The organism is Streptomyces sp. D2-8 (genome assembly GCF_023184515.1).
In the GTDB taxonomy this organism is placed as follows: Bacteria; Actinomycetota; Actinomycetes; order Streptomycetales; family Streptomycetaceae; genus Streptomyces.
On sequence record NZ_JAAHBP010000005.1, the window covers coordinates 227,711 to 282,618 of the forward strand.

56 protein-coding genes, 3 tRNA genes and 1 pseudogene (2 of these 60 running past the window's edge) are annotated in these 54,908 nt (G+C 72.3%); 27 read left to right on the forward strand and 33 right to left on the reverse strand.

Going from position 1 to position 54,908, the window contains the following annotated elements; all coding sequences use genetic code 11:
* On the forward strand, positions 1–260 hold the final stretch of the coding sequence (locus tag G3I77_RS12935) for a glycosyltransferase (protein WP_248503271.1). 511 nt of this gene lie to the left of the window's left edge; the window shows 260 of its 771 coding nt (coding positions 512–771); its start codon lies beyond the left edge, outside the window; it ends in the stop codon at positions 258–260.
* A 13-nt stretch (positions 261–273) separates the two neighbouring features.
* On the opposite strand, the gene G3I77_RS12940 is transcribed toward G3I77_RS12935, so the two are convergent.
* The 3 genes from G3I77_RS12940 to G3I77_RS12950 all read right to left on the reverse strand — a co-directional run bounded on the left by G3I77_RS12940 (position 274) and on the right by G3I77_RS12950 (position 1,760).
* Positions 274–1,035: a PIG-L deacetylase family protein gene (locus G3I77_RS12940; protein WP_248503274.1), complete on the reverse strand. Its 762-nt coding sequence runs from the start codon at positions 1,033–1,035 to the stop codon at positions 274–276.
* Positions 1,036–1,044: 9 nt separating this feature from the next.
* Positions 1,045–1,260: a ferredoxin gene (locus tag G3I77_RS12945; RefSeq protein ID WP_248503277.1), complete on the reverse strand. Its 216-nt coding sequence runs from the start codon at positions 1,258–1,260 to the stop codon at positions 1,045–1,047.
* 86 nt (positions 1,261–1,346) lie between these two features.
* Positions 1,347–1,760, reverse strand: a complete 414-nt coding sequence (locus G3I77_RS12950) for a hypothetical protein (RefSeq protein WP_248503279.1) — start codon at positions 1,758–1,760, stop codon at positions 1,347–1,349.
* Positions 1,761–2,227: 467 nt separating this feature from the next.
* Between G3I77_RS12950 and G3I77_RS12955 the strand changes: the two genes are divergently transcribed.
* Positions 2,228–6,346 carry a WD40 repeat domain-containing protein gene (locus G3I77_RS12955; protein WP_248503281.1) on the forward strand — a complete coding sequence of 1,373 codons (4,119 nt, stop codon included), beginning with the start codon at positions 2,228–2,230 and terminating at the stop codon, positions 6,344–6,346.
* Between the two features lie 167 nt (positions 6,347–6,513).
* Here G3I77_RS12955 and G3I77_RS12960 read toward each other — a convergent pair whose 3' ends face one another.
* From G3I77_RS12960 to G3I77_RS12975, 4 genes are all read right to left on the reverse strand, one after another.
* Positions 6,514–7,086, reverse strand: coding sequence for a GNAT family N-acetyltransferase (locus G3I77_RS12960; protein WP_248503283.1), 573 nt, complete (start codon positions 7,084–7,086; stop codon positions 6,514–6,516).
* A 115-nt stretch (positions 7,087–7,201) separates the two neighbouring features.
* Entirely contained in the window at positions 7,202–7,726 is a 525-nt protein-coding gene (locus G3I77_RS12965; protein ID WP_248503285.1) for a DinB family protein, read from the reverse strand.
* A 9-nt stretch (positions 7,727–7,735) separates the two neighbouring features.
* Positions 7,736–8,200 carry a hypothetical protein gene (locus G3I77_RS12970; protein WP_248503287.1) on the reverse strand — a complete coding sequence of 155 codons (465 nt, stop codon included), beginning with the start codon at positions 8,198–8,200 and terminating at the stop codon, positions 7,736–7,738.
* 37 nt (positions 8,201–8,237) lie between these two features.
* Positions 8,238–9,113 (reverse strand): bifunctional DNA primase/polymerase, encoded by an 876-nt coding sequence (locus tag G3I77_RS12975; protein WP_248503290.1) that lies wholly within the window; start codon positions 9,111–9,113, stop codon positions 8,238–8,240.
* Positions 9,114–9,483: 370 nt separating this feature from the next.
* Here G3I77_RS12975 and G3I77_RS12980 point away from each other — a divergent pair, with 370 nt between their 5' ends.
* From G3I77_RS12980 to G3I77_RS13005, 6 genes are all read left to right on the forward strand, one after another.
* Positions 9,484–9,810 carry a hypothetical protein gene (locus tag G3I77_RS12980; protein ID WP_248503292.1) on the forward strand — a complete coding sequence of 109 codons (327 nt, stop codon included), beginning with the start codon at positions 9,484–9,486 and terminating at the stop codon, positions 9,808–9,810.
* 160 nt (positions 9,811–9,970) lie between these two features.
* A complete protein-coding gene (locus G3I77_RS12985) occupies positions 9,971–10,885 on the forward strand; it encodes a bifunctional MaoC family dehydratase N-terminal/OB-fold nucleic acid binding domain-containing protein (protein ID WP_248503294.1) in 915 nt (304 codons plus the stop codon).
* Entirely contained in the window at positions 10,882–11,265 is a 384-nt protein-coding gene (locus tag G3I77_RS12990) for a MaoC family dehydratase (RefSeq protein WP_248503296.1), read from the forward strand. Before G3I77_RS12985 ends, G3I77_RS12990 begins: the two co-directional genes overlap by 4 nt.
* Positions 11,262–12,434, forward strand: a complete 1,173-nt coding sequence (locus G3I77_RS12995) for a lipid-transfer protein (RefSeq protein WP_248503299.1) — start codon at positions 11,262–11,264, stop codon at positions 12,432–12,434. Before G3I77_RS12990 ends, G3I77_RS12995 begins: the two co-directional genes overlap by 4 nt.
* A 133-nt stretch (positions 12,435–12,567) precedes the next feature.
* The gene (locus tag G3I77_RS13000) at positions 12,568–13,128 is read left to right on the forward strand and encodes a SigE family RNA polymerase sigma factor (protein ID WP_248503301.1); all 561 of its coding nucleotides are present in this window, start codon (positions 12,568–12,570) and stop codon (positions 13,126–13,128) included.
* A 149-nt stretch (positions 13,129–13,277) separates the two neighbouring features.
* Entirely contained in the window at positions 13,278–14,939 is a 1,662-nt protein-coding gene (locus G3I77_RS13005; protein WP_248503303.1) for a long-chain fatty acid--CoA ligase, read from the forward strand.
* A 68-nt stretch (positions 14,940–15,007) separates the two neighbouring features.
* Here G3I77_RS13005 and G3I77_RS13010 read toward each other — a convergent pair whose 3' ends face one another.
* Together G3I77_RS13010 and G3I77_RS13020 are read right to left on the reverse strand one after the other, a co-directional pair.
* A complete protein-coding gene (locus G3I77_RS13010; protein ID WP_248503305.1) occupies positions 15,008–15,217 on the reverse strand; it encodes a GntR family transcriptional regulator in 210 nt (69 codons plus the stop codon).
* Between the two features lie 312 nt (positions 15,218–15,529).
* Positions 15,530–16,729: an MFS transporter gene (locus tag G3I77_RS13020; protein WP_248503307.1), complete on the reverse strand. Its 1,200-nt coding sequence runs from the start codon at positions 16,727–16,729 to the stop codon at positions 15,530–15,532.
* A 129-nt stretch (positions 16,730–16,858) separates the two neighbouring features.
* On the opposite strand from G3I77_RS13020, the gene G3I77_RS13025 reads away from it, so the two are divergent.
* Positions 16,859–17,437 carry a TetR family transcriptional regulator gene (locus tag G3I77_RS13025; RefSeq protein WP_248503308.1) on the forward strand — a complete coding sequence of 193 codons (579 nt, stop codon included), beginning with the start codon at positions 16,859–16,861 and terminating at the stop codon, positions 17,435–17,437.
* Positions 17,438–17,507: 70 nt separating this feature from the next.
* On the opposite strand, the gene G3I77_RS13030 is transcribed toward G3I77_RS13025, so the two are convergent.
* Both G3I77_RS13030 and G3I77_RS13035 read right to left on the reverse strand, forming a co-directional pair.
* Entirely contained in the window at positions 17,508–22,304 is a 4,797-nt protein-coding gene (locus tag G3I77_RS13030; protein WP_248503309.1) for a PAS domain-containing protein, read from the reverse strand.
* A gap of 346 nt (positions 22,305–22,650) precedes the next feature.
* Positions 22,651–23,169 (reverse strand): SSI family serine proteinase inhibitor, encoded by a 519-nt coding sequence (locus tag G3I77_RS13035; protein ID WP_248503311.1) that lies wholly within the window; start codon positions 23,167–23,169, stop codon positions 22,651–22,653.
* 184 nt (positions 23,170–23,353) lie between these two features.
* On the opposite strand from G3I77_RS13035, the gene G3I77_RS13040 reads away from it, so the two are divergent.
* From G3I77_RS13040 to gap, 4 genes are all read left to right on the forward strand, one after another.
* Positions 23,354–23,444, forward strand: a tRNA-Ser gene (locus G3I77_RS13040).
* Between the two features lie 185 nt (positions 23,445–23,629).
* Positions 23,630–23,702 (forward strand) — tRNA-Arg (locus tag G3I77_RS13045).
* Positions 23,703–23,778: 76 nt separating this feature from the next.
* Positions 23,779–24,735, forward strand: coding sequence for a GlxA family transcriptional regulator (locus G3I77_RS13050; protein ID WP_248503314.1), 957 nt, complete (start codon positions 23,779–23,781; stop codon positions 24,733–24,735).
* Between the two features lie 126 nt (positions 24,736–24,861).
* On the forward strand, positions 24,862–25,860 hold the full coding sequence (gene gap / locus G3I77_RS13055) for a type I glyceraldehyde-3-phosphate dehydrogenase (protein WP_248503316.1): 999 nt from the start codon (positions 24,862–24,864) through the stop codon (positions 25,858–25,860).
* A 108-nt stretch (positions 25,861–25,968) separates the two neighbouring features.
* Here the strand turns inward: gap and G3I77_RS13060 are convergent, their stop codons facing one another.
* Complete coding sequence (locus tag G3I77_RS13060) at positions 25,969–26,445, reverse strand: MarR family winged helix-turn-helix transcriptional regulator (RefSeq protein WP_248503319.1); 477 nt, start codon at positions 26,443–26,445, stop codon at positions 25,969–25,971.
* Between the two features lie 97 nt (positions 26,446–26,542).
* Between G3I77_RS13060 and G3I77_RS13065 the strand changes: the two genes are divergently transcribed.
* From G3I77_RS13065 to G3I77_RS13100, 8 genes are all read left to right on the forward strand, one after another.
* A complete protein-coding gene (locus G3I77_RS13065) occupies positions 26,543–26,950 on the forward strand; it encodes an HGxxPAAW family protein (protein WP_248503320.1) in 408 nt (135 codons plus the stop codon).
* 93 nt (positions 26,951–27,043) lie between these two features.
* Positions 27,044–27,916 (forward strand): DUF2797 domain-containing protein, encoded by an 873-nt coding sequence (locus tag G3I77_RS13070; RefSeq protein WP_248503321.1) that lies wholly within the window; start codon positions 27,044–27,046, stop codon positions 27,914–27,916.
* A 106-nt stretch (positions 27,917–28,022) separates the two neighbouring features.
* Entirely contained in the window at positions 28,023–28,763 is a 741-nt protein-coding gene (locus tag G3I77_RS13075; protein WP_248503322.1) for a response regulator transcription factor, read from the forward strand.
* Positions 28,760–30,427, forward strand: coding sequence for a cell wall metabolism sensor histidine kinase WalK (locus G3I77_RS13080; protein WP_248503323.1), 1,668 nt, complete (start codon positions 28,760–28,762; stop codon positions 30,425–30,427). The genes G3I77_RS13075 and G3I77_RS13080 overlap by 4 nt, the downstream gene beginning before the upstream one ends.
* 14 nt (positions 30,428–30,441) lie before the next feature.
* Positions 30,442–31,821, forward strand: a complete 1,380-nt coding sequence (locus G3I77_RS13085; protein ID WP_248503325.1) for a bifunctional glycosyltransferase family 2/GtrA family protein — start codon at positions 30,442–30,444, stop codon at positions 31,819–31,821.
* On the forward strand, positions 31,818–33,956 hold the full coding sequence (locus tag G3I77_RS13090; protein WP_248503327.1) for a glycosyltransferase family 39 protein: 2,139 nt from the start codon (positions 31,818–31,820) through the stop codon (positions 33,954–33,956). Before G3I77_RS13085 ends, G3I77_RS13090 begins: the two co-directional genes overlap by 4 nt.
* Positions 33,957–34,062: 106 nt before the next feature.
* A complete protein-coding gene (locus G3I77_RS13095) occupies positions 34,063–35,559 on the forward strand; it encodes an MFS transporter (RefSeq protein ID WP_248503329.1) in 1,497 nt (498 codons plus the stop codon).
* A 116-nt stretch (positions 35,560–35,675) separates the two neighbouring features.
* Entirely contained in the window at positions 35,676–36,455 is a 780-nt protein-coding gene (locus tag G3I77_RS13100; RefSeq protein WP_248503331.1) for a TetR/AcrR family transcriptional regulator, read from the forward strand.
* Positions 36,456–36,510: 55 nt separating this feature from the next.
* Here the strand turns inward: G3I77_RS13100 and G3I77_RS13105 are convergent, their stop codons facing one another.
* On the reverse strand, positions 36,511–36,981 hold the full coding sequence (locus G3I77_RS13105; RefSeq protein WP_248503334.1) for a PPOX class F420-dependent oxidoreductase: 471 nt from the start codon (positions 36,979–36,981) through the stop codon (positions 36,511–36,513).
* Positions 36,982–36,991: 10 nt separating this feature from the next.
* On the reverse strand, positions 36,992–37,354 hold the full coding sequence (locus G3I77_RS13110; protein ID WP_248503335.1) for an STAS domain-containing protein: 363 nt from the start codon (positions 37,352–37,354) through the stop codon (positions 36,992–36,994).
* A 206-nt stretch (positions 37,355–37,560) separates the two neighbouring features.
* On the opposite strand from G3I77_RS13110, the gene G3I77_RS13115 reads away from it, so the two are divergent.
* Positions 37,561–38,283, forward strand: coding sequence for an ANTAR domain-containing protein (locus tag G3I77_RS13115; protein ID WP_248503337.1), 723 nt, complete (start codon positions 37,561–37,563; stop codon positions 38,281–38,283).
* A 57-nt stretch (positions 38,284–38,340) separates the two neighbouring features.
* Complete coding sequence (locus tag G3I77_RS13120) at positions 38,341–39,042, forward strand: GAF and ANTAR domain-containing protein (RefSeq protein ID WP_248503338.1); 702 nt, start codon at positions 38,341–38,343, stop codon at positions 39,040–39,042.
* Here G3I77_RS13120 and G3I77_RS13125 read toward each other — a convergent pair.
* The 3 genes from G3I77_RS13125 to G3I77_RS13135 form a co-directional block, all read right to left on the reverse strand.
* Positions 39,025–39,846, reverse strand: a complete 822-nt coding sequence (locus tag G3I77_RS13125) for a YceI family protein (RefSeq protein ID WP_248503339.1) — start codon at positions 39,844–39,846, stop codon at positions 39,025–39,027. The genes G3I77_RS13120 and G3I77_RS13125 overlap by 18 nt on opposite strands.
* Before the next feature lie 150 nt (positions 39,847–39,996).
* Positions 39,997–42,537, reverse strand: coding sequence for an MFS transporter (locus tag G3I77_RS13130; protein ID WP_248503340.1), 2,541 nt, complete (start codon positions 42,535–42,537; stop codon positions 39,997–39,999).
* Between the two features lie 13 nt (positions 42,538–42,550).
* Positions 42,551–43,039 carry a MarR family winged helix-turn-helix transcriptional regulator gene (locus tag G3I77_RS13135; RefSeq protein WP_248503341.1) on the reverse strand — a complete coding sequence of 163 codons (489 nt, stop codon included), beginning with the start codon at positions 43,037–43,039 and terminating at the stop codon, positions 42,551–42,553.
* A 216-nt stretch (positions 43,040–43,255) separates the two neighbouring features.
* Between G3I77_RS13135 and G3I77_RS13140 the strand changes: the two genes are divergently transcribed.
* Positions 43,256–43,453, forward strand: a complete 198-nt coding sequence (locus G3I77_RS13140; protein ID WP_248503343.1) for a hypothetical protein — start codon at positions 43,256–43,258, stop codon at positions 43,451–43,453.
* A 271-nt stretch (positions 43,454–43,724) separates the two neighbouring features.
* Here the strand turns inward: G3I77_RS13140 and G3I77_RS13145 are convergent, their stop codons facing one another.
* From G3I77_RS13145 to G3I77_RS13160, 4 genes are all read right to left on the reverse strand, one after another.
* A complete protein-coding gene (locus G3I77_RS13145; protein WP_248503345.1) occupies positions 43,725–44,627 on the reverse strand; it encodes an RNA polymerase sigma factor SigF in 903 nt (300 codons plus the stop codon).
* A gap of 268 nt (positions 44,628–44,895) precedes the next feature.
* A complete protein-coding gene (locus G3I77_RS13150) occupies positions 44,896–45,822 on the reverse strand; it encodes an RNA polymerase sigma factor SigF (RefSeq protein WP_248503348.1) in 927 nt (308 codons plus the stop codon).
* Positions 45,823–46,001: 179 nt separating this feature from the next.
* Entirely contained in the window at positions 46,002–46,295 is a 294-nt protein-coding gene (locus G3I77_RS13155; RefSeq protein WP_248503351.1) for a Dabb family protein, read from the reverse strand.
* Positions 46,295–46,471 (reverse strand): hypothetical protein, encoded by a 177-nt coding sequence (locus tag G3I77_RS13160; RefSeq protein WP_248503353.1) that lies wholly within the window; start codon positions 46,469–46,471, stop codon positions 46,295–46,297. The genes G3I77_RS13155 and G3I77_RS13160 overlap by 1 nt, the downstream gene beginning before the upstream one ends.
* A gap of 654 nt (positions 46,472–47,125) precedes the next feature.
* On the opposite strand from G3I77_RS13160, the gene G3I77_RS13165 reads away from it, so the two are divergent.
* On the forward strand, positions 47,126–47,353 hold the full coding sequence (locus tag G3I77_RS13165) for a hypothetical protein (protein ID WP_248503355.1): 228 nt from the start codon (positions 47,126–47,128) through the stop codon (positions 47,351–47,353).
* A 46-nt stretch (positions 47,354–47,399) separates the two neighbouring features.
* On the opposite strand, the gene G3I77_RS13170 is transcribed toward G3I77_RS13165, so the two are convergent.
* The 6 genes from G3I77_RS13170 to G3I77_RS13195 all read right to left on the reverse strand — a co-directional run bounded on the left by G3I77_RS13170 (position 47,400) and on the right by G3I77_RS13195 (position 50,225).
* Positions 47,400–47,750, reverse strand: coding sequence for a DNA-binding protein (locus G3I77_RS13170; RefSeq protein WP_248503356.1), 351 nt, complete (start codon positions 47,748–47,750; stop codon positions 47,400–47,402).
* 74 nt (positions 47,751–47,824) lie between these two features.
* Positions 47,825–48,073 carry a hypothetical protein gene (locus tag G3I77_RS13175; RefSeq protein ID WP_248503357.1) on the reverse strand — a complete coding sequence of 83 codons (249 nt, stop codon included), beginning with the start codon at positions 48,071–48,073 and terminating at the stop codon, positions 47,825–47,827.
* A 481-nt stretch (positions 48,074–48,554) separates the two neighbouring features.
* A tRNA-Ser gene (locus tag G3I77_RS13180) sits at positions 48,555–48,639 on the reverse strand.
* A 45-nt stretch (positions 48,640–48,684) separates the two neighbouring features.
* Complete coding sequence (gene tadA, locus G3I77_RS13185) at positions 48,685–49,116, reverse strand: tRNA adenosine(34) deaminase TadA (RefSeq protein ID WP_248503358.1); 432 nt, start codon at positions 49,114–49,116, stop codon at positions 48,685–48,687.
* A gap of 56 nt (positions 49,117–49,172) precedes the next feature.
* Positions 49,173–49,715 carry a hypothetical protein gene (locus G3I77_RS13190; protein ID WP_248503467.1) on the reverse strand — a complete coding sequence of 181 codons (543 nt, stop codon included), beginning with the start codon at positions 49,713–49,715 and terminating at the stop codon, positions 49,173–49,175.
* A 276-nt stretch (positions 49,716–49,991) separates the two neighbouring features.
* A complete protein-coding gene (locus G3I77_RS13195) occupies positions 49,992–50,225 on the reverse strand; it encodes a hypothetical protein (protein ID WP_248503360.1) in 234 nt (77 codons plus the stop codon).
* A gap of 130 nt (positions 50,226–50,355) precedes the next feature.
* Here G3I77_RS13195 and upp point away from each other — a divergent pair, with 130 nt between their 5' ends.
* Positions 50,356–50,991 carry a uracil phosphoribosyltransferase gene (gene upp / locus G3I77_RS13200; RefSeq protein ID WP_097217661.1) on the forward strand — a complete coding sequence of 212 codons (636 nt, stop codon included), beginning with the start codon at positions 50,356–50,358 and terminating at the stop codon, positions 50,989–50,991.
* Between the two features lie 38 nt (positions 50,992–51,029).
* Here upp and G3I77_RS13205 read toward each other — a convergent pair whose 3' ends face one another.
* Together G3I77_RS13205 and G3I77_RS13210 are read right to left on the reverse strand one after the other, a co-directional pair.
* Entirely contained in the window at positions 51,030–51,647 is a 618-nt protein-coding gene (locus tag G3I77_RS13205) for a LytR C-terminal domain-containing protein (RefSeq protein ID WP_248503469.1), read from the reverse strand.
* A 121-nt stretch (positions 51,648–51,768) separates the two neighbouring features.
* Positions 51,769–52,065 carry a type II toxin-antitoxin system VapB family antitoxin gene (locus G3I77_RS13210; protein WP_003999914.1) on the reverse strand — a complete coding sequence of 99 codons (297 nt, stop codon included), beginning with the start codon at positions 52,063–52,065 and terminating at the stop codon, positions 51,769–51,771.
* A 124-nt stretch (positions 52,066–52,189) separates the two neighbouring features.
* Here G3I77_RS13210 and G3I77_RS13215 point away from each other — a divergent pair.
* Positions 52,190–52,450 (forward strand): annotated as a pseudogene (locus tag G3I77_RS13215) (helicase HerA-like domain-containing protein); the annotation flags it as partial.
* Between the two features lie 226 nt (positions 52,451–52,676).
* Here the strand turns inward: G3I77_RS13215 and G3I77_RS13220 are convergent.
* The 4 genes from G3I77_RS13220 to G3I77_RS13235 all read right to left on the reverse strand — a co-directional run.
* The gene (locus G3I77_RS13220; protein WP_248503362.1) at positions 52,677–52,814 is read right to left on the reverse strand and encodes a hypothetical protein; all 138 of its coding nucleotides are present in this window, start codon (positions 52,812–52,814) and stop codon (positions 52,677–52,679) included.
* Between the two features lie 73 nt (positions 52,815–52,887).
* Positions 52,888–53,232: a hypothetical protein gene (locus G3I77_RS13225; RefSeq protein ID WP_248503365.1), complete on the reverse strand. Its 345-nt coding sequence runs from the start codon at positions 53,230–53,232 to the stop codon at positions 52,888–52,890.
* A gap of 776 nt (positions 53,233–54,008) precedes the next feature.
* Complete coding sequence (locus tag G3I77_RS13230; RefSeq protein ID WP_248503368.1) at positions 54,009–54,602, reverse strand: HhH-GPD-type base excision DNA repair protein; 594 nt, start codon at positions 54,600–54,602, stop codon at positions 54,009–54,011.
* Between the two features lie 36 nt (positions 54,603–54,638).
* Positions 54,639–54,908, reverse strand: partial view of a siderophore-interacting protein gene (locus tag G3I77_RS13235; RefSeq protein WP_248503370.1) — the end only. The gene runs 453 nt beyond the window's last position; only the last 270 of its 723 coding nucleotides appear in the window; its start codon lies beyond the right edge, outside the window — the gene reads right to left on this strand; the stop codon is at positions 54,639–54,641.

Genomic DNA, 54,908 nt, shown 5'->3' on the forward strand with positions numbered 1-54,908 from the left:
GCCGGGAGTTGCTGCTCGCCCTGGGCGGATGGATGGCGCTGCCCGCCTCGGAGGACACGGGGCTGCTGCTGGCGCTGAACGCGGTGAGCCGGGGCTGGTTCTCGGGGGAGGTGGGCCTGCTGTACCGGAAGTGGGACGGGCAGGTGACCGGGCAGGCGGCCCATACGGACCGGGCCGAGCGGGAGGTGCGGATGGCTGTGGTGGAGGCCAGGGCCAGGGCGTTGTCCCGACTCCGGTGGGGTGCCCCGGCCGCTCTGTGAGAGCAGTGCGGTTCTATGCGAGCAGTTCGGTCTCCTTCGGGGCCGTGGGCGCCAGGTCGTGGCGGGTGTACCACTCCGTGCCGAGCAGCCGGTCCCGTTCGGGCACCGGGAGGGCGGCGACGAGGCCCGGGGCGGCTCCCCGGGTCACCTCCGTGCGGTGGGCCAGGATCGCCGCGATCTTCCGGTCCAGCCAGGGGGAGACGTCGACGGTGGCGGTGACGCGTGTGTCGGGGACCGTGTGCACCGCCTTGCCCACGGGGGCCAGGTGCCCGCCCCATGCCCGGGCGGCCGAGTGCGGGTGTGTGGACAGGTACAGGGCGCTCGGCTGCCACGGTTCTCCGGCGTCCGGGTAGAGGCGTTCCAGGCCGGCGGCGTGGACCGCCAGCGTGGTCACGCGGTGGGTGCGCACATGGTCCTCGTGTCCCGTCAGCCCGCCGTAGGCGTCGTGGGTGACGACGATCTGCGGGCGGAAGTCCCGGAGGTGCGCGACCAGTTCCCGCACCGCCTCGTCCAGCGGAGCGTCGCACCAGCGCGGCCTGCCCGGGGCCGAGTGCGGGACGCGGGAGTCGGCGTAGCCCAGCATGCGGGGTGTGCCGGCGCCCAGGATGCGGAGCGCCTCGGCCAGCTCCGCGGCGCGGGGGGTGTCCGCCGACCAGGTCGCGGTGACGACCGCCGTGCGCGCGCCCGCGGACGCGTGGCGGGCCAGGACGCCGCCCGCCGACAGGTATTCGTCATCGGGATGGGCGAAGACCGCGAGCAGGCTCGGTACCGGCATCCGCCCTCGCTACGGCCCGTCCGGCGCCGACCGCGGCGCCTCGGTGAGGGTGATCGCCTGGCTCGGGCACTTCTCCACCGCCTCCAGGACCTCCGGCTCCTCGCCCGCCTGCTCGCGGCCGGGACGGACGACCCCGTAGCCGTCGACGAACTCGAAGACCGTCGGCGCCCGGTGGGCGCACTCGGCGGAGCCGTAGCAGAGATCGCGGTCTACGGAGACCTTCATGCCTTTTGTCCCCCTCCTGACGGCGTCGGGGTTCCGTGGCCGTCGGGAGTTGACTGCCCAGCGGGCCGTCGGCTGAACCGGCCCGGTTACCGCGCGCCCCCGGCGGTGGCCAGCCAGTGGGCGACCCGGCGCACGGCGGCCTCGTCGAGCCGTTCGACCAGCGCCTGGACGGTCGTGTCGTCCTCGGCGGAGAGGTCGTAGAGGCCCGCCTTGGTCAGGCCGGCCATGAGGACCTGGTGGCGGCGGCCGGTCATCCGTTCCGCCAGTTTGGCCGGTTCGCCGGGGGAGGGCTCAGGATCCGGCTGAGATGCAGCGGTCTGCTTCAGCGGGGCGTCGAACCGGTGCCACGCGCCGTCCTTCGGCCCCCACAGGGCGACGGTCACCTCGTCGCCCCGCGCGCGCATGGTCTGGGTCATCTCGCCGAGGGCGTACAGCACGGGCGAGCGGTGGGGCGACTGCGCGGCCGTCAGCCAGGAGCCCGCGGCCGGCCGGTAGAACATCGCGACCCAGCGCGGAGCTCCCTGCGGTCGTGGGCTCTCGGGACGTGACTCCACTGCGCTCACCCCTGTACATCGCTCCGGAAGCGGTACGGCAGGGCGACCATAGCTGACGGATCGTCAGTTATCCAGGGTCGGAGGGTGCGGTCCGCCAGGGCCCGGGGGCACGTCCGCCAGGGTGCGGGGCGGGGTCGGCCGGGGCTGCGGGGCGGGGGCGTCCGGGGAGGATCACCACGTCGTCCGGCACCGGTCCCTCCCCTCGTGGGGACCGGTACCGAACGGTGGAGCTGCCGTCGTCCGGGTCGGACGGAAGCTGACCGGATAGGTGCACTGCTGCGTCAGGATCCTGCCATTTCCGGCCATGGAGGAGGAGGTTCCGGTGCCTGGCGGACGGTATTGCCGCAGGTCAGCCATATAGAGTGAGTTTTCCGGTCCGGACGTCCAGGCGTGGGAAGTAAGGAGCTGAGACCTTGAGTTCCGACTCAGGGGCACGCACCGCCTTCGCGGAACGCCTCGCACTGCTGTACAAGGAAGCCGGCAACCCTCCTCTCAAGCGGGTGTCCGAAGCGGTCGTCCGGCTCCAGCGGGTCGACGAACGCGGGCGGCCCGTGCGGGTGTCCGCCCAGCGCATCAGCGACTGGCGGCGGGCCCGGAACGTACCCGCCCAGTTCCCCGCTCTCGCGGCCGTGCTGCACGTGCTGATTCCCGACGCGCGGCGCTCGCGGCCCACGCCGGTCTCCCCCGGTCTGTACGACCTCGGCCAGTGGCAGCGGCTGTGGGAACGCGCGGTGGCCGACCCGGTCGGCGAGCGCCTCGCGGCCTCCGCGGCCGAGGAGCGGCCGGCGGACGAGACCGCGTCCGCGCCCGGCGGGGTGTGCCCGTACCGGGGGCTGGCCTCCTACCGCAGGGAGGACGCCCGGTGGTTCTTCGGCCGGGAGCGGAGCACGGACGCGCTCGTCACCCAGCTCGGGGCCGTCGCGGGAAAAGGCGGCTTGGTCATGCTCGTGGGCGCGTCGGGGGCGGGGAAGTCCTCGCTGCTGAACGCCGGTCTGGTGCCCGCCCTGCGGGACGGCGCGCTGGGCGGGGACGACGGCGACGAGAGCGGCCGGGCGCGAGAGGTCGTGCAGCTCGTACCGGGCGGTGATCCGCTGGCGGAGCTGAGCCGGTGCATTCCCGAGCTGGCCCCCGTCGTCTCGGCCCGGCTCCCGCCCCGGGAAGCCACCCCCCGGCCGGAGAGGGACGGATCCGACGCCGCCCGCGCGAGGGCTCCTGGACCCTCCCCCGCAGGGGGGCCCGCACCGCGGGAGCCCGGCGGCCCGCCCGCCACGGAACCCGACGCTCCGCCCTTCACCGACGCCGTCCGCGCGGCCGTCGCCGCCTGGGCCCGGCGCGAAGCCCCCTCCGGGGCCCGTCCGGTCGTCATCGTGGACCAGTTCGAGGAGACCTTCACCCTCTGCCCCGACGAGGCGGACCGGCGCACCTTCATCGAGGTCCTGCACGCGGCCTGCTCGCCCGCCGGGTTCGGCGAACCGGCCCCGGCGGTCGTGGTGCTGGGCATACGCGCCGACTTCTACGACCGCTGCCTGAGGTACCCCGAGCTGGCCGACGCGCTCCAGCACCGGCACATGGTGCTCGGGCCGCTGACCACCCCGGAGCTGCGCGAGGCGGTGACCGGCCCGGCCAAGGCCGTCGGCCTGGAGCTGGAGCCGGGTCTGGCGGAGCTGATCGTCCGGGAGGTCAGCGCCGACGGCCCGCGCGGGGCACACGACGCCGGTGTGCTGCCGCTCCTCTCGCACGCCCTGCTCGCCACCTGGCAGCGCAGGAAGGGAGGCCGGCTCACGCTGGCCGGCTACCGCGCGGCCGGCGGCATCCAGGGCGCGGTCGCGGCGACCGCCGAGCGGGCCTGGACCGGCCTCGACCCGGCCGCGCGCACCGCGGCCCGGCTGCTCCTGCTCCGCCTGGTCCGGCTGGGCGAGGACACCCAGGCCACCCGCCGTCGCGGGACCCGGCGGCAGCTGGCGCAGGAGGCGACCGACCCCGGCAAGACCGAGGAGTCCCTCGAAGCGCTGGTGCGCGCCCGGCTGGTGACCCTCGACGCGGAGACCGTGGAGATCACCCACGAGGCGCTGCTGCACGCCTGGCCGCGGCTGCGCGAGTGGATCGACGAGGACCGGCAGGGCAATCTGCTGCGCCAGCGCCTGGAGGAGGACGGCCGGGCCTGGGAGGAGTCGAACCGCGACACGTCCCTGCTCTACCGGGGTTCCCGGCTGGAACAGGCGCACGGCTGGGCGAGATCGGCCGGGGACACGTTCCTGACCCGCAGCGCGGTGGAGTTCCTGGCCGCCTCGGTCCGGCTGCGCAGGCGGATCATCTGGATCAGCCGGGGCGCGGTGGCGACGCTGGTCGTGCTGGCGATACTGGCCGTCGGGGCGGCCGTCGTCGCCTGGAAGCAGCGGGACGAAGCGGTCTTCGAGCAGGTGCTCGCCCAGTCCGACCGCGTGCAGGACACCGATCCGTCGCTGTCCGCGCAGCTCGACCTGGTGGCGCACGGGCTGCGGCCGGACGACAAGGGCGCGAACAGCCGCCTGATCTCCATCGTGAACGCCCCGCTCGCCACTCCCCTCACCGGCCACACGGGCGCCGTCTACCTCACGACCTTCAGCCCGGACGGGCAGACCCTGGCCACCGCCAGCTACGACCGGACCGTCCGGCTGTGGGATGTCGCCGACCCCAAGCGCCCGAAGCCCCTGGGCAAGCCCCTCACCGGCCACACGAGCTGGGTGAGCAGCGCGGTGTTCAGCCCGGACGGCCGGACGCTCGCCAGCGCCTCCGACGACGGCACCGTCCGGCTGTGGGACGTGACCGACCCCGGGCACCCGAGGTCGCTCGGCGGGCCCCTGACCGGCCATGACGGCACGATCTACCTGATCGCCTTCCGCCCGGACGGGCGCACGCTGGCCTCCGCCTCCGACGACGGCACCGTCCGGCTGTGGAACATGGCCGACCCGCGCCGGCCGCGGGCCCTGGGCAAGCCCCTGACCGGGCACACGGCCGCCGTGCGGTCGGTGGCGTTCGGCCCGGACGGCCGGACCCTGGCCGCGGGGGGCGACGACGGCACGATCCGGCTGTGGGACGTGTCCGACCCCGGGCGCCCGGAGCCGGCCGGGTCGCCGCTGACCGGCCACACCGCCACCGTGCACTCGGTGGCCTTCAGCCCCGACGGGCGCACGCTCGCCGGCGGCAGCGCGGACGGCACCGTACGCCTGTGGAACATGGCCGGTCCGGGCCGCCCGGCCGCGATCGGCGCGCCGCTCACCGGCCACACCGGGCCGGTGTGGTCCGTGGCCTTCAGCCCCGACGGGAACATGCTCGCCGCCGCCAGCGCGGACAGCACCGCGAGTCTGTGGAGGGTCAGCGATCCGGAGTACCCGTCGCAGGTCGGCGGGCCCCTCGCGGGCAGCAGCGGCGAGATGTACGCGCTCGGCTTCAGTCCCGACGGGCGCACCCTCGCCACCGGGGCGGGCGACAACAAGGTCCGCCTGTGGTCGCTGCCGACGTCGGACATGGTCGGCCGGACCGGCGTGTTCCGGCCGGACGGGCGGCTGCTCGCGACGGCGGCGCGGGACGGGCGGATCCGGCTGTGGGACGTGCGGACGCCCGGCAGGCCGGTGCGGGTGGGCGAACCGTTCCGCCCGGGCAAGGGCGACGTGCGCTCCCTGGAGTTCTCCCCGGACGGCCGCACTCTCGCGGTCGTGACGGGCAACCGGGCGGTGGAGCTGTGGAACCTCGGCGACCCCGAACGCCCTGTCCGCCACGGCTCACCCGCCCCCCTGCACATCCGGTACGCCGACCCGCTGGCCTTAAGCCCGGACGGGCGGGTCCTGGCCACCGCCTACGACGACCGCACCATCCAGTTGTGGAACATCGCCGACCCGGCCCGCCCGCGCCCGCTCGGCACCCCCGTCACCGGTCACAAGGGCTACGTCAACCACCTCGTGTTCAGCCCGGACGGCCGGACGCTCGCCAGCGGCAGCGCGGACGGCACGATCCGGCTGTGGAACGTGACCGACCCCGGCCGGGCGACCCTGATCGGGGCGCCTCTGCGGGGCCACCTCGGAGCGGTCAACGCGCTCGCCTACAGCCGCGACGGCCGCACGCTGGCCAGCGCCGGCGACGACACCTCGGTCCGCCTCTGGGACATCACGGACCCCGCCGAGGCGTCCGGGCAGGCGCGGCTCACGGGCCATACGGAGGCGGTCGTGTCGCTGACGTTCAGCCAGGACGGCCGCACCCTGGCCAGCGGCGGCAACGACAGCACCGTCCGGCTGTGGAACGTCTCCGATCCCTCGGACGCCTCCGCGATCGGGCAGTCGATGAGCCCTCACTCCAAGACCGGCACCTTCCTGGCGTTCAGTCCGAACAGCCAGATGCTGGGGGTGTCCAGCGGCGCGGACACCATCCGGCTCTGGAACCTCGACGTCGACACGGCCGTCCGCCGCATCTGCGCGATGACCCGGGGCGTGCTGACGCAGGACACCTGGCGGGAGTACCTGCCCCGGCTCTCCTACGACCCGCCGTGCGACGGCTGACGAGGCCGGCTCGCGCAACGGGCCCGGTAGTCACGGCAGTTGAGTGATACGAGTCACAACCGGGGCTTTCCTGACGGTCAGTCGGCTCGCGGCGGGCAAGCGCTTGTTACCCTTGGCCATAGCTCGACCGCTGGTGCATCCCCCGTCGCCAGCGGTCGGGCCCTTTTTCAGCGCAGGTCGAGGCGCATCAGAATCCGGGGATGACCGGCCAGGACCGAGGCCGTGTCCGCCGCGTGGGCGAATCCGGCGCGTTCGAAGTTCTTCCGCAGACCCGCGTACGCCATCGTCAGGTCGACCGTGGCGTCACCGTTGTCCAGCGGGTACGCCTCGATCGCCGGTGCGCCCCGGTCCCGGGCGAACTCGACGGCACCGGCGATGAGGGCGTGCGAGATGCCCTGCTTGCGATGGCCGGGGCGGACCCGGACGCACCAGAGCGACCACACCGGCAGATCGTCGACGTGCGGGATCTTGCGGTTGCGGGCGAAGGAGGTGTCCGCGCGCGGGGCGACGGCGGCCCAGCCGACCGGCTCGTCACCGTCGTAGGCGAGCACGCCCGGGGGCGGCTCCGCGCGGCACAGCTCGGCGACGTACGCGCCGCGGGCCGGGCCGCGCAGGTCGTTGTTGAGCCTGGAGGGGATCCGGTAGCTCAGACACCAGCAGACGTTCGCCCCGGGCGACTTCGGCCCGAGCACGGCACGGACGTCCTCGAAGTCCGTGGCCGGCCGAACGTCGATGCTCATGCCCCCACGATGCCACGCCCAGGACACCCGCGCCCCTCGAGATCGTCCGGGAGCGCGGCGGGGAACTCGTCGGCGCCTTCGAGAGGTTGCTGCCGACGGTCCACGGCACCACGTCCTAGGCGGACGCCGCCCGCAGCAGCCGCAGTTGGCCGATCTCGCTCACGTTCTTCATCAGTTCCGCGTTCACCCAGGCCACCATGTGCTCGACGGTGTGCTCGGGATCGTTCGGCCAGGGGAACGGGGCCGTGTCGTCCAGGTCCTGGTCGGTGAGGTCGTCCAGGACCTTCAGCCACTGGGTGCGCAGGTCCCGCAGCCACTCGACCGTCGGGGCGCCCTCACCGGGCCAGACGATGTCCGCCCGGTCGCGGGGCGGGCGGCCCTGTGCGTGGTCGAGGGTGACGCTCCACCACCATCCGATGTGCCAGCTCACCCACCCCAGGGTGGGCACGGGGACCGGGTCGGGCTCGGTGTCCGCCCAGTCCGGGACCCAGGTGCCGTCGGGGCCCCGGCGCATCGTCCAGCAGAGCTCCGCCGGCTCCCAGAGGAAGTCCCCGGGCTCCAGCCGCTCCAGGTGGTACTCGAACAGTGACCAGGTGAACTCGAACTGCCAGCGGGGCAGTTCCGTACGGGAAGCGCTCATCGACCGACCCTACGGGGGCGCCGGGGCGTCCCGGGCCAGTCCCGGCCAGTCGAGGTTCCGCAGCGCGGGCTCGGCGTCGCAGTCCGACGGCAGGCGGGGCGTGGACTGGAACCAGACGACGGTCAGGCGCGAGCGGTAGGCGACCGGGTCGCGGGCCGGGTCCAGGGCGGCGGAGTGGAACGTGCCGAGGCAGGCCACGGCGGGCAGCACCTCGACCGGCCCGAGGCCGCCCGCGTACTGGTCGGGGTACTCGCGCCGCGGCGGGACGAGGTGCACCGGGGTGCCCGGGCGGGACCGCTCGGCGGCGTGCAGGAGGCCCTGGATCCGCAGGTCGTTCAGCGGCTTGCAGGGGTAGCCGTCCTGGAGGTCGCCGTACGTCGACGAGAACCGCAGCTCGGCGAGGTCCACCGAGCGGCCGCAGGCCAGGACGAGGCGGGCGAGCGCCAGGGCCGGCGTGTTTGCGTGGCGTTGCATCGAGGTCTTTCGGTGGTGGTCATGGGCGGGGCCTTGCTCACGGCCGGTGCCCCGTCAGCCGTGCCGCCGACGCGATCGTCGCCCTGGCCTCCCGCTCGGACAGGCCGCTCTGGAGGGCTGCCTCGACCAGGGGATCCACCAGCGCCGGGCCGATGCCGTCCTCGTAGGCCCGGCAGGCCGCCCAGAACAGTCGGGTGTTGCGCTGGCCCTCGTGCGCGGCCAGGACGAACTGGACCAGGCCCTGGCCGTGCCCGCCGGCCGCCGGGGGCACCGGGTGGTGGGGGTGGTGGGCGCGGGGCGGCGGGAGCAGCAGCCGCAGGAGGGAGCGCGGGCAGCGGGCGGGGGCCAGGTGCGCGGTGCCCGGGGCGGCGGCGTACACACCCTGGCCCGTGCGGGAGCCGGGGCCGACCAGGTAGCCGCCCGCGCCCCGGATGTCGATGCCGGGGGCGAGCCGGCCCGCCGAGTTGGGGACGACCACCTCGGGCGGGCCGCTCAGCCACAGATGACGCCCGCCGGACGGGGTCACGACGACCACGGTCGGCGGGATCGTGAACAGGTGCCGCAGCGCCAGCTCGCGCAGGGCGGCCGAGGAGTCCGTGCCGGTCTTCACGTCCAGGTCGAGGCCGATCAGATGGTGCGGGGGCAGCCCGCAGGCGATGCCGTAGCCGGTCGCCCAGGGCGCGGCGGCGAACAGTTCGCGGATGCGGTCCGGGTCGCTGGAGGCGTCGTAGACCCCGTGCCCGAGGCGTCCGCACGCGCCGTGGCAGGGGGAGGGGGCGGGGTCGTCGCGGTGCGGGGAGCGCAGCGCCGGGAGCTTGGAGCGGGACAGGGGGATGACGGCCAGTCCGCGTTCGGCGGCTGACAGGGCGTGTGCGAGGGCCAGCGTCGTGGCCTGCCGGTCGGTGGTGGCCATGACTCTAGTTTCGTACGTATGTTCGAAAAAGGAAAGAGGGAGCGGGTGCGACGCGCCGTGGCCGGGCGGCGGCGGAGGAACGTGCTGGAACGCTTCACCCCTTGCGGCACCTGGGTTCGAACGTCCCCCTCCGCTCCCATCTGGGGCTGAAGTGACAGATAGGGGTTTATCGACTTGTCCTCACGCTTGCGTGCGAATAGCGGCTTCCGGTGCGGTTCGCCGGGGATTCGGTGGGCAACTCTGGACTCGCGACGTCGAGCACCGCACCGGGGCGGCCGGCCAACTTCCCTGGTGACAGCAGTGGTTCACGCACGAAACGGCCATGAGCCGGTGCGTCCTCGGTTCGATCAGTCCTGGAGGGGCAAGAAACATGGCAAGCATCCGTACCGCCCGCGTCATCGCAGCCGTCTCCGCCCTGCCGCTCGCAGCCGCCCTGTTCACCGGTGTCGCGACGGCGGACAACGGCGCCTTCGCGGACAACGGATCCATCGCGTCCGCCACGGAGGCCGAACAGGGCATCCTCGGCAGCGGCGTCGGCGGCGACAACTTCGGCACCGCGGCCACCACCCAGCAACAGGCCGTCGGTGACGGCGCCTCGAACCAGAGCAACACCGCCCAGGTCAACGGCTCGGAGTTCACGGCCGTCAACCAGGGCAACGCCAACACCGCCGTCAGCTTCTCCCCGCTGTGGTGGTGAGCTGAGCGGGCCGGTGCGCCGGCATCGGCCCGGGTGCGGTGGGGGTGTGCTTCGTGGGGTGACAAGCGTCTGAGCGGCGGTACTCCGGTACCGCCGCGCAGGCGTTTTCGTGTCTGCGGGGTCTTGACGGGACACCGTATCTGACGGACAGTCAGAAACCGTGAGTGGTGAGCCGGAGGTCCACGAGGAGTTCGAGGCGCGCCTGAAGGCCTACGAGGGCCGGCCGGCCGCCGCCACCGGCGTCGGCCGCGACCCGGTCAACGAGCCGATGATCAGGCACTGGTGCGAGGCCGTGGGCGACACCAGCCCCGCGTACACGGGACCGGACGCCATCGCTCCGCCCACCATGCTCCAGGCATGGACCATGGCCGGGCTCACCCACCGCCCGGAGCGCACTGCCGCGTACGACGAACTCCTCACCCTGCTCGACGAGTCGGGTCACGACGCGGTCGTCGCCACCGACTGCGAACAGGAGTACCTGCGCCCGCTGCGCCCGGGCGACGAGATCACCTTCGACTCCGTGATCGAGTCGGTGTCCGGCCGCAAGACCACGAAACTCGGCTCGGGCTACTTCGTCACCACCCGCACGGACGTCCGGGCCGGCGGCGAACTCGCCGGCACCCACCGCTTCCGCATCCTCAAGTACGCCCCCGCACACCGGCCTTCGAAGCCGGCCGAACGCCGCCCCCGCCCGGTCGTCAACCGCGACAACGCCGGCTTCTGGGAGGGCGTGGCCCGCCACGAGCTCCTCATCCAGCGCTGCACCGGCTGCGGCGCGCTGCGTTTCCCCTGGCTGCCGGGCTGCAACGCATGCGGCTCCCCGGCCTGGGACACCGTCGAGGCGAGCGGCGAGGGCACCGTCTACTCCTACGTCGTCATGCACCACCCGCCCTTCCCGGCCTTCGAACCGCCGTACGCGGTCGGACTGATCGAACTCGCCGAGGGCGTGCGGATCGTCAGCAACGTGGTCGGAGTGCCGTACGACGAGGTGCGGATCGGCATGCCGGTGCGGCTGGAGTTCCGGCGCTACGACGACGAGCTGGTGCTTCCCGTCTTCCAGGGGGCGACGCCGTGAAGGCCGGCGACCGGCTCCCGCCGCTGGAGATCCCCATCACCCGCACCCTGATCGTCGCCGGGGCGATCGCCTCCCGCGACTACCAGGACGTCCACCACGACCCGGACCTCGCCCGGCAGAAGGGCTCCCCCGACATCTTCATGAACATCCTGACGACCAACGGCCTGGTCGGCCGCTACATCACGGACCACTTCGGCCCGCGCGCGGAGCTGCGCCGGGTCGCCATCCAGCTCGGCGCGCCCAACCACCCCGGCGACACGATGGTGCTGACGGGCACGGTCGAGGAGGTCGACGGGGACACGGCGACCGTCCGGGTCGTCGGCGCGAACGGCCTCGGCAAGCACGTCACCGGCACCGTGACGGTGAGGGTCCCGGCATGAGCCTGCGCGGGCGGGACGGTCTCGGCGGGCGCGCGGCCGTCGTCGGTGTGGGGGCCACCGAGTTCTCCAAGGACTCGGGCCGCAGCGAACTGCGCCTCGCCGTCGAGGCGGTGCGGGCGGCCCTCGCGGACGCGGGGCTGACACCGGCCGACGTCGACGGGATGGTCACCTTCACCATGGACACCAGCCCCGAGATCACCGTCGCCCAGGCGGCGGGCATCGGGGAGCTCTCGTTCTTCTCCCGGATCCACTACGGCGGCGGCGCGGCTTGCGCCACCGTCCAGCAGGCAGCCCTGGCGATCGCCGCGGGCGTGGCCGACGTGGTCGTCTGCTACCGGGCGTTCAACGAGCGCTCGGGCCGCCGCTTCGGTTCCGGGGTGCGGCACCGGGAACCCTCGGCGGAGGGCGCGGCCCTCGGCTGGTCGCTGCCGTTCGGCCTGCTCACCCCGGCCTCCTGGGTGGCCATGGCGGCCCAGCGCTACCTCCACACCTACGGGCTGACCCCGGAGGCCTTCGGGCACGTGGCGGTCGTCGACCGGAAGTACGCGGCGACCAACCCGGCGGCGTACTTCCACGGCCGGCCCATCACCCTGGCCGACCACGCCGCCTCGCGCTGGATCGTCGAACCGCTGCGGCTGCTGGACTGCTGCCAGGAGACCGACGGCGGCCAGGCCCTCGTCGTCACCTCCGTCGAACGGGCCCGCGACCTGCCCCACCCGCCCGCCGTGATCACCGCGGCCGCCCAGGGAGCCGGGCGCGCCCAGGAGCAGATGACCAGCTTCTACCGCGACGACCTGACCGGCCTGCCCGAGACCGCGGTCGTGGCCCGGCAGCTGTGGCGCACCTCGGGGCTCGCGCCGGCCGACATCGACGTGGGCATCCTCTACGACCACTTCACGCCGTTCGTGCTGATGCAGCTGGAGGAGTTCGGCTTCTGCGGTCCCGGCGAGGCGGCGGACTTCGTGGCAGAGGCGCAGCTGCCCCTCAACACGCACGGCGGGCAGCTGGGAGAGGCGTACCTGCACGGCATGAACGGCATCGCGGAGGCCGTCCGGCAGATCAGGGGCACGGCGGCGAACCCGGTACCGGGAGCGGAGCGAATCCTGGTGACGGCGGGGACGGGCGTGCCGACGTCGGGGCTCCTGCTGACCGCCGGCCCCCAGGGGTGAACCCGCAGTACCACGGGCCCTGGGCTCCACCTGGAGGAGGTGCGGTCAGCCCCACCCCTACAACCTGAGGGGGACCCCGCTTCGGGACCTGCGGCCGATCCGCTCGCCGTCCTGTCGCTCATAGCGTTGAGCCATGACCACACTCGTCTGCACGAGCGCTTCGAAGGCGGCCGGACCAGCGGCGCAGACCCTTCCGTATCCGTCGTTCTCGTCGTACGTCAAGGCCCGCCAGCCGGTGCTGCTGCGTACTGCCCGCTCGCTCACCGGCAACCCGAGCGACGCGGAGGACCTGCTGCAGACCGCCCTCGCCAAGACGTACGTCGCCTGGGAGCGCATCGAGGACCACCGGGCCCTCGACGGCTATGTGCGCCGGGCGCTGCTGAACACCCGGACCTCGCAGTGGCGCAAGCGCAAGGTCGACGAGTTCGCCTGCGACGAGCTGCCGGAGCCGGACCCGGTGGCCGGCGTCGACGACCCGGCCGAGCAGCAGGCGCTGCGCGACGCGATGTGGCGGGCGATCATGCGGCTGCCCGCCCGGCAACGGGCGATGGTGGTCCTCAGGTATTACGAGGACCTCAGCGAAGTCCAGACGGCCGAGGTGCTCGGCGTTTCGGTGGGCACGGTGAAGTCGGCCGTCTCGCGGGCGCTCGGCAAGCTCCGCGAGGACGCTGACCTGGGGCTTGTCCGCCAGTGAGGCGCCGAGCCGCCCGCCGGCGGAACGCCCTGGTCCGCATGGCGTGATGTGTTCGATCCCCCGGTGCTAGTGACATACCGCGTGGTATGTGCGCAGAATCAGCGCAACCTTTACCACCGCGTAGGCAATGTCGCCCCCGGGAGGACGCCGTGCTGAGCACGATGCAGGACGTACCGCTGCTGATCTCGAGGATCCTGACCCACGGGTCGACGATCCACGGGACATCGCAGGTGACCACCTGGACCGGTGAGGACGAGCCGCACCGCCGCTCCTTCGCGGAGATCGGCGCCCGCGCGGCCCAGCTGGCACACGCGCTGCGGGATGACCTCGGGGTCACCGGCGACGAGCGCGTGGCAACCCTGGCCTGGAACAATGCGGAACATGTCGAGGCGTACTTCGCGATCCCGTCCATGGGTGCGGTCCTCCACACCCTGAACCTCCGCCTGCCGCCCGAGCAGCTGGCCTGGATCGTCAACCACGCCGCCGACCGCGTGATCATCGCCAACGGTTCGCTGCTCCCCCTCCTCGCCCCCCTGCTGCCGCACCTGAAGCCGGTCGAGCACGTGGTCGTCACCGGCCCCGGAGACCGCTCGCTCCTCGACGGCGCGGCCGTACGCGTCCACGAGTACGAGGACCTGATCGCCGGCAAGCCGACCTCGTACGACTGGCCCGAGCTGGACGAACGCCAGGCCGCCGCCATGTGCTACACCTCCGGCACGACCGGCGACCCCAAGGGCGTGGTCTACAGCCACCGCTCCATCTATCTGCACTCCATGCAGGTCAACATGGCCCAGTCGATGGGGCTGACCGACGAGGACACCTCGCTGGTCGTGGTGCCCCAGTTCCATGTGAACGCCTGGGGCCTGCCGCACGCGACCTTCATGACCGGCGTCAACATGCTGATGCCGGACCGTTTCCTCCAGCCGGCCCCGCTCGCCGCGATGATCGAGAGCGAGCGGCCGACCCACGCCGCCGCCGTCCCCACCATCTGGCAGGGCCTGCTCGCCGAGCTGACCGCGAACCCCCGTGACGTCTCCTGCCTCGGCCAGGTCACCATCGGCGGCTCGGCCTGTCCGCCCGCGCTGATGGAGGCCTTCGACAAGCTGGGCATGCGGGTCTGCCACGCCTGGGGCATGACGGAGACGTCCCCGCTCGGCACGATCGCCCGTCCGCCGACCGGTGTGGCCGCCGGCACGGAGGAGGAGCTCGCCTACCGCCTCACCCAGGGCCGCTTCCCGGCCGGCGTCGAGGCCCGCCTGACCGGACCCGGCGGCGAACGCCTCCCCTGGGACGGCGAGTCCGCCGGCGAGCTGGAGGTGCGCGGCCCCTGGATCGCGGGCGCGTACTACAACGGCCCGGACGCCGAGCCGCTGCGCCCCGCCGACAAGTTCAGCGAGGACGGCTGGCTCAAGACGGGCGACGTCGGCACGATTTCCGCCGACGGCTTCCTCACCCTCACCGACCGGGCCAAGGACGTCATCAAGTCCGGCGGCGAGTGGATCTCGTCGGTGGAGCTGGAGAACGCGCTGATGTCCCACCCGGACGTCGCCGAGGCGGCCGTGGTCGCCGTCCCCGACGACAAGTGGGGCGAGCGCCCCCTGGCCACGGTCGTCCTCAAGGAGGGCTCCACCGCCACCTTCGAGACCCTGCGCAGTTTCCTCGCCGACGAGGGCCGCATCGCCAAGTGGCAGCTCCCGGAGCGCTGGACGGTCATCGAGGCCGTCCCGAAGACGAGCGTTGGAAAGTTCGACAAGAAGGTGCTGCGCAGGCAGTACGCGCAGGGCGAGCTGGACATCACGTCCCTCGGCTGACCGGCCGGCCCCCGAGGAGCCCCTGGCTGCGGCCGGGGGCTCCCTCGTACTGCGTGGTGGGAATCGCCCTACGCGTCGGCGGATCCAGCGCTCTCGGACTGCTCGGTGACAAAAGAGCCGAGACCCGGCTCGGTGTACGTCAGTCCCTCTTCGCGCAGCGCCCGAAGCACCTTGTGCGCCGTCGCGTTGGCGACCCCGAACTCCGAGGTGAGCTGTACGACGGAGGGGACACGGGTGCGCGGCGGACAGGTGCCGTCCGCGATCCGGCCGCGAACCACCTCGGCCCACGGAGTCGACGCAGCTCCGCATGGGCGACCAACTCGTCGGCCACGCCCTCGCCTTGCTTCCCGGGTCCCCGCCCGGTGATCTCCGCTACCTCGCCGAACGGTTGACCGAGGCTTTACGGGATGCGCTCCGCATCGCCGAGAGCCGGGGCCGACGCCTCAACCACCCGGACAGGTTCTAGCCGCAGATGCAAAACCAGGGGCCCCATCTCTCCGGGGGCGCCTGATCCGTGCGCACGCGGCGGGTGAGGGGTCTGCCAGCCCCTGCCCTGCGTTTCGCAGCCCGAGTCGCGCAGCAGCCCCACCTCACCGCCGCGACCAGCTCAACCCCCACCCCAGCACCAGCCACACACCCGCGACCCCGCACACCCCGCCCCACCCGACGTGGCTGAAGGCAACCCCCGCGAGGGCCGAAGCGGCGGCGCCGCCCGCGAAACCGGCGACCACGTAGGCGGTGTTGGCCGTGGCGGGAGTGGACGTCGCGGTCAGGGCGAGGGTCTGGTTGGCCACGTGGGAGGCGACCAGCGCCGCGTGCACGGCGATCGCGGCGGCGAACAGCGCCCCCAGCACCTGCCCGCCCAGCCAGAACAGCGGCACGGACACGGCGGCGATCAGATACGCGGACCGCACGACCCGCGCCGCCCCGAACCGGTCCACGAGCCCGCCGGCCGGCGGCGCCACCGCACTCGCGGTCAGCCCGAACAGCCCGAACAGCCCGGCGGTCGCGGTGGACAGCCCGTACTCCGCCCCGGTCAGCAGCAGGGCCAATGAGGTCCACAGCGCGCTCCACGCACCGAACATCCCGGCCTGCCGCACACACGCCCGCCACAGCTCCGGCGAGCTGCGCAGCACCGACGGCAGCGCGACGAGCCCCGCGAACAGCGGGCCTTCCCGGCGCCGCCGCGACGGCAGGACCAGCGCCGTGGCGAGCCCCAGGGCGAGCGTGAGCAGGGCCGCTCCCGCGAACACCCACCGCCAGCCGAAGGCCTGCCCGGCCAGCCCGCCCAGCACCCGGGCCCCGACGATGCCGGTGAACAGGCCCCCGATGACCGCCGCGACATGCCGGGCACGCCGCTCGGCGGGGGCCCGCTCGGCGACCAGCGGGACGAGCAGCTGAGGAATGACGGTCGCAGCCGAGGCGACGAACATCGCGACCGCGAGGGCGGCGGCGCCCGGGGCGGCCGCACTGGCACCCAGCGCGAGAGCGGTGACGAGCGTGAGCCCGGCGACCAGCCGGCGCCGGTTCGCACGGTCGCCGAGCGGGGCGAAGAACAGCAGCCCGACCGCGTAGCCGAGCTGGGCGACCGAGGCGATCCAGGCGATGGCCGAGGGCGCCGAGCCGAAGTCGCGGGCCATGAGCGGGAGCAGCGGCGCGGCGAGGTAGATGTTGGCGGCGGTGACCGCGCTGCACACCGCGAGCAGCGTGAGGAAGAGGCCGGGGGCGGGTGTGCGGGCCTGCCGGACAGGGGTCGTGACCCGGGCGGCGGTGGTGGTCGCTGACGGCATGGGAGGGGACTCCTTGGAGTCGACTCTAGCAACTAACTGGTTGGTTGGCTGATGAGGGAACAGTCTGGGTCGCCCCGCCCTTCCCTGTCAACCAAACGGTTGGTTACTCGGCGCGCTACCCTCTCTCCCATGGCAGCAAGGGACCCCGAGGCCACCAAGGCCCGGATCTTCGAGGCGGCGGTCGCCGAGTTCGCCCGGCACGGCATCGCCGGTGCCCGCATCGACCGCATCGCAGGCGAGGCGAAGGCCAACAAGCAGCTCATCTACGCCTATTTCGGCAACAAGGCGGAGCTGTTCGCGATCGTCCTCGAGAGGAAGATGCTCCACCTCGCCGAGGCCGTCCCGGTCGACCCGGACGACATCGAGAGCTGGATCGACCGCCTGATGGACTACCACGCCGCCCACCCGGAGCTGCTGCGCCTGCTCTTCTGGGAGGGCCTGGAGTACGGCAGCACCGAACTGCCCCACGAGTCCGACCGCCAGGAGCACTACGCCCGCAAGGTCGCCGCCCTCCGGGAGGGGCAGCGGCGCGGAGCCGTCACGGACGCGATCCCGGCGGCCGACCTGCTGTTCCTGCTGACCGCCCTCGCCAACTGGACCGCCGTCGTCCCGCAGATGCGGCGCATCCTGGTCGGCGAGGGCGAGCCGGACCGGGACCGCCTGCGGGCATCGGTGAAGGAGGCGGCGCGCCGGCTGACGGCGCGCTAGGACCGCCCGGTCGGCGTGCCAGGTCCTGCCGACGGCGCGCCAGGACTGCCGGACGGCACGCCAGGACCCGCTAGTTGGTGCCGATCCGGCTGAGCAGCTCGACGATCCTGGTCTGCACCTCGGAGCTGGTGGACCGCTCCGCGAGGAAGAGCACCGTTTCCCCGGAGGCCAGCCGTGGCAGGTCGGCCTGGTCGACGGCGGCGGTGTAGACGACGAGCGGGGTGCGGTTGAGCTGCCCGTTCGCCCGCAGCCAGTCCACGATCCCGGCCTGGCGCCGATGCACCTGGAGCAGGTCCATCACCACCAGGTTCGGCCGGAACTGCCCCGCCAGCGTCACTGCGTCCGCGTCACTCGCGGCCCGCGCCACCTGCATCCCGCGCCGCTCCAGGGTCGCCGTCAGCGCCAGCGCGATCTCCGCGTGCTCCTCGATCAGCAGGACCCGCGGCGGGTGCTGCTCACTGTCGCGCGGCGCCAGCGCCTTCAGCAGCACGGCCGGATCGGCACCGTACGCCGCGTCCCGCGAGGCCTGCCCGAGCCCGGCCGTGACGAGGACGGGCACCTCGGCGGCCACGGCGGCCTGCCGCAGCGACTGCAGTGCCGTCCGCGTGATCGGCCCGGTCAGCGGGTCGACGAACAGCGCGGCGGGGAAGGCCGCGATCTGCGAGTCGACCTCCTCGCGCGAGTTCACGATCACCGGCCGGTAGCCGCGGTCGCTCAGCGCCTGCTGTGTGCTGACGTCCGGCGCCGGCCACACCAGCAGCCGCCGCGGGTTGTCCAGCGGCTCCGGGGGCAACTCGTCGTCCATCGGCTGCGGCCGGGGCGGATCGGCCACCTCGACGGCCCCGCCGGGCCCGTCCAGCGGCTCGGGTCCCTCGGCGGCGTTCTCGTCCGGTGCGCCTATGGCGTACGACCGTCCGCCGCCCTCGGTCATCTGCGCGAGCCGCGACTGACCGGCGAGGGACGGCTGCGCCGGAACGGGGGCGGTGGCCTGGGCGGGGGCCTGCGCGGCGACCGGCGGCGGCGTGTGCTCGGCCGCCGGATGCGGGCGCGCGGCCTGCTCGGGGCGGGGTTTCTGGTCCGCCGGACGCGGCTGCCCCTGCTCCGGGCGGGCCGCCTGGTCCGTACGCGTCGCCGGGTCGGGCGGCGTGCCGAGCTTGCGGCGCCGCCCCGAGCCGCCCGGCTGGTGCGGGGGAGGCGTCGCCGACTGCTGCGGGGCGGACTGGGGGACGGGTACGGCCGACGGCTGCTGGACCTGGGCCGCCTGCCGGTTGAACGGCACGCCCTGGCCCAGCGTCCGCACGCTGATCGCGCGCCCCTGCGTCGAGTTCGGATCGACGGGCGCCGCGGCCTCCGCGGGCAACGGCTGGGCCGCCCGCGGCGCGCCCTCCGCCGGCAGCGGGGTGCCCGGGGCGGGGGTGTTCTGCCGCGGGGCCCGGGTCGCCGTGCCGTTCGGGGGCGCGGGGTGGGCGGCACCGGCCCCCGACGTGTCGTCGGCGGCGGGCCAGGGCTGGGCGTTGGGGGCGCCGCCCTGCGGCGGGATTCCGTGGGCGTTCGTGCCCTGGGCCGGAGTTCCCTGAGCGGGCGTGCCCTGGGGCGGGGTGCCCGGGTGCGGGGTGCCCTGCCCGGGAGTGGCCTCGGCGGGGAGCGGCAGGCCGGCGGAGGACTGCTGACCCGGTGCGGCGATGCCCTGCTGAGGCAGAGGCTGGGCCGGGGCCGGAGGCTGCAGGGCCTGCCCCGGGAGGGCCGCCTGCACACTCTGCCCGAGCCCGCCCTGAGCGGGGACGGACACGCCCTGCGGCTGGGTGCCCTGAGGAGCCTGTACGTGGGGGACGTGCCCCTGCGCAGGCACGGCGGTGCCCTGCGGGTGAACGGCGTTCCCCTGTGCGGCAACCGGCACGCCCTGCGGCGGCACGGCCGTACCCGGCGCGACGGGGGAAGCGGCGACGCCGGCCTGGACGGGCGCACCCTGGCCGGGCACGGCCTGCCCCTGCGGGACCTGCCCGGTGGCGTCCTGCTGCGCGGGAACGCCCTGCGCGGGAACGCCCTGCGCGGGAACGCCCTGCGCGGCACCGGCAGGCACGGAAGCGGCGGGCACGGAACCCGCGGGCACGGAACCCGCAGGCACCGGACTCACCTGGTCGGCGCTCCCCGGGACCTGTGCCCCGGCCCCTTCGGCCGGCTGCGGCGCCGCTACGGCACGTCGTCGGCGGCCGGTCGGCGCACTGGTCGGATGCGGCTGCGGCGGAGTGTGATCGGCGGACTGGTCGTGCGGAACGGCGTCGTGCCGCCCCTCCTCGGCCACCCCGTCACCGGCGGCAGCCACACCGGGAACCGCCACGGCCCCCTGCCCCTGAACCTGCCCCTGTACCGGCACCTGCCCCTGTACCGGCACCTGCCCCTGTACCGGCACCTGCCCCTGTACCGGCACCTGCCCCTGAGCGGGCATCACCCCCGGCTCGACCGCGGGACCGCCGGCGACCGGCTGCCCCTGCTCGGCCTGAGCGTCCTGGTGGGCCGGGGGCGGAGTCTGATCGGCCTCGGCCGGCGGCAGCGCGAACACCGGACGCGGCCCGGCCGCCTCCTGCGCGGCGGCAGCCCGCTCGTTGGCGGCGGCCAGCGCACGCCGCCGGCGCCCGGTCGGCTGCTGGGCCTGCCCCTGAGCCGCATCGGCGGGACCGGCGGCCTCACCGCCGGACGACGGCGCGGGCAGCGCCGGCGGCAGCGCGGCCTGCTCACCGGGTTCACGGCGGGCCCGCCGCCCGGACGGCGCGGGCACACCCTGCGGCGGCACGGTCCCGCCCAGCCCCGTGTTCGAAGCGGCGGCCCCCGCCGCATGCTCGGCGGCCGTCATCACGGCCCCCTCGGCGACACCCTGGACAGCGCTCCCGACGTCGCCCGCACCGGCGTCCTCGGCCCCGCGCCGACGCCGCCCGGTACCGCCCGACGCCGAGCCCTCACCGGACGCCTGCGCCGGAAGGGCGGCCTGCTCCCCGGCGGCCCGGCGCCGGCGCCGCCCGGTGGGCACGGCCCCGTCGGCTCCGGGACCACCGGCCCCGTCGCCCTCACCACCCGGAACATCTCCGTCCAGGAAGGCATCGGTGGTGGCCCGCCGCGCCCGGCGCCGCCCGCCGGCGGACGTCTGCTCACCGGGATCCACGAGAGCGACCGCGGCGGACTCGTCCACCGGCTGGGCGGCGACAGCCCCGGCCCCGCCCCCGATCGGCACCTCGAGGACGTACGCGCTCCCGCTCATCCCCGGCACGTCATGCGTCTGCAGCACACCGCCGTGGGCCCGGACGATCCCGCGCACGATGGGCTCGTGCACGGTGTCGCCACCGACGTACGGCCCGCGCACCTCGATGCGTACGACCTCGCCGCGCTGCGCCGCCGCCACCACGACGGTGTTGTCCAGGTAACCGCCCGCCGACACGGGCGTGTTGCCGGTCGCGTCGACGCCCGCCACATCCGCGACGAGATGCGCGAGGGCGGTCGCGAGCAGCCGGGGATCGACCTCGGCCTCGATGGGCGGCGCGTGCACGGCGAACTGCACCCGCCCGGGCCCGATCAGCTCCACGGCCCCGTCGACCCCGGCGGCGACGACGGCGTCCAGCATCACCTTCGTACGGGAGATGCTCTCGCTGCCCGTGTCGAGCCGCTGGTACCCGAGGACGTTGTCGATCAGTGTGGTGATGCGCGCATAGCCGGCCGACAGGTGATGCAGCACCTGGTTGGCCTCGGGCCACAGCTGCCCGGCGTCGTCGGCGGCCAGCGCGGCCAGCTCGCGGCGCAGCTCCTCCAGCGGCCCGCGCAGCGACCGGCCGAGCAGGGTCAGCAGCTGCTCGTGCCGGGCGGCGAGCGCCTCGAACCGGTCCTTCTCCCGCTCCCCGAGCGCGGCGTACCGATCCTCGTTCGCGGCGAGTTCCTCGGCGTGCCGCTCGGTGAGCTCCTCGACCTCGGTGACGTGCTGCTGGCGCAGCGCGGTGAGCTCGGAGGCGTGCTCCTCGGCGATCCGCTCCAGTTCCTCGGCGTGGCGCTTCTCGGCGGCTTCCTTCTCCTCGACGACGGCGTCGTACGGACGCCGGTCGGTGAAGGTCATCACGGCGCCGACGAGCTGGTCCCCGTCGCGCACGGGCGCGGTCGTCAGGTCGACCGGCACCTTGCCGCCGTTCTTGGCGTACAGCACCTGGCCACGCACCCGGTGCTTGCGCCCGGAGCGCAGGGTGTCGGCGAGCGGAGACTCCTCGTACGGGAAGGGTGAGCCGTCGGCGCGCGAGTGCAGCACGAGGTCGTGCAGTTCGCGTCCGCCGAGATCGCTGGCCCGGAATCCCAGTATCTGAGCGGCGGCCGGATTGACGAGCACGATCCGCCCGTCGGTGTCGGTCCCGACGACGCCCTCGGACGCGGCCCGCAGGATCATCTCGGTCTGCCGCTGCGACCGGGCGAGCTCGGCCTCGGTGTCCACGGTCCCGGTCAGGTCCCTCACGACGAGCATGAGCAGCTCGTCACCGCTGTACCCGTAACCGTCGTAGGCCTGCTGCCCGTTCTCCAGATTCGCACTGGTGACCTCGACGGGGAACTCGGTCCCGTCGGTCCTGCGCGCGATCATCCGGGTCGGCTTGGTCCGGGCGTGCGGATCGAGGTGCTCCGGCCGCCGCATGGAGCCGGGAATGAGCTTGGAGTCGAACTGGGGCAGCAGATCGAGCAGCCCGCGCCCCACCAGAGCGGTCCCCGGGGTCTCGAAGGCCTCCAGGGCGATGGTGTTGGCGTTGACGACCGTCCCGTTGGCGTTGACCAGCACCAACGCGTCGGGAAGCGCGTCCAGTATGGCTGCGAGGCGAGCAGCGCCTCGGGATGGCCTGCTGCTCACGAGACGCTTCCTCCCTGTTACCGCACCTTGCCGACCGCTCGGGCCATCTTGCCAACCGTCCCGCGGCGTGTCACGCGAGGGAGTCTAAGGGCTGCGGTTGCGCTCGCGACGCCGGATGAGAGCGAGGTCGCACGAGGAAGTGACCCCGAACTGACGACCGAGTAAGCGGAAACGCCCGCCCTCCTGCGACGACGTCGCGGGACCTTCGCGGGACCTTTACGACGACGGCGTTTCTGTACCTTTTGGCCAGGCTGGCGTGATGGGGGCGGAGAGTGGCGCAAATGGGGTACGGGGCGCCGGTCGACGGTCCGACGCCCCGCCTCACCCGCCGGTCCGGGCGGACGGCTCAGGCCTTGGCGCCCCGGTCGGCCCCCACGCCCGGCAGCAGCGGCACGAGCCGGTCCCAGCGGGAGATCTGGCAGCCGTCGCGGCGGTCGTACGTGGCATCGACGGGTCGCCCGGCCCAGGTGCCGGTGACGTGCGCGGTGGCGGGCCCGCCGTACTGCATGGTGCAGAAGCCGCCCTCCGGCGCGGGCGCGAAGACGTCCTGCCCCCACCGCGTGTCCCGCTCCAGGGCGGCACAGGCGCCGTGCGGGTCGGGGTGGCTGCCGCCGTCGGGGCCGCAGTACAGCTCGAACGTTCCGTCGGCTCCGCCACCGGCGTTGCGCACGGTGACGGTGAGGTGATCCCGGTCCGGGCCGTCGCCGGGCCTGGTGGGAGACAGCAGGCCGGTCTCGCCGGCCTGGGCGTACGCGGCCGGGGGCGCCGCGGTCAGCGAACCGGCGGCGGCGACGGAGGCGGCGGCACCGACGAGGAGGCGCCGCAGGACGGGGCGGGCCGTGGCCCGGGGAGTGGCACGCAACATGCCCCGACTAACGCGACGCGGCCCAGGATGTTGCGCGCGGACGCCCGAGCGGGGTCCGCACGGGCCTGACAAGGCCTTTGCCCTGCGCCCTTCCCGCCTAGTACCGTGGGGGCCGATTGGTGACAGCACGCTCGACTGTGTCATCATCGGCACGCAGCGCCCGCGCTCGCGCGGGAGTGATGCTGGAGGCGTCGCCTAGTCCGGTCTATGGCGCCGCACTGCTAATGCGGTTTGGGTCTTAAAGCCCATCGAGGGTTCAAATCCCTCCGCCTCCGCACTCGATCACGAAGCCCCGGTCAGCCGACCGGGGCTTCGCTGTCGTTACCCCTCAGAAGTGCCGTTTCCGCAGCTCACAAGGGGTGCGGCTAACGGATTTCACATGGCGGCGGCAGTCATGTAATGTTCTTCCTGTCGCCGCGAGCGAGCCGGAAGGCCCGAGAGCGGCGAAAAAACAGAACAAGCACTCGTAGCTTAACGGATAGAGCATCTGACTACGGATCAGAAGGTTGCAGGTTCGAATCCTGCCGAGTGCACAGCAGACCAGAGGCCCCGGATCACTCCGGGGCCTCTGGCGTTTCACCGAAGTCACGCCCCACGTAACCTCTTCCTGTGCCTGCACCCCGCCTGCATCGTGTCGCCGTCCTTGTGCTCGAGGGTGCGAAGCCGCTCGATGTCGGCATTCCCGCGCAGGTGTTCACGACCCGCGCGAGCATGCCGTACGAGGTGCGGGTGTGCGGGGCGACTCCCGGTCTCGTGACCGGCGGCGACGGCCTCGCGTACTACGTCGCCCACGGACTCGACGCGCTCGCGTGGGCCGACATCGTCTTCGTCCCTGGCTATCGGTACCCGGACCGCGACGATCCGCCGCGGGCCGTCGTCGAGGCACTGATCGCCGCCCACGACCGGGGCGCGCGGCTCGCCGCCATTTCGACAGGCGCCTTCGCGCTCGCCGCCACGGGCCTGCTCGACGGCAGGCGCGCCACGACGCACTGGCACTACACACGGGCACTCGTGGCCAGGCATCCGCTCGTCCAGGTCGACGAGAACGTGCTGTTCGTCGACGAGGGCAGCGTGCTCACCTCGGCCGGCGCGGCCTCCGGCATCGACCTGTGCCTGCACATCCTGCGCGGCGACCTCGGAGTGGCCGCGTCCAACCACGCGGCCCGGCGTCTGGTCGCGGCCCCCTACCGCAGCGGAGGCCAGGCCCAGTACGTGCCGCGCAGCGTCCCCGAGCCGCTCGGCGAGCGGTTCGCCGCCACCCGCGAGTGGGCGCTGCACCGGCTCGGCGAGCCCCTCAGTCTCGACACACTGGCGCGGCAGGCGGGGGTCTCGCCGCGCACGTTCTCCCGGCGCTTCGTCGAGGAAACCGGCTACACGCCGATGCAGTGGGTGATGCGCGCCCGCATCGACCTGGCCCGCGAACTGCTCGAGCGCTCGGAGCGCAGCGTCGAACAGATCGCCGCCGACATCGGGCTGGGCACCGGCGCGAACCTGCGCCTGCACTTCCAGCGCATCCTCGGCACCACGCCGAGCGAGTACCGGCGCACCTTCACCCGGGGCGAGTGACCCGCCCGGCGCCGTGCGGCGGGTGCGGTGCGGGGGTGGCGGGATCCTTTTGAACCGTGGCGATCCCGCCACTGTCAGCGGCGCCGACCGCGGGCGAGCCTGGTGGGGAGGGAAGGGACACCACTCATGACTCGCATCGCCATCAACGGATTCGGCCGCATCGGGCGCAATGTGCTGCGCGCACTGCTGGAGCGCGACAGCGCGCTCGAGATCGTCGCCGTCAACGACCTGACGGAGCCCGCCACTCTCGCCCGGCTGCTCGCCTACGACAGCACGGCCGGCCGGCTCGGGCGCCCGGTGACCGCCGACGGGGACACCCTCGTCGTCGACGGCCGTCGGATCAGGGTGCTGGCCGAGCGCGAACCGGCGCAGCTGCCGTGGGCCGAACTCGGCGTCGACATCGTGCTGGAAGCCACCGGCCGCTTCACGTCGGCCAAGGCCGCCCGGGCCCACCTCGACGCGGGTGCGAAGAAGGTGCTCGTCAGCGCGCCGTCGGACGGCGCCGACGTCACGCTCGCGTTCGGGGTCAACACCGACGCCTACGAGCCGGCCGTGCACACGATCGTCTCGAACGCCTCCTGCACCACCAACGCGCTCGCGCCGCTGGCCAAGGTGCTCGACGAACTCGCCGGTATCGAGCACGGGTTCATGACGACGGTGCACGCCTACACGCAGGAGCAGAACCTGCAGGACGGTCCGCACCGCGACGCCCGTCGCGCCCGGGCCGCCGGCGTCAACATCGTGCCGACCACGACCGGCGCCGCCAAGGCGATCGGCCTGGTGCTGCCGAACCTCGAGGGCAAGCTGTCGGGCGACTCGATCCGCGTACCGGTGCCGGTGGGCTCGATCGTCGAACTCAACACGACCGTCGCCCGCGACGTGACGCGCGACGACGTGCTGGCGGCGTACCGTGCCGCGGCTCAGGGGCCGCTCGCCGGCGTCCTCGAGTACTCGGAGGACCCGCTGGTGTCGTCCGACATCGTGGGCAATCCCGCCTCGTCGATCTTCGACTCGGCTCTCACCCGCGTCGACGGCCGCCACGTCAAGGTGGTCGCGTGGTACGACAACGAGTGGGGCTTCTCGAACCGCGTGATCGACACGCTCGAGTTGCTCGCCACTGGCTGACCGGACGTCGGGGTGCTGCCCCGCCCTCGGCGACCGCGCCGGAGGCGGGGCTTTCCGCGCGTGCTCTTCCCGGCCGGACGGACGCCGGGCGGCCGGGCGCCGCTGCGCTCAGTCGGGGCGGCAGTGCTCGTCCAGGTAGGTCGCCGCCAGCGTGCTCGCGCGGGTGAACCAGTCGTGCAGGACCGCGATCTCGTCCGGGGAGTAGTCCGCGAAGAGGTGTGTGAGGCGGGCGTAGTACGGCTCGTAGACCTCTCGGATGCGGGCGACCGCGTCGGGCTGGGCCGCTACGCGGATGCGGCGGCGGTCGGTGGGGTCGGGGCGGCGGGTGATGTAGCCGGCGCGCTCCAGGCGGTTGAGGATGCCGGTGACCGCGCCGGTGGTGACGTGGACGCGGGCCGCCAGGTCGCCTGCCGTGGGGAGGTTCTCGCCGGCCTCGATGACGAAGGCGAAGCAGGTGAGGTCGGTCACACTCAGGCCCACCTGTTGGGCGATCTCGTGCTGTCCGACCAGGTGAGTCGCGATGAGCTGGTCCATCGCCGACAGTGCCTGCTCCGGTGTGGCGGCCGGACGCGGCTTGGCTTGCATTCCCAGATCCCTTAGTTCGTGAGACGTTTGGGCCCTAAAAGTCTTAGCAGATGAGGGGTTCGCCGAGTCGGAGTCCTCGGGTGCGAGGGAGCGGCACGTGAGTACACATCAGTATGACCACGGGCACACGGTCGCGGGGTGGGTCGGATGCGGCATCGCCGGCGTCGGGGCCGGTGTGGCGGGGCTGGGAGTCTGCACCGTCTCCGGTGTGCTGATCGCCGGCGGGCTGGCGATCGGTGTCGTGAGTCTGCTCGTCACCTGGACTCTGCATCTCGCCGGGTGGGGGAAGGGGCCGGGGGTGCGGCCCCGGGCGGAGTGGGGGTGGCGCGTGCGGGACTCGGCGGCGCCGGGCGGGCACGAGGAGTGCCTGGGGTGCCGGCTGGCCGGGCGGGGGCGGCCGCGTGGCGCGGGTGCGGGTGCGGGTGCGGTGGAGCCGGTCATGCCGGCGCAGCGCGAGGGGGAGCCCGAGACCGCCGCTGCCGTCGGGTCCGACACCGTGAGGTGAGGCCGTTCCCGTCTGCTGCCCGCCCGCGTTGCCGGTGAGGCCGTCCCCGTCTGCCGTCCCCGTTGTCAGTGGTGCCCCCTACTCTCGGCAGGGATGGCACAGGCATGGAAGTGCTCGGGGTTGCGGTGGTCGGCGGACGGTCCCGTGCTGCTGTGGGACGGTGGCCGGTGCAGCGCGCTGTCCTGGGGGAAACGCGTGGCCTTCGGGGTCGCGGAAGGGGGCGTGCGCACCTGCGTGGGGGCTCGCGGGCATGCGTGCCCGGTGGGTGCGGCCGTGCCCGGGCGCAGTACGGGGGCGCGGTGCGAGGAGTGTGCGCGGCTGGACCGGGCGCACTCCGTGGCGGCGGACACCCTCGCCGACGATCCCCGGCCGTACCGCGTCTATCTGGCGTGGTTCGGACCCGGCATGGTCAAGGTCGGGATCACGGCGCAGGAGCGGGGCTCCGCGCGGCTGCTCGAGCAGGGGGCCGTCTGTTTCAGCTGGCTCGGCGTCGGTCCGCTCATGGCCGCGCGGCGTACGGAGGAGCTGTTGCGGGCCGCCCTGCGGGTGCCCGACCGGATTCCGTACGCCGAGAAGCGGGCGGTGCGGGCCGCGCTGCCAGAGGCCGCCGCAGACCGGGCCCATGAGGTCGCCGAGCTGCACGGGCGGGCGGTCGCGCTCCCCGCGTGGCCGGAGTCCCTGGTGCGGGAGCCGCTGCACGTTGTCGATCACGTGGGGGTGTTCGGGCTCGCGTCGGTGCCCGACGCCGTCGGGGACGTGAGTGAGCTCGTCGCCGGGGGTGTGGTCGGCGGGGAGCTGGTCGCGGCCGCCGGGCCCGATCTGCATCTGGCCACCGGCGGCGGGGTCGTGGTGCTCGACACGCGGTTGATGACCGGGTGGGGGCTCTTGCCCGCCCCGGAGGGTGAACTGACCGTGCCGATAAGGCGGTTCAGGGAGGTGGCAGGCGTTCAGGACGGCTTGTTCTGACCCGCCCGGCCTTCCCAGGTGTTCCCTGAGAGGTGCCTGTGTGTTTCTCAGGGAAATCACAGGTTGTCGAAAGCGCGCTCTCAGAGGCCCTCGACATCGTGTTCACATGACCACGACCTCGCCCCAGGGGCGCACCGAACTGCTGAGGCCGGACGGGAGCCCCGTCCGAGTGCTTGTGGTGGACGACGAGCTGTCGATCACCGAGCTGCTGTCCATGGCCCTGCGCTATGAGGGATGGCAGATCCGGAGTGCCGGTGACGGCACGGGCGCGATCCAGACAGCCCGCGACTTCCGGCCCGACGCGGTGGTCCTCGACATGATGCTGCCCGACATGGACGGCCTGGCCGTCCTAGGGCGGCTGCGCCGGGAACTGCCGGACGTGCCCGTGCTGTTCCTGACCGCCAAGGACGCCGTCGAGGACCGGATCGCCGGGCTGACGGCGGGCGGTGACGACTACGTCACCAAGCCGTTCAGCCTGGAGGAGGTCGTCGCGCGGCTGCGCGGGCTGATACGCCGGTCCGGCGCGGCCGACCGGCGCTCGGACTCCACGCTGGTCGTCGGCGACCTCACCCTCGACGAGGACAGTCACGAGGTGACCCGGGCCGGGGACAACATCCATCTGACCGCGACCGAGTTCGAGCTGCTGCGGTTCCTGATGCGCAATCCGCGGCGCGTGCTCAGCAAGGCGCAGATCCTCGACCGGGTGTGGTCGTACGACTTCGGCGGTCAGGCCAACGTCGTCGAGCTCTACATCTCCTATCTGCGGCGGAAGATCGACGCCGGGCGCGAGCCGATGATCCACACGCGGCGCGGTGCCGGGTACCTGATCAAGCCCGCGGCGTCATGAGCGGACGACGACGGCCGCGTACGCAACAGCGGGCAGGCGGGCAGCGACCGGGCAAGCCGCGCACACTGCGGACGCGGCTCGTCGTCGCGTCCGTGGTGCTGATCGCCGTGGTCTGCGCGGTGATCGGGACCGTGACGACGCTCGCGCTCAGGTCGCATCTGTACGAGCAGTTGGACGCGAAGGTCGACGACGCCGGCAAGCGGCTGTCGGGACCCGTGAAACCCGGGGACGGGAAGGACGGAGACGGGAACGACGAAGACGGGAACGGCGGGGACGAGCAGGGCGAGGATCAGCAGGACGCCGGATCGACGGACAGGGTCACCGGCTTCGCCAGGGGGCCCGCGCAGCCGGACACCATCGCCGCCGAGGTCAGTGCCGACGGCAGCGTCACCCAGGCGGTCCTCGCCGAGGAGACCTCGAACGACAGCGGCCTCTTCCAGCCGAACCTGGCCGTCCCGCTCACCGACGAGCAGAAGGCCGCCCTCGCCGAGGTGCCGAGGACGCACCGTATGTACACCATCGACATCCCCGGACTCGGCGAGTACCGCGTGCAGTACGTCTCCGCGATCGACGACGGAGGCACCTACTACGTCGCCCTGCCCACCGAGTCGGTCAACGCCACCATCAACACCCTCATCCTCGTCGAGGTCAGCGTCACCGGCGCCGGACTGGTCGCCGCCGCCATCGCCGGCTCCGTCCTCATCGGCGTGGCCACCCGCCCCCTGCGCCGGGTCGCCGCCACCGCCACCCGGGTCTCCGAACTGCCCCTGCACTCCGGCGAGGTGAACCTCAGCGAGCGGGTCCCCGACTCCGAGACGGACCAGCACACCGAGGTCGGACAGGTCGGCGCCGCGCTCAACCGGATGCTGGACCACGTCCACGGGGCGCTGCACGCACGGCAGCAGAGCGAGACACGCGTCAGGCAGTTCGTCGCCGACGCCAGCCACGAGCTGCGCACCCCCCTCGCCTCCATCCGCGGGTACGCCGAGCTGACCAGACGCGGACGAGAGGACGTCGGGCCGGACACCCGGCACGCGCTCGGGCGGATCGAGTCCGAGGCCGGCCGTATGACGCTGCTCGTCGAGGATCTGCTGCTGCTGGCCCGGCTCGACGCCGGCCGGCCCCTCCAGTTCGAGCAGACCGACCTCGTCCCGCTCGTCGTGGACACCATCAGTGACGCCCGGGCGGCCGGCCAGGACCACAACTGGCGCCTCGACCTGCCCGACGAGCCCGCGCTCGTGTCGGCGGACGCGGCCCGGCTGCAACAGGTCCTGGTCAACCTGCTCGGCAACGCGCGCAACCACACGCCACCCGGTACGACCGTCACCGCCCGCGTCCAGCGGCGCGGCACCTGGCTGTGCGTGGACGTAGAGGACAACGGCCAGGGCATTCCGCCCGAGTTGCTCCCGCACGTCTTCGAACGGTTCGCGCGCGGCGACTCCGCGCGGTCCCGCTCCACCGGCTCGACCGGTCTCGGCCTCGCCATCGTGCAGGCCGTGGCGACCGCGCACGGCGGTGCCGTGACGGTCGACAGCGTGCCCGGGCGGACCGTGTTCACGGTGCACCTGCCCGCGCTCCCGGCGCAGCCGCAGCCGGACATGAGCCGGCAACAGCACTCACAGGCACGCCACAGCGTCACCACATGGGCACAACAGGGCGCCTGACGAAAGTCGGTTCCATGCGAACCGATTCTTCTCCCGGCACCCTGCCGGCGCGGGAGCACCTCCCGGCCGCACCAGCCGGTACGCCTGTCCTGGACGTAGTGATCCCCGTCTACAACGAGGAGAAGGACCTCCAGCCGTGCGTCCGCAGACTGCACGAACATCTCGACCGGACGTTCCCGTACGCGTTCCGCATCACCATCGCGGACAACGCCTCCACGGACACCACCCCGCAGGTGGCCGGGCGGCTGGCGGCGGAGATCCCCGAGGTCACCACCTTCCGCCTGGAGCAGAAGGGCCGCGGCCGGGCCCTGCGGGCCGTCTGGTCGGCCTCGGACGCCCCGGTCCTCGCCTACATGGACGTGGATCTGTCCACCGACCTCAACGCCCTGCTGCCGCTGGTGGCGCCGCTGATCTCCGGTCACTCGGACCTCGCGATCGGCTCCCGGCTGGCCCGCAGTTCGCGGGTGGTGCGCGGCCCCAAGCGGGAGTTCATCAGCCGGGCCTACAACCTCATCCTGCGCGGCTCGCTCCAGGCGCGGTTCTCGGACGCCCAGTGCGGCTTCAAGGCGATCCGCCGGGACGTGGCTCAGGTGCTGCTGCCGCTCGTAGAGGACACCGGCTGGTTCTTCGACACGGAGATGCTGGTGCTCGCCGAGCGCGCGGGGCTGCGGATCCACGAGGTGCCGGTCGACTGGGTCGACGACCCCGACTCGACCGTGCACATCGTCAAGACCGCGACCGACGACCTCAAGGGCGTGTGGCGGGTCGGCAGGGCCCTGGCCACCGGCTCGCTGCCGCTGGACCGGCTCGCCCGGCCGTTCGGCGACGACCCGCGCGACCGTGACATCAAGGACGTGCCGACGGGGCTCGCCCGCCAGCTCGTCGGATTCTGCGTCGTCGGCGCCCTGTCCACCCTCTTCTACCTGCTGCTCTACAGCGGCTTCCGGGTCTTCACCGGCTCGCAGGTCGCCAACGCCCTCGCCCTGCTGGTCTCGGCGGTCGCCAACACCGCGGCCAACCGGCGGCTCACCTTCGGGGTGCGCGGGCGCGGCGGGGCGGTACGGCACCAGGCGCAGGGCCTGGTCGTCTTCGGTATCGGGCTCGCCCTGACCAGCGGCTCGCTCGCGGCACTGAACGCGGCGACCTCCGAACCCGCGCACTCCACCGAACTGGCCGTCCTCATCGCGGCCAACCTCGCGGCGACCGTGCTGCGCTTCCTGCTCTTCCGGGCGTGGGTGTTCCCGGACCGGCACGAGGACGACTCGCCGGTGTTCGCCCCGTCCCACCCCACCCAGTTCCGCGCCGGTGAAGCCGCGGACGGCACCTGGCCGGACGTCACCCTGCAACTGCTGCCGGTGCGCCCGCACGACACCGATTCGAGGGACTTCCGATGACCGTCCACTTCGACCAGCCGACCACCGGCCGGGACACGAGTCCCGACAGCTGGACCCGGCCTCCGACCCCCGCCCCTGCCCCCGGCGCCCCCAAGAGGCCCTTCGTGCAGCGGCTTCGGCACGGCCGGCCCGAGGACCCCCGCTGGGCCCGCCCCGCCTTCCTCGCCCTGCTGCTGGCGACGGTGGCGCTCTACCTCTACAACCTGAGCGCGTCCGGCTACGCCAACTCCTTCTACTCGGCGGCCGTACAGGCCGGCAGCCAGTCCTGGAAGGCGTTCTTCTTCGGCTCGCTGGACGCGGCGAACGCCATCACCGTCGACAAGCCCCCGGCCGCCCTGTGGCCGATGGCCCTCTCCGTGCGGCTCTTCGGCCTCAGCTCCTGGGCGATCCTCGCCCCCGAGGTCCTCATGGGCGTCGGCACGGTGGGCATCGTCTACGCGGCCGTGCGCCGCCGGTTCAGCCCTGCGGCCGGACTGATCGCGGGCGCCGTGCTCGCGCTCACCCCCGTCGCGGCGCTGATGTTCCGCTTCAACAACCCCGACGCGATGCTGGCGCTGCTGATGGCGGCGGCCTGCTACTTCGTCATCCGCGCCCTGGAGGACGGCCGCACCAAGTGGCTGCTGTGGGCCGGTGCCGCGATCGGCTTCGCCTTCCTCGCCAAGACGCTCCAGGCCTTCCTGATCCTGCCGCCGCTCGCCCTGGTCTACGGCGTCTGCGCGCCGGTGACGGTGAAGAAGCGGATCGGGCAGCTCGCCGCGGGCCTGGCCGCGATCGTCGTCTCCGGTGGGTGGTGGGTCGCGATCGTCGAGCTGTGGCCCGCGTCCTCCCGTCCGTACATCGGCGGCTCGCAGAACAACAGCTTCCTGGAACTGACCTTCGGCTACAACGGCCTGGGCCGGCTCAACGGCGACGAGACCGGCAGCGTCGGAGGCGGCGGGGGCGGCAACGGCGGTGGAGCCTGGGGCGAGACCGGCTGGGACCGGATGTTCAGCTCCGCCATCGGCGGCCAGATCTCCTGGCTGATCCCGGCCGCGCTGATCCTGCTCGTCGCGGGTCTGGTGGCCACGCGCAAGGCGAAGCGCACGTCGGTGACCCGCGGTTCGTTCCTGGTCTGGGGCGGCGCGCTGCTCACGACCATGCTGATCTTCAGCTATATGCAGGGCATCTTCCACGAGTACTACACGGTGGCCCTCGCCCCCTACATCGCCCCGCTGGTCGGCATGGGCGCGGCGCTGCTCTGGGAGAAGCGCGACAAGGCGTGGGCGTCGCTGACCCTGGCCGCCGCGATGACGGCGACCGCGGCCTGGGGGTACGTCCTGCTCAACCGCTCCTCCGACTACCTGCCCTGGCTCAAGTGGCTCGTCCTCGTCGGCGGTCTGACGGCGGCCCTCGGCCTGATCTTCGCCGGCCGGCTGGGACGCCGACTGGCCCTGGGAGCGGCCGGGCTGAGTCTCGTCGCCGCACTGGCGGGTCCGGCGGCGTACACCCTCACCACCGTGAACGAGGGGCACACCGGCTCGATCGTCACGGCGGGTCCTGCGGTCGCGGGCGGTCGCGGCGGTCCGGGCGGTGGCGGTGGTCCCGGCGGCGGCTTCCCGGGCGGCGGCCAGAGCCAGCAGAACGGCAACGGCAATGCCCAGGGTCAGCAGGGCAACGGCTTCCCCGGCGGCCAGAACCAGCAGGGCCAGAACCAGCAGGGCCAGGGCCAGAACCAGCAGAACGGCGACGGCGGCCGTATGGGCGGCATGGGTGGCGGTGTCGGCGGCCTGCTCAACGGCGCCAGCGTCAGCTCCGAGGCCAAGAAGCTGCTGGAGACCGACGCCGACCAGTACACCTGGGCCGCGGCGGCCATCGGCGCCCAGAACGCGGCGAGTTACCAGCTGTCGACCGGCGACCCGGTGATGGCCATCGGCGGCTTCAACGGAACCGACCCGTCCCCGACGCTGGCCCAGTTCAAGAAGTACGTGGCGGACGGAAAGATCCACTACTTCATCGCCTCGGGCAGCATGGGCGGCATGGGCGGCAGCAGCGACGGAACGTCCTCCCAGATCACCTCCTGGGTCGAGGCCACCTTCAAGAAGGTCACGGTCGGTTCGACCACCTTCTACGACCTCACCCAGAAGGCGAGCAGCTGACACGTCCTTGAGCGGACGAAGGGCGGTGGCCGAAAGCCACCGCCCTTCGCCGTCTGCGCCGACCCTCCGTTGTACGCCGTATAGGAAATGCTCTACGGTGTACAACATGACGACGTCCCCCCAGGAAACGGCCCCGCCGCACACCGCACAGGGCGGCCACCCCCAGCGCTGGCTGATCCTCGGTGTCATCTGCCTCGCGCAGCTCACCGTGCTGCTCGACAACACGATCCTGAACGTGGCGATCCCCTCGCTCACCCGTGAGATGCACGCGACGACCGCCGACGTCCAGTGGATGATGAACGCGTACGCGCTGGTCCAGTCCGGCCTGCTGCTCACCGCGGGCAACGCCGCCGACCGCTACGGCCGCAAGCTGCTGCTGATGGCGGGCCTCGCGATCTTCGGGGTGGGCTCGCTGGCGGCGGGCCTCTCCCAGAGCCCCGGCCAGCTGATCGCGGCCCGTGCGGGGATGGGCGTCGGCGGCGCGCTGCTGATGACCACGATCCTCGCCGTCGTCGTGCAGATCTTCGACGACCAGGAGCGGGTGAAGGCCATCGCGCTGTGGTCGACGGTCAGTTCGCTCGGGTTCGCGGCCGGGCCGCTGATCGGCGGTGTGATGCTGAACCACTTCTGGTGGGGCGCGATCTTCCTGATCAACATCCCGGTCGCCGTGCTCGGCCTGGTCGCGGTCGCCGCGCTCGTGCCGGAGTCCAGGCACCGGACGGGCGCGCGGCCCGACCTGGTCGGAGCGGTGCTGTCGACCATCGGCATGACGGCCGTGGTGTACGCGATCATCACCGGGCCCGAGCACGGCTGGACCTCCTCGCAGGTGCTGCTCTCCGCGCTGATCGGCGTGGTGGTCCTGGGCCTCTTCGTGACGTGGGAACTGCGCACCGAGCACCCGATGCTGGACATGCACTTCTTCCGCAACCAGAAGTTCGTGGGCGCGGTCGCGGGCGCGATCCTCGTGGCGTTCGGCATGACGGGGTCGCTGTTCCTGCTCACACAGCATCTGCAGTTCGTCCTCGGCTACGAGCCGCTGGACGCCGGGCTGCGGACGGCGCCGCTGGCGCTGACCGTCGTCGCGCTCAACTTCACGGGGGTCGGGGCGAAGCTGGTGCTGAGGATGGGGACGCCGGGGGCGATCGCGCTCGGCATGACCCTGGTGTCCGCCGGACTGGCTGCGATCGCGCTGCTCGGCGGCCACGGGTACGGGGGCATGCTGCTCGGGCTGATCGTGATGGGGGCGGGTGTGGCGTTGTCCATGCCGGCGATGGCCAACGCGATCATGAGCGCGATCCCGCCGGAGAAGGCGGGGGTCGGCGCGGGGATCAACGGCACGCTCGCGGAGTTCGGCAACGGGCTGGGGGTCGCGGTCCTCGGTGCCGTGCTCAACTCGCGGTTCGCGTCGCTGGTCGCCGTGTCCGCGACATCGCTTCCGGCTGCGCTGGCGGCGGCGGACTCGGCCGGGGAGAAGGCGCGGATCGCCGACGCGTTCGCCTCCGGGCTGGAGACCAGTCAGCTGGTCGGGGCGGTCGCCGTGCTGGCCGGCGGACTGGTCGCGGCCGCGTTGCTTCGGCGGGCCGAGCGGGCAGAGTCCGCCTAGGCCGTGTCCGCGAGGTCCCGTCGTCCGCGCGGAGGCGGGCCCGCGCCACAGCCCGCGCTCCTTGCCAGGAAGCGCGTCTAGCATGAGCGGCATCGAAAGATCGAGGAAGGTGCGCCATGGCGAAAGCCGCCCGGCAGGATCAGCCGCGGTCCAGCGTCTGGCTGGAGAGCACAGCGCACCGGCGGCGCGGTGGAGGGCAGCCCTCGGGGCTGGACCGGGCGCGCATCATCGACGTCACCGTGCGGCTGCTGGACGCCGAGGGGCTGGCCAAGTTCTCCATGCGGCGGCTCGCCGGCGAGCTGAACGTCACCGCGATGTCCGTCTACTGGTACGTCGACACCAAGGACGACCTGCTCGAACTCGCCCTGGACCAGGCCATGGGCGAGATGCGGCTGCCCGACCCGGACGCCGGTGAGGACTGGCGGGACCAGGTGCGGGCGCTCGCCCGGGAGTACCGGACGCTGCTGGTGCGGCACCCCTGGGTGTCCGCGCTGGTCGGGGTCTTCCTCAACATCGGCCCCAACAACCTGGCGTTCTCACGGGTCGTCCAGCGCGTCGTCCGCAGGACCGGGCTGCCCGCGAAACGCCTGACGAGCGCGATCTCGGCCGTCTTCCAGTTCGTCTACGGCTACGGCACCCTGGAGGGCCATCTCGCCACCCGGGCCGCGGCCGGCGGGATGACCGTGGACGAGTACTTCCAGCAGGCCCTGAGCACCGTGACCGCCGCCCCGCAGGCCGCCGAGGTCATCCAGGAGTCCCAGGAGATCATGGCGGCGCGCGGCGGCGACACGGTCGCCGAGATGCTGGAGCGCGACTTCGAGTTCGCGCTGGAGCTGCTGATCGCGGGCATCGACGCGATGGTCGCCCGCGAGCGGGAAGCCTCCGGGGAGAGCTGACCCCCCGGGGAGAGCTGACCCCCCGGGGAGAGCTGACCCCCCGGGGAGAGCTGACCTACTCGCCCTCCACCAGTCGCGCCGGGAAGCCACCGGTCGCCACCGGCCCCCACCGCTCCGGCGTGATCCGGATGATCGACTTGCCCTGCTTGAGCATCGCCGCGCGGTACTCGTCCCAGTCGGGGTGCTCCCCGGCGATGTTCCGGTAGTACTCCACGAGCGGTTCGACGGAGTCGGGGGTGTCGATGATCTCGGCCGTGCCGTCGATCTGGACCCAGGGGCCGTTCCAGTCGTCGCTGAGCACGAGCAGGCTCACGCGCGGGTCCCGCTTGGCGTTGCGGGTCTTGGCGCGCTCTGGGTAGGTGGAGACCACGATCCGGCCGGAGTCGTCGACACCGCAGGTCAGCGGGGATCCCTGAGGGCCGCCGTCGGCCCGCCGGGTCAGCAGGATCGCGTGGTGCCGGGGGCGTACGAAGTCGAGCAACTCGTCCAGGGAGACACGGGTGTTCGTCGCGATGTTCGGTGCCATGCCCGGCAGCCTACGACGCCAGGGCTTCGGCGAGGTTGTCGTACACGGGGACGTCCCGGCGCAGCCGGGTCAGTTCCAGGACACGGCTCGTGACCCCCTCCGGCCGGGCCACCAGACGGACCCGGGCCCCGGGGGGCAGCCGGTGCCGTACGTCGTTGATGAGGCGTATGCCCTGGGAGTCCATGAACGAGGTCGTGGTCAGGTCCAGGACGAGGACCTCCAGTCGGTCGCCACGGGCCCGCGCTGCCGACACGACGAGCGGCAGCAGCTCCGCCGCGTTACAGAAGTCGATCTCGGCGGGCAGGGTGAGGTGGACGCGGCCGGGGAGGTCGCGCGGTTCTGTGGGATTCGTGAAGAAGGTCACGGCACTCACCTGGCAGACGTTCGTCCGGATTCCGGTAAGGCCGCTTCCTGACCCTTGGCGCCATTCCATCATGCGGGGGGCGGGTGGTGGAAGCGCCTGCGGCGGCGTCGGCCGGACGTCACCTGGAGGCAACCGAGCAGTTAGAGTGCTGTCCGTCCTGTGCTCGCAGTCGGGAATGTGCTGCGGAGCTCTCCTGCGCACGGCCATGGCCGTGCATGCCGAAGAGGTTCGTGGTGGCTGCGTCCGAGTTTCCTGATTTGCCCCGTTTTCCGGCTGGCGTCGAGCTGGCCGAGGCCCTCACGGTGGCTTCTCAGCAGATGCACGAGACCCTCACCCCCCACAGCACGCTGCGTACGGCGGTCCGGCTGGCCGTGCACCTCATGCCGGGGGCCGAGCACGCCGGTATCTCCGTGATCGAGCGCGGCAACAGGCTCCGCTCGCTCGCCTGGACCGACGAGATCGTGCGCTCCGCCGAGGCCCGGCACACCGGCCGCGAACAGCACGGGCTCTGGGACCAGTTGTGGAGCAGTCCGGTGGCACGGATAGCGGACAGCGAGGCGGACGACGGCTGGGACGTGCTGGCGGCCCTGGGACTGCGCTCGGCGCTGTCGCTGCGGCTGCGCGCCGACCGCCGCCGGCTGACCGTGCTCACGGCCTACGCGCGCAAACCGGGGGTCTTCGACGAGGAGGCCACGCGCATCGGCCGGCTGTTCACCGCGCACGTCAGCATCGCCCTGGACTCCGCGACCGTGCGCGAGCAGCTCACCGAGGCCATGCACACCCGGGACCTGATCGGCCAGGCCACCGGCATCCTCATGGAGCGCCAGAGCATCGACGCGGCCGCGGCCTTCGAGAGCCTGGTGCGGGCCTCCCAGCGGGAGAACGTGAAACTGCGCGACCTCGCCCGCCGGATCGTGGACGCGCACAACACCCCCTGAAGTGAGGTGAATTACGTCAGGGGCGTGTTCGGGGGGTGACGGGATACCCGTACGGTCATGACATCCGAGACGTCCGACACGCTGGACCAGGCGATGGTGCGCAGCAGCGGTCTCGACACCCTGCTGCGCGATCTGACCGACCGCGCGGTGCAGGAGGTGCCCGGCGCCGAGGCGTGCAGCATCACCGTGCGCCGCGCCGGCCGGCTGCTCACCCTGGCCGGCAGTGACGGCATGCCCAGCGGCCTGGACCTGCGCCAGTACGAGAACGGCTCGGGGCCCTGCGTCGACGCGGCCGAGACCGGCGAGGAGCAGTACGCACCGGACCTGGCCGAGGAGTCCCGCTGGCCGTCGTACACGGAGTACGCGCTCTCCGCGGGCGTCCGCTGTGTGCTGGCGGTGCCGGTCGCCGTCGAGGGCGAGGGCGGCGCCGCGATCAACTTCTACGGAGTGCGGCCCGGGGCGCTGGGCCCGGGCCGGGACGCGGCCCGCGCCTTCGCGGCCCGGTCCGGGGACGCGATCGACGTGGCCCTGCGGATCGAGCGCCGGCGCCAGTCGGCGGCCGATGTGCGCACCGCGCTGCTCTCCCGCAGCGTCATCGACCAGGCGGTCGGCATCCTGATGGCCCGGGAGCGGATCGACGCGCGGATCGCGCTGGAGCGGCTGCGCCGGGTCTCGCAGGACCGGAACGTCAAGCTCCGGGACCTGTGCAGCCAGTTGGTGGCGAGGGTGTCCGCCCCGGAATCACGCAGCCGGAAGTGACTCGCCCTGCACGGCCTGGATGTCCAGCTCCACCTTGAGCGTCGTGCCGACGGCGGCGATGCCGGCCTGCAGGACCTGGTTGTAGTTCATCGCGAAGTCCTCGCGGTGCAGTTCGGTCGTCGCGCGGAACGCCGCGCGGGTGCCGCCCCACGGGTCCGGACCCGTGCCGAGGTAGGCCAGGTCCAGGTCCACGGGCCGTACGACCCCGTGCATGCCCAGCTCGCCGTGGACGGTCCACCGGTCGGACCCGGTCGCCGTCAGCCCCGTCGACCGGAAGACGATCTCCGGGAACCGCTCGACGTCCAGGAAGTCCGGCGACTTCAGGTGCCCGTCGCGCATGCCGTTGCCGGTGTCGACGGACGCGGCCCGGATCACCGCCTCCACACGCGACGTGGTGACGTCGTCCGGGGCGATCTCGATCGAGCCGGAGAACTCCGTGAACCGGCCGTGCACGCTGGAGATGCCCAGGTGCTGGGCCACGGCGGCCACGCTGGAGTGCACCGGGTCGACGGTCCACGGGCCGGGCGGCGGCAGCTCGGCGCCGCCCTGCCGCGCCAGCGTCACCGAGCCGACCTCGGCCCGCCCGCTCGCGGTCACGATCACACTGGAGGCCGCGGGCGCGTACCCGACGGCCGTGACGATGACGGTGTACGCCCCCGGCTCCATCGGCGTCGCGTCCCGCACGGCGCCCTCCGCGTCGGCCTCGGCGCGCAGCACCTGCGCACCGGTCATGTCCGCCACGGTGACGACCGCGTGCGACACGGCCCATCCGTCCCGGGTGCGGATCCTCGCGGTCAGTCCCATCTCAGCTACTCCTCAGAAGTGAACCGGCCCGCGACAGGGGGCGCACCTCCGCTCGGAGCGCACCCACCTGTCACGGGCCGGGGTCCGTACGCAGGGCCTCCCCGGCGGGCCAGGCCGAGGTCGCCATCGCCCCGGCCCGCCGGGCAGGCCCTACTCGCCGGGGTGGGCGAGTTCGATGTCGTGGGCGTCGGTGCCGGCGCCCGTGACCGTCAGGGCGGTGGCCACCGGCGGGTAGCCCGTGGCGATGACGGTGTACTCGCCGCCGTCCAGGTCGGTGAAGGCGTACGCCCCGTCCGTCCCGGTCGTGGCCGAGCCGACGACGTTGCCCGCCTGGTCGACCAGCGTCACCCGGGCGTCGGCCAGCGGGCCGTGCGGGGCGCGGACGACACCCTGGACGCGGGCGCCCGAGTCCAGGTCGATCTCGACCCGGGTGACCCCGGTGCCGCCCACCTCGACGGGCAGGGCGCGCGGCCGGTACCCGGCGGCGTTCACCGCGACGGTCACCGCCCCCGGCACCAGCTCGGCGAAGGAGAACTCGCCCTGCTCACCCGTGGTCCCGTTGGCCAGCAGGTCCCCGCGCACATCCGTCACGATGACCATGGCGTCCTTGACCGGCTGCCCGCTCTCGGCGGCCCGCACCAGGCCGGTCAGCCCACTGGTGCCGCTGAGCAGGATGTCGTAGGCGACCGGTTCGCCGTTCACCACGACCGTCGACGCCTGCGGCTGGAAGCCGTCGGCGGAGGCGATCAGGACGTACGACCCGGAGCCCGGGGCGTCCACCGCGTACGAGCCGTCGGCCTGCGCCACGGACCGGCCCAGCTGGCGCCCGGCCAGCGAGATCAGCGTGACGGCGGCCTGCGGTACGGGCGCGGACTCGTTCCCGAGGACGAAACCACGGACCGGAACGCCGCCCCCGCCGGAGGCGGGCTCCTCGGCCCGGGCCACGGCGGCGAGCCGCCGCGTTCCCTCGGGCCCGGCCCCGTCCGCGGCACCGGTCTCGGCCACGGCCCAGCTCGGCACGCTCTTCTCCCCGGCGGGAGCCTCGGCAGCCGCCTCGGCGGGAGACTCCGTGCGGGCGTCAGTGCCCGCGGCGGTCTGCGCCAGCCCACCCTTCGTCTTCAAGGGGACCTCCTTGATGAACAGCGACACCAGCAGCGCGAGCAGCGCCAGCGGAGCCGAGTAGAGGAACACGTCCGCGACACCGTGGCCGTAGGCGCTCTCCACGACGGTGCGGATCGGCGCGGGCATCGCGTCGAGGTCGGGGATGCCGCCCCCGCCCGTGCCGGCGTGGCCGAGGGCCGCGCCCTTCGCGCCCAGGTCGGCGAGGCCGTCCTTCACATAGTCGGTGATCTTGTTGCCCAGGACCGCGCCGAGCGCCGAGACGCCCACCGCACCGCCGAGGGACCGGAAGAAGGTCACCGTGGAGCTCGCGGCACCGAGGTCACCCGGCTCCACCTGGTTCTGCGTGCACAGCACCAGGTTCTGCATCATCATGCCGATGCCGAGACCCAGCAGCGCCATGAAGATCGCTATGTGCCAGTACTCGGTGTCGTAGCGGATCGTGCCCAGCAGCCCGAGCCCCGCGGTCACCAGCACGCCGCCGCCTATCAGCCAGCCCTTCCAGCGACCGGTCCGGGTGATGACCTGGCCGGAGACGGTGGAGGAGAGGAACAGACCCGCGATCATCGGGATCGTCATGACACCGGACATCGTCGGCGACTTGTCCCGGGCCAGCTGGAAGTACTGGCTGAAGAAGACGGTCCCTGCGAACATCGCGACACCGACGAACAGCGAGGCCAGCGAGGCCAGCGTGATGGTCCGGTTGCGGAACAGCCGCAGCGGGATGATCGGCTCGCTCGCCTTCGCCTCGATCAGGACGAACAGCGCCAGCAGCACGACGGAGCCGCCGACCATCGCGTACGTCTGCCACGAGATCCAGTCGTACTTGTCACCGGCGAAGGTCACCCAGACGAGCAGCAGGCAGACGGCCGCCGTGATGAAGAACGCGCCGGCCCAGTCGACCTTGACCTTCCGCTTGACCACGGGCAGGTGCAGGGTCTTCTGCAGCACGATCAAAGCGATCACGGCGAAGGGCACACCGACGTAGAAGCACCAGCGCCAGCCGAGCCAGTCGGTGTCGGTGATGACACCGCCGACCAGCGGGCCGCCGACCATGGCGGTGGCGAAGGTGGCGCCGAGGTAGCCGTTGTAACGGCCGCGCTCACGCGGCGAGATCATCGCCGCCATGATGATCTGGGCCAGCGCGGACAGGCCGCCCATGCCGATGCCCTGGACCGCACGGAAGGTGATGAGCATGCCCGGGTTCTGGGACATGCCGGCCGCCGCCGAACCCAGCACGAAGATGACCAGCGCGAACTGGATCAGCAGCTTCTTGGAGAACAGGTCGGCGAGCTTGCCCCACAGCGGGGTGGACGCGGTCATCGTGAGCAGGGACGCGGTCACGACCCAGGTGTAGGCGCTCTGGCCGCCGCCGAGGTCGCTGATGATCCGGGGCAGGGCGTTGGAGACGATCGTCGACGACAGGATCGCGACGAACATGCCGAGCAGAAGGCCGGTGAGGGCCTCCATGATCTGCCGGTGCGTCATCGGAGCGCCGTCGCCGGAGGAGCCGTGGGAGCCTCCCCCGTGCTTGGCATGAGCCCGCACACCGGCTGGTGTGGTCGTTGCCATGGGCTTCCTTTTCTTACGTGCTTGCGGGTGTACGGGTGGTCTGTTCGACAGCGGGGGGTGCCGCCCGGGGCGCGGGCCGGCAGTCGAAGCTCTCCCGCAGCCGCGCCATCAGATCCGTGAGCCGGCCGACGTCCTCGTCGCTCCAGTGGCTCAGGCGCTCGGCGAGGACCTCGGTGGTCCGCCGGGACAGCTCGTCGAGCTGTGCGTGGCCCGCGGGGGTGAGGCGCAGGATGCGCGAGCGCTTGTCCGCCGGGTCGGGGGAGCGTTCGATCCAGCCCCGGTCCACGACGTGCGCGACATGGCGGCTGGTGACCGACATGTCCACCGCCAGCAGCTCCGCGAGCTTGCTCATGCGCATGTCGCCGTGGCGGCCCAGCAGGGTCAGAACGGCCGCCGACCCGCCGGGGCACTCGGCGGGCATGATCCGGCCGAGCTCCCGCTTCACGGCGCCGAAGGCACTGAACTGGCGGACCAGCTCTTCGTACTGCGCCTTTTCGGCCATGACACCTCCCGCTTTCGTTGCTTAGGGCAACCATAGGATCTGTTGGTTGCTACAGGCAAATAAAAGAGGTGATGTGCGGCATAAAAACTTGGCAAAGGCAAGTATTGCGGGAGTAAATACGCCGGTGGTGAGCCTGGAGGTACGGGTCGGTCGGGGTCAAACGGAACCCCAACCCCCACTTGGGGAGCCCCGGCGTTTTCGCTAGGGTCTCGGGCCATGGCTAACAACCAGGCCCCGCAGGGCAATCACGACCCCGCCGGCAGCACCCAGATGTTCCGCGCGTTCGTCGACGAGGCCCCGCAAGGGCGTCAGGCGGCGGCCCCGTCCAGCGGCGGGCCGCGCATCGGTCTCATCCTCGGCGTAGTCGTCGCCGTGGCGATCGTCGCAGCGGTGGCCTGGCTGGCGCTGGCGTAGCCCTCACGCACCCGGCGTCGCTGCCGCGGCCCGCTCCCACGCACCCGCAGCCGCCGTACGACGCAAGGGGACGTGTCGGGGGTGTCCGCCCGCAGCGGTTGGCGCGTCAACGAACAGTCAGTCGGTATGACACCCCATCGCGCCGTTCCGAGGACGGACACCCCCCGGCGCGGCCCCGACCCACACCCGGCGAACAGGCGCAGACCCGCACCCCCACCGAAGCAGCCACAGGCATAAGGCGCGGCCCCAACAGCCGCGCCCCAGCCCTCGGTCAGTCCGAGATCAGGCCTTCCCGGAGCTGCGCCAGCGTCCGGGTGAGCAGCCGGGAGACGTGCATCTGCGAGATGCCGACCTCCTCGCCGATCTGCGACTGCGTCATGTTCGCGAAGAAGCGGAGCATGATGATCCGCCGCTCCCGAGGCGGCAGCTTCGCCAGCAGCGGCTTCAGGGACTCCCGGTACTCCACACCCTCCAGCGCGGTGTCCTCGTACCCCAGCCGGTCCGCCAGCGACCCCTCGCCACCGTCGTCCTCCGGCGCCGGCGAGTCCAGCGAGGACGCCGTGTAGGCGTTCCCCACCGCCAGCCCGTCGACGACGTCCTCCTCGGACACCCCGAGCACAGAGGCGAGTTCGGTCACCGTCGGCGACCGGTCCAGCTTCTGTGAGAGCTCGTCGCTGGCCTTGGTCAGAGCGAGCCGCAGCTCCTGGAGCCGGCGCGGCACCCGCACCGACCAGGACGTGTCACGGAAGAACCGCTTGATCTCCCCGACCACGGTTGGCATCGCGAACGTGGGGAACTCGACGCCCCGTTCGCAGTCGAACCGGTCGATCGCCTTGATCAGCCCGATCGTGCCGACCTGGACGATGTCCTCCATCGGCTCGTTCCGGGAGCGGAACCGCGCTGCGGCGTACCGCACCAGCGGGAGGTTGAGCTCGATCAGCGTGTCACGGACGTACGCACGCTCGGGGCTGTCCTCGTCGAGCGCGGCCAGCCGCAGGAACAGGGAGCGGGACAGGGTGCGGGTGTCGATGGCCCCCGTGGCCGGGATAACCGGGACGGGCTCGGCCGCCAGGGCCGGGGCGTCATCAATGGGGCCGAGTGAGTCGAGAGCATGGGGAGCTGTGTCGCTCTCCGCGAGCGTGAGCACCTTCGAGCTGCCCTGTTCTGCGGACATGCCACCCCCTTTGGGTCGCGGGACGGTCGTGGCGAACGCCCCCGTCTGAGGAACGCAGCCTTCACCTGAATACCGGAGCCGGAGCTCTGGCAAACGCGCTTCCCGCAGAATGTCACATGTCGGCAACACGCTGTAGTGACATGTCGACATCTGAGACGCGAATCCGCCCTGCAAACAAGGGGTCTGACGGGTTCTCGGCTTTCAACTGTCGGCAACCGCCCTGATGAGCGATTCCCTCCCAGCGGTGACCTCTCGACAGCGTTTGCGGTTACGCGTCGATACGGTTCGCAGACCGCAATCTCTGGAAGCTACGCGCGAGTAGCCGCGACACGTGCATCTGCGAGACACCGAGTTCGGCGGAGATCTGAGACTGCGTGAGATTGCTGTAGTAGCGCAGCAGCAGGATCCGCTGCTCCCGCTCGGGCAGCTGGACGAGCAGGTGCCGTACGAGATCCCGGTGCTCCACGCCGTCCAGCGCGGGATCCTCGTAGCCGAGCCGGTCCAGCAGCCCCGGCAGCCCGTCACCCTCCTGCGCGGCCTCCAGGGAGGTCGCGTGGTACGACCGCCCGGCCTCGATGCAGGACAGCACCTCTTCCTCGGTGATGCGCAGCCGCTCGGCGATCTCCGCGGTCGTCGGGGTCCGCCCGAAGGCGGTCGTCAGGTCCTCCGTCGCGCTGTTGACCTGCACCCACAGCTCGTGCAGCCGGCGCGGCACATGGACCGTACGGACGTTGTCGCGGAAGTAGCGCTTGATCTCGCCGACGACCGTCGGCATCGCGAACGTCGGGAACTGCACGCCCCGGTCCGGGTCGAAGCGGTCGATGGCGTTGATGAGCCCGATCGTGCCGACCTGGACGACGTCCTCCATCGGCTCGTTGCGGGAGCGGAACCGGGCGGCCGCGTAGCGCACGAGCGGGAGATTGGCCTCGATGAGCGCCCCGCGTACGCGGTCGTGCTCCGGCGTACCCGGCTGGAGCTCCTTGAGCTGCCCGAAGAGGACCTGTGTGAGCGCCCGGGTGTCGGCGCCACGGCTGCTCCGCTGGGGGGCGGTCGGCGCGGTCGGCGCGGCTTCCGTGGGCGCCGCCTGAGCGGGCGCCGCCTGAGGGGGTGCGGCTTGAGGGGACGGCGCCTGAGGGGACGGTGCTGGTGGGGACGGTGCCTGAGGTGCGGTACTGGCCAGCACGGTCAACTCCACCTCGTCATCGTCAACTCATCCGGCATCTCTTCCATCAAAAGCGGTCATAGCATCACAAGACATGTGCACTGTGTGCAAGCACCCCATAACTACGTGTTGAGTGATGAAAGCCCCACAAATCAACTCAGGCAACAGAAGAGCCCCCTGTCGGAGCGACAGGGGGCCCGGAGCGGCCGGTCTCAGAACTCGTAGTCCGCGATCACCCACGTGGCGAACTCCCGCCACAGCGCGACACCCGCCTGGTGGTCCGGGTGCTCCACGTACCGCCGCAGCGCGTCCGCGTCGTCGCAGGCCGAGTTGATGGCGAAGTCGTAGGCGATGGGGCGGTCGCTGACGTTCCAGCCGAGCTCCCAGAAGCGGAGCTCCGGGATCTTGCCGCCGAGCGCGCGGAAGGCCTCGACGCCCTCCACGACCCGGGGGTCGTCGCGCTCGACGCCCTCGTTGAGCTTGAAGAGAACCAGGTGGCGGATCATCACTTTCCTCCCTTGGCGACCCACGTGGCGAAGTCGCCGAGGGCCCCGGCGGCATCCGAAATGCCCTGGAATCCTATGAGGACGTAGTCGGACGCCGTCTCCGGGTCCGTGATGATCACGTACAACGCGAAGACCACGAGGGCGTAGACGGCGACCTTCTTCGCGTTCACCGCCATCGCGGCCTCCCCTGTCACTGGCGTCCCATGCAGCGCACATGATCGCACGAAGGGTCGATCACACGAAGAGGCCGATCGCACGAAGGGCCCCGTCTGACGACGGGGCCCTTCTCAAGCGGTAGCGGAGGGATTTTGAACCCGCTTACGTGGCCCGTCTCACCTGCGGCCTTCCTGAAAGTGGGACATAGCGTCGTGTTTCCATCCTGCTGAGTCCTGCTCGATCCGCCTCTGACGGTTCCCGTCCGGCATGTGCCGCGAGGTGAAGAGGGGGCACGCGTTTCCACCGCCAGTGGCAGGCTCGCGGCGGACGAGCTGGGCCGTGCCGAATGTCCTCCTGTCCGAGCCGGGCCGAGGTCAACGACCAGATCGCGCACACCGCGGTCGCGCTTGCGGACGCGCGATTCGGTGCGCTCGCGGCGGACGGGAAGAGCTGGCCGGAAAGGACATTCAAGGATGTAATCTGCGATGCCCAGACGGGGACAACCGCACCGCCGCGGGTACCTTCAGGGGGGATGCGTGGGTGGCACCTGCCGACGTAATGCGTAGTTCGCTGCCGTACATCGGCACCGCGGATGTCTCGGATCTGTCGGGTGTCCCTGGCTCGGTACTCGTGGTCCCCAAGGCCGGGCCGAAATCCGTTCCAGAAGCAGCGAGTTGGCGCAGCTGGCGCAGGGTGCTGCAGGCCGTGAGCTGAGTGCGCGAGCCTTCGCACAGGCTACGGTGGCCTGGCCGCCGGAGGAGGTGCTGGAGCGCTTCGCGCGCCTCGCGAGCGCGCTGCACACGCGGGCGCTCATGGCCCAGCGCCAGAACCGCACGCTGCGGGCCCTCCTGGACGATTCCCTACGCACCCTGGGGGCGGCCGAAGCCTTGCCCCGGGCATGACCGGGTGCCTCCGATGGGTCGTGGGGGGGCGAGGCTGGGGAATAGGTCAGACGCGGACCCATTCCACGGGGCTGCTGCGGCCCACGGATGCCGCATGGCAGAGCTTCGGAATGTGGGAACCGTCGGTGGAGGCGACCTTCATCGGCCCGCCGGAGCAGGCCGCAGTGGCGACCACGAGCGCGTCCACGACGTTTTCGTGACCATCCAGGCCGGCATCCTCCAGCAGTTTCGCCGCGCGGTCGGCGATGATCTCGGTCGCGGGAATGACGGTGAGTCGGGAACGGAGCCAGCGCAGGTGGTTCGCGGCCTGTCCGGTGCGGCGGACTTCGGCGATGCTGACTGTGGAGATCGCGGCCGCGTACCCCTCGGCTTCGGCGACCTTGAGCATCAAGGTCATTCCGCGGTCGTGGTCAGCCAGGAGGGACAGCGGCTGTGCATCAAGGACGAGGAGGGCGCGGGGGAACGCCGAGGCTACTCGCCGTGCCATGTCCGACGGGCCTCCTCGATCTCCTCGAGGGTGAAGGCGCCGTGCTGGTCCTCGTACGCCTCGACGATCTCCCTGGTCTTGGTCAGGGCAAGGGCGTGTTCGACGGCGTCGGAGACGAAGCGGGAGAAGCCCCGGGTGCCTGTGCGGGCTTCGACCTCGCGGGCAAGCGACCTGGGGATGGTGACGGACTTCTTGACAGTGGTCTCGTCCGGAAGCGCGTACTCGGTGGCCATACCCGCATTATCCCACTAAGAGTAGGACTTCTGTCCAGCCGTGTTTCTCGTAGGCGGCACGGTCGCACCCGAGCCGGCTCATCGAGACGGTGGACTTGATCGCCGAGGGCGGGACTGTCTGCAGGTTGATCGCGAATGAGCCCGCGGCCCAGTTCGGGCCCTGCTTCTTTTCCTCCTTCGCGGCCCCGGTCTCCCGAGTCGGTTCGGAGGAGGTGTGTCCGTCCTTCTTGCCTTCCAAATGTCACCTCCAGATCGAAGCCCCGTCCGCGGGGCATGGAAGGTGATCTGAGGGACTGGTCGGCGTGGCGGCGGGACGGCCACCCAAGTGGCAGCCTATGGGCCCGTTGCTTGAAGGAGGCAGGTTTGCCAAACAGGGGCGGGAGACGACTTGGACAGGTAGCTTGCTGTCCCTCGCGGCCGTCAACTGAGACGGAAGTCGAAGAGGCGCCCGGTTCATCGAACCGGGCGCCTCTTCTGCCAGCGGTAGCGGAGGGATTTGAACCCTCGGTGACTTGCGCCACACTCGCTTTCGAGGCGAGCTCCTTCGGCCGCTCGGACACGCTACCGAGGGAGACCTTACAGCAAGGTGCCGCGTGCTTTGAAATCGGTATTCAGCGACCGCGGAAGAACTCGGTGAGCAGCCCGGCGCACTCCTCGGCGAGCACACCCTCGATCACTTCGGGGCGGTGGTTGAGCCGCCGGTCGCGGACGAGGTCCCAGAGGGAGCCGGCCGCGCCGGCCTTCTCGTCGCGGGCGCCGTAGACCAGCCGGTCGACGCGGGATTGCTGGATCGCGCCCGCGCACATCGTGCAGGGCTCCAGCGTCACCACGAGGGTGCAGCCGGCGAGCCGCCACTCGCCGAGGGCGGCCGCGGCCCGCCGCAGGGCGAGGAGCTCCGCGTGGGCCGTCGGGTCGCCGCCGGCCTCGCGTTCGTTGTGCCCGGCCGCGAGCACGGTCGTGCCGTCCGGGGCCAGGACGACGGCGCCGACGGGGACGTCCCCGCCCCGGACGGCCTCGGTGGCCTCGTCCAGGGCGAGTCGCATCGCGGGCCGCCAGGGGTCCCGGACCGGATCCGGCGGTCCCGCGGTGGCACGACCGGTCAGCGGACGGTCTCCAGGGTCTCCGAGGCGCCCAGGGACTCCGCGATCTCGGTGACGGCGTCCGTCGACATCAGGCGCAGCTCCTTCTCGCTCACGCCGAGGTCGTCCAGGATCAGGGCGTCGCCGACCGGGCCGTGCGGCACGGACTCGGCGGAGCCGGCGGCCCCGGCGCCGTCCTCGGCGTCCTCGTCGTCCTCGTCGGATTCACCGTCCTCGGTGCCGTCGAGGTCGAGGGCGTCGAGGACGTCCCCGTCGTCCGGATCGCGGCCGAGCAGCTCGTCGGTGAGCAGGATCTCGCCGTAGCTGCTGCGGGCAGCGGCGGCGGCGTCCGAGACGTAGATGCGAGGGTCTTCCTCGCCGTCCAGGCGGACGACGCCGAACCAGGCGTCCTCCTGCTCGATGAGCACGAGCACCGTGTCCTCGTCGGGGGAGGCTTCACGGGCCAGGTCGGCCAGATCCGACAGGGTTTCCACATCGTCGAGCTCTGTGTCGCTCGCTTCCCACCCGTCTTCGGTGCGCGCGAGCAGTGCGGCGAAGTACACCGTGACTCTCCCACTGGTCATAGGCGTGCCGGTTGGGGGTCCCCCCGGCGGAGGTTACGGGCGGGGAGTGCTCGTCCGAGCCCCACCCACTCGGAATCGTGGCAGAAACAAGGCGTTCAGGGGACGTCTTCGGCTCCCTGTGTCCGGCAGTTCTGCTCGCACGCTCGTTGCCGCCACCTGCGGATCGTACGCGGCTTTGCCCCGCTGCACGCACGGTCACTCGCGACAACCTCCGCGCGGTTCGTGATCTTTGCCGGGGGTTTCCTCACCCGTTTCCTACCAGCGGAAGGTGCGCATGCGCATCGCGTGCCGCAGCCGGGCCGTCTTGGCGCGGCGCGGCTGGACGCGGTCGCGCAGCTCCCGGGCCTCGGCCAGATCGCGCAGGAACCGGGCGCGACGCCGGCGGCGCTCGGCGTCGGACTCGTCGGTCCCGTTCGTCCGGTCGGGCTCCGGGCCCGTCCCCGGCCGTGTGCGCGGCGACGGATCGTCTCGGAATTTCCGGTCGGGCATCTGGTTCACCACCCCCAGTCCGTCCTTCCCACCTTCCCCCGGACGGACGGTTTGACGCCAGCGACCGGGTGAGGCCGGACGACGGGCTTGCCGTGCGGTCGGGGCACCCCGCCCGGTTAATGTTGTGGACATGCGCCTCCACGTCGTCGACCACCCTCTGGTCGCCCACAAACTCACCACGCTGCGCGACCAGCGCACCGACTCCGCGACCTTCCGCCGTCTCGCCGACGAGCTGGTCACCCTGCTCGCCTACGAGGCCACGCGTGACGTGCGCACCGAACAGGTCGACATCCAGACGCCGGTCGAGCGGACCACGGGCGTCAAGCTGTCCCACCCGCGGCCGCTGGTGGTGCCGATCCTGCGGGCCGGCCTCGGCATGCTGGACGGCATGGTCCGGCTGCTGCCGACCGCCGAGGTGGGCTTCCTCGGCATGATCCGCAACGAGGAGACGCTGGAGGCCTCCACGTACGCGACGCGTATGCCGGAGGACCTGTCGGGGCGTCAGGTGTACGTGCTCGACCCGATGCTCGCCACCGGCGGCACCCTGGTCGCGGCGATCCGGGAGCTGATCCGGCGCGGCGCCGACGATGTGACGGCCGTGGTGCTGCTGGCCGCCCCGGAGGGCGTCGAGATCATGGAGCGCGAGCTGGCGGGCACGCCGGTGACGGTCGTGACCGCCTCGGTCGACGAGCGGCTGAACGAGCACGGCTACATCGTGCCCGGCCTCGGGGACGCGGGGGACCGGATGTACGGGGCTGCCGAGTAGGACCCCCGGGGCGCTCGGGCACGCCCTCGGGGACGTGCTCAGCAGCCCTTCTTGGACGTCGGCGCCGGCTCGGGCCTGGCCAGCTTGGTCAGGGCCCGGCCGGCGTCCTGTTGTGTGGCCAGCTGCTTGAAGCCGTCCCCGATGACGAGGTCGACGGCGGCGCCCTTGCGGGCCGCCTCGGTCCGCCGTTCGGCGCCCGGGAGCTGGGTGCCGAGCACGGGCAACGAGGTGTCGAGCGCGGCGGCGGGGCCGAGCAGCAGTCCGGTGCCCTTGACCTTCTTGTCGTACTCCTTGGTCGCGTTGCCCACGTCGCCGATCTTGAAGCCGCGCTTCTTCAGCTCGTCGGCGGTCTTCTTCGCCAGGCCGCCGCGGGTGGTGGCGTTGAGTACGTTGACGGTGATCGTGCGCGGCTCGGGCAGGGGCCTGGCGCTGGGCGAGGGGCTCGCCTTGGTCTTGATGCCGCAGTCCGTCCCGTCACCGGCCGCCGAAGCCTTCCTGCCGCCGCCGGTGAAGACGTCGATGAGCTGCAGCGTGCCCCAGCCGCCCACGCCGAGGACGACGACGGATGCGACGGTCAGGACGACGAGCCTGCCGCGCTGCCGGGGCCGGCGCATCCGCGGGTACTTGTTGCCCGTGATGCGGTACTTGCCGCCCATGCCGGGGGGAGTCAGCATGCTCATGAGCGCAGCGTAGTGCGCCCGGGCGACGATTCCTACTAGATGATCATTCGACGTCGCCCAGCGGAACCCGAAAGGGCCAACCCGCGACCGGCGGGGATCAGTCGAGTTCGAGCACGCGCGCGTGCAGCACCTGGCGCTGCTGGAGTGCCGCCCGCACCGCGCGGTGCAGTCCGTCCTCCAGGTACAGATCGCCCTGCCACTTCACGACGTGCGCGAAGAGGTCGCCGTAGAACGTCGAGTCCTCGGCGAGCAGCGTTTCCAGATCGAGCTGACCCTTGGTCGTCACGAGCTGATCGAGGCGGACCGGGCGCGGCGCGACGTCCGCCCACTGCCGGGTGCTTTCCCGGCCGTGGTCGGGGTACGGCCGGCCGTTTCCGATGCGCTTGAAGATCACACGGAAAGCCTACCGGTCAAGACCTTCCGGGCGCAGCCATGGCGCCGAGGTGCGCCGCTGAAAAAAACCCCACAAGGCGGTACGAACCGGGAACAGGGGCGTGAAGACGCCGGACCGCGAGACCATGCCGTCGGCCCCCGCCCCGGAAGTGTCCGAGCGTGCCGCCGCCCTTCCCCAGGAGGCCCTGCGGGTCGCCTCCGGCTACGCCTTCTCCGGCCCGGCCCCACAGCTGGGGGCCCTGCTGTGGGACGAACGGTGGCTGCCGGACGCGCAGGTCCGGGTGCCGCCGGCGATGCTCAACCGCCACGGCTTGGTCGCGGGCGCCACCGGCACCGGCATGACCAAGACGCTCCCAATCTCGGCACTCATGACTCGAGCGTACGGCGACTGTCGACCATCCGGGCAGGCTTGTTGTATCTGCCGCCGTTTGGGGGAGCCGTGGCTTCACATCGGGGGAACAGGCTGCGAACCCGCGGGCCAGACGCAGATCGGGCGGGAGATCACGCGGTCGCTGATCGGCACGGCACGGCCATCGTGCCGGCGGAGGCGTTAGGGGCGGCGGGGGTGTGAGGGACGGCGGAGGCGCCGGGCGCCTCCGCCGCGCGGGTGGGTCAGCCGCGGTCTCCCCGCTTTCCCTCCGGTACCTGCTGCGGCTTCCGTGTGTCCGGCGGGGAGGGGGGTTTGGGGGTGCTGCGGGCGGCCTCGGCGCGCAGGAGGGCGCGCAGGACGGCGTACGGGTCCTGAAGCATGGCTGGGTTCCTCGTCGTTCCTCGTCGTTCTGGTTCCGTGCGGGACGGACGGACCGGGGCGGGGCCGGTGCTGTCAGCAGCGCAGGACCTCGGAACGCAGGGGGCGAGGGCTGTGCGGCGGGCTTGGCGGTACGGGCACGGGGTGCTGTGCGGTGTACGCCGGCCCGGGGCCCTGGAGCGGGGCGGGGCGCAGCGGGACGGCGGTGCGGCGGACGCCCCGGGCCGGTGGGCGCAGGGCGGTGTCGAGGAGGTCGCACTCGACGGTGGTGCTCTCCCCGGAGACGATGCCCGCCGGCCCGGTCAGGGCCTCGGCGTGCGCACCCGGCACGAGCAGGACGAGCAGCAGGACGAGCACCCGCAGCCAGAGGTGCCGGCGCGGGCCGCGGGGGACCGGCCGCGGTGCGGGGGTCACGGCCACGCCGTTCATCGCGCCGGTTGCGAGATCCGCTCGCTCGGCCCGTGCCGGCTCCGGATCCGCAGCCGGCAGCCGCCGACCGGGGCACGGTCGCGGGAGGCGTCGTGCTCCGGGTCCCAGAGAGACCCGCTCGGTGGCTCGGTCATGCTCCATGCTCGGACCGGGCCGGAGACGCCCGCCACCTGGGACGATCCAGGGGGATGATGCCCGTGCTCTGGTAGCCGAGGGCTTGGGGCGGGCCCCGGTGGTGACGGTTCGCGCCCTGGTTGGCACCGGGTCGCGGGGGCGCGCCGCGTGGGGCGAGCCAGGGGGCTGACGCGTGCGTGGCGGCCGCGGTCTGTCCGTCGGCGGCCCTGGTGGTGACGGTTCGCGCGCTGGTTGCCAGCGGGTCGCGGGGCGCGCCGCCCGGGCGAGCCAGGGGGCTGGCGCCCGCGTCCTGCTTGTAGGCGGCCCCCGGCGCACCAGGAGGCTGACGCGCACGCTCTGCCTGCCGGGGGCGTTCGGGCGGGGCAGGTGGCCGACGGCCGTGTGTTACCGGGCCTCGGGCGGGGCAGGTGGCCGACGGCCGTTTGTTACCGGGCCTCGGGCGGGGCAGGTGGCCGACGGCCGTGTGTTACCGGGCCTCGGGCGGGGCAGGTGGCCGACGGCCGTTTGTCACCGTGCCTCGGGCGGGGCAGGAGGCCGACCGCCGTGTGCCACCGGCCCTCGGCGGGCCGCGGGCAGACGCCCGTGCCCCGCTGCCGGTGGCCCTCGGCCGGGCAGAGGGCGGCGGCCGTGTGCTACGTGCCGGAGGCCTTCGCGGCCTTGGCTGCTGCCTTCATTTCCTGCTTGTGGGCCCGTACCTTGACCAGCGACTCGGGGCCCGTGATGTCGGCGACCGAGCGGAACGACTCCGGCTCGCCGTAGGCACCCGCCGCCTCCCGCCAGCCCGTGGGCCGCACGCCGAGCTGCTTGCCGAGCAGGGCGAGGAAGATCTGGGCCTTCTGCTTGCCGAAGCCGGGCAGGTCCGCGAGGCGCTTCAGCAGCTCCTTGCCGGTGCCGACGTCCCTCCAGACAGCCTCGGCGTCACCGTCGTAGTGCTCGACGAGGTACTGGCACAACTGCTGGATCCGCTTGGCCATGGAGCCCGGGTAGCGGTGCACGGCCGGCTTCTGGGACAGCAGCGCGGCGAAGCCCTCCGGCTCGTGCGCGGCGATCTCGTGCGCGTCCAGGTCGTCCGTGCCGAGCCGCTGGGCGATCGTCGCCGGGCCCTTGAACGCCCACTCCATCGGAACCTGCTGGTCCAGCAGCATGCCGACCAGCGCGGCGAGCGGGCTGCGGCCGAGCAGCGCGTCGGCGTCGGGATCCTGGGCGAGGTGAAGAGTGACGTCCATGCCCCGATCATCTCCCGTCAGGGCCCCGCCCGCTGCTCAGGTCGCGCGCCAGTAGCCCAGCGCGTGCACCCGCTGCTTGGGCAGGCCCAGTTCCTTGCGGACGTACGCCGTCAGGGCCCGGGTCGTCACCGTGTCGCAGGCGATCCAGACGTAAGGGTCGGCGGTGCCCTGGAGCAGGCCGGGCAGGTCCGACTTCACCCGGTCGACCAGATGCGCGCCGGAGTCCTGGCGCGGCACCTTGCGCAGCTCGTGCCGGTCCGGGTCGGTGCGGAACGGCAGGTCGTCGTCGCCGCCCTCGAACCAGAC

Bases quoted from the DNA above. Each gene is read 5' to 3' on its own strand.
- G3I77_RS13105 (WP_248503334.1), bottom strand. From the start codon at position 36,981: ATGGCACCGAACATCGCGACGAACACCCGTGTCTCCCTGGACGAGTTG.
- G3I77_RS12975 (WP_248503290.1), bottom strand. From the start codon at position 9,113: ATGGCCACCACCGACCGGCAGGCCACGACGCTGGCCCTCGCACACGCC.
- G3I77_RS12980 (WP_248503292.1), top strand. From the start codon at position 9,484: ATGGCAAGCATCCGTACCGCCCGCGTCATCGCAGCCGTCTCCGCCCTG.
- G3I77_RS13120 (WP_248503338.1), top strand. From the start codon at position 38,341: ATGACATCCGAGACGTCCGACACGCTGGACCAGGCGATGGTGCGCAGC.
- G3I77_RS13000 (WP_248503301.1), top strand. From the start codon at position 12,568: ATGACCACACTCGTCTGCACGAGCGCTTCGAAGGCGGCCGGACCAGCG.
- G3I77_RS13175 (WP_248503357.1), bottom strand. From the start codon at position 48,073: ATGGCCACCGAGTACGCGCTTCCGGACGAGACCACTGTCAAGAAGTCC.
- G3I77_RS13170 (WP_248503356.1), bottom strand. From the start codon at position 47,750: ATGACCTTGATGCTCAAGGTCGCCGAAGCCGAGGGGTACGCGGCCGCG.
- tadA (WP_248503358.1), bottom strand. From the start codon at position 49,116: ATGCGACTCGCCCTGGACGAGGCCACCGAGGCCGTCCGGGGCGGGGAC.
- G3I77_RS13060 (WP_248503319.1), bottom strand. From the start codon at position 26,445: ATGCAAGCCAAGCCGCGTCCGGCCGCCACACCGGAGCAGGCACTGTCG.
- G3I77_RS13155 (WP_248503351.1), bottom strand. From the start codon at position 46,295: ATGATCCGCCACCTGGTTCTCTTCAAGCTCAACGAGGGCGTCGAGCGC.
- G3I77_RS12945 (WP_248503277.1), bottom strand. From the start codon at position 1,260: ATGAAGGTCTCCGTAGACCGCGATCTCTGCTACGGCTCCGCCGAGTGC.
- G3I77_RS12995 (WP_248503299.1), top strand. From the start codon at position 11,262: ATGAGCCTGCGCGGGCGGGACGGTCTCGGCGGGCGCGCGGCCGTCGTC.
- G3I77_RS13085 (WP_248503325.1), top strand. From the start codon at position 30,442: ATGCGAACCGATTCTTCTCCCGGCACCCTGCCGGCGCGGGAGCACCTC.
- G3I77_RS13075 (WP_248503322.1), top strand. From the start codon at position 28,023: ATGACCACGACCTCGCCCCAGGGGCGCACCGAACTGCTGAGGCCGGAC.
- upp (WP_097217661.1), top strand. From the start codon at position 50,356: ATGCGCCTCCACGTCGTCGACCACCCTCTGGTCGCCCACAAACTCACC.
- G3I77_RS13115 (WP_248503337.1), top strand. From the start codon at position 37,561: ATGCCGAAGAGGTTCGTGGTGGCTGCGTCCGAGTTTCCTGATTTGCCC.
- G3I77_RS13095 (WP_248503329.1), top strand. From the start codon at position 34,063: ATGACGACGTCCCCCCAGGAAACGGCCCCGCCGCACACCGCACAGGGC.
- G3I77_RS12940 (WP_248503274.1), bottom strand. From the start codon at position 1,035: ATGCCGGTACCGAGCCTGCTCGCGGTCTTCGCCCATCCCGATGACGAA.
- G3I77_RS12950 (WP_248503279.1), bottom strand. From the start codon at position 1,760: ATGTTCTACCGGCCGGCCGCGGGCTCCTGGCTGACGGCCGCGCAGTCG.
- G3I77_RS13025 (WP_248503308.1), top strand. From the start codon at position 16,859: ATGGCAGCAAGGGACCCCGAGGCCACCAAGGCCCGGATCTTCGAGGCG.
- gap (WP_248503316.1), top strand. From the start codon at position 24,862: ATGACTCGCATCGCCATCAACGGATTCGGCCGCATCGGGCGCAATGTG.
- G3I77_RS13130 (WP_248503340.1), bottom strand. From the start codon at position 42,537: ATGGCAACGACCACACCAGCCGGTGTGCGGGCTCATGCCAAGCACGGG.
- G3I77_RS13195 (WP_248503360.1), bottom strand. From the start codon at position 50,225: ATGCCCGACCGGAAATTCCGAGACGATCCGTCGCCGCGCACACGGCCG.
- G3I77_RS12960 (WP_248503283.1), bottom strand. From the start codon at position 7,086: ATGAGCATCGACGTTCGGCCGGCCACGGACTTCGAGGACGTCCGTGCC.
- G3I77_RS13020 (WP_248503307.1), bottom strand. From the start codon at position 16,729: ATGCCGTCAGCGACCACCACCGCCGCCCGGGTCACGACCCCTGTCCGG.
- G3I77_RS13135 (WP_248503341.1), bottom strand. From the start codon at position 43,039: ATGGCCGAAAAGGCGCAGTACGAAGAGCTGGTCCGCCAGTTCAGTGCC.
- G3I77_RS13100 (WP_248503331.1), top strand. From the start codon at position 35,676: ATGGCGAAAGCCGCCCGGCAGGATCAGCCGCGGTCCAGCGTCTGGCTG.
- G3I77_RS13230 (WP_248503368.1), bottom strand. From the start codon at position 54,602: ATGGACGTCACTCTTCACCTCGCCCAGGATCCCGACGCCGACGCGCTG.
- G3I77_RS13125 (WP_248503339.1), bottom strand. From the start codon at position 39,846: ATGGGACTGACCGCGAGGATCCGCACCCGGGACGGATGGGCCGTGTCG.
- G3I77_RS13035 (WP_248503311.1), bottom strand. From the start codon at position 23,169: ATGTTGCGTGCCACTCCCCGGGCCACGGCCCGCCCCGTCCTGCGGCGC.
- G3I77_RS13140 (WP_248503343.1), top strand. From the start codon at position 43,256: ATGGCTAACAACCAGGCCCCGCAGGGCAATCACGACCCCGCCGGCAGC.
- G3I77_RS13145 (WP_248503345.1), bottom strand. From the start codon at position 44,627: ATGTCCGCAGAACAGGGCAGCTCGAAGGTGCTCACGCTCGCGGAGAGC.
- G3I77_RS13205 (WP_248503469.1), bottom strand. From the start codon at position 51,647: ATGGGCGGCAAGTACCGCATCACGGGCAACAAGTACCCGCGGATGCGC.
- G3I77_RS13160 (WP_248503353.1), bottom strand. From the start codon at position 46,471: ATGGCGGTGAACGCGAAGAAGGTCGCCGTCTACGCCCTCGTGGTCTTC.
- G3I77_RS13220 (WP_248503362.1), bottom strand. From the start codon at position 52,814: ATGCTTCAGGACCCGTACGCCGTCCTGCGCGCCCTCCTGCGCGCCGAG.
- G3I77_RS12965 (WP_248503285.1), bottom strand. From the start codon at position 7,726: ATGAGCGCTTCCCGTACGGAACTGCCCCGCTGGCAGTTCGAGTTCACC.
- G3I77_RS13080 (WP_248503323.1), top strand. From the start codon at position 28,760: ATGAGCGGACGACGACGGCCGCGTACGCAACAGCGGGCAGGCGGGCAG.
- G3I77_RS13070 (WP_248503321.1), top strand. From the start codon at position 27,044: ATGGCACAGGCATGGAAGTGCTCGGGGTTGCGGTGGTCGGCGGACGGT.
- G3I77_RS12970 (WP_248503287.1), bottom strand. From the start codon at position 8,200: ATGCAACGCCACGCAAACACGCCGGCCCTGGCGCTCGCCCGCCTCGTC.
- G3I77_RS13090 (WP_248503327.1), top strand. From the start codon at position 31,818: ATGACCGTCCACTTCGACCAGCCGACCACCGGCCGGGACACGAGTCCC.